The organism is Parazoarcus communis SWub3 = DSM 12120 (genome assembly GCF_003226565.1).
GTDB classification, from domain to species: domain Bacteria; phylum Pseudomonadota; class Gammaproteobacteria; order Burkholderiales; family Rhodocyclaceae; genus Parazoarcus; species Parazoarcus communis.
On sequence record NZ_QKOE01000010.1, the window covers coordinates 1 to 57,671 of the forward strand.

General features: G+C 61.9%; 48 protein-coding genes, 1 pseudogene and 1 riboswitch (1 of these 50 running past the window's edge). Of the genes and pseudogenes, 23 read left to right on the forward strand and 26 right to left on the reverse strand.

Features of this window, described 5'->3' with window-relative positions:
* A pseudogene (locus tag DNK49_RS24675) lies at positions 1 to 118 on the reverse strand (branched-chain amino acid ABC transporter permease); the annotation flags it as partial.
* A 509-nt stretch (positions 119 to 627) separates the two neighbouring features.
* On the opposite strand from DNK49_RS24675, the gene DNK49_RS14010 reads away from it, so the two are divergent.
* Positions 628 to 1,539 carry a TetR/AcrR family transcriptional regulator gene (locus DNK49_RS14010; protein ID WP_110525655.1) on the forward strand — a complete coding sequence of 304 codons (912 nt, stop codon included), beginning with the start codon at positions 628 to 630 and terminating at the stop codon, positions 1,537 to 1,539.
* A gap of 77 nt (positions 1,540 to 1,616) precedes the next feature.
* Here DNK49_RS14010 and DNK49_RS14015 read toward each other — a convergent pair whose 3' ends face one another.
* The 5 genes from DNK49_RS14015 to DNK49_RS14035 all read right to left on the reverse strand — a co-directional run bounded on the left by DNK49_RS14015 (position 1,617) and on the right by DNK49_RS14035 (position 6,052).
* Complete coding sequence (locus DNK49_RS14015; protein WP_110525658.1) at positions 1,617 to 2,945, reverse strand: TRAP transporter large permease; 1,329 nt, start codon at positions 2,943 to 2,945, stop codon at positions 1,617 to 1,619.
* Positions 2,942 to 3,466: a TRAP transporter small permease gene (locus DNK49_RS14020; protein ID WP_110525661.1), complete on the reverse strand. Its 525-nt coding sequence runs from the start codon at positions 3,464 to 3,466 to the stop codon at positions 2,942 to 2,944. The genes DNK49_RS14015 and DNK49_RS14020 overlap by 4 nt, the downstream gene beginning before the upstream one ends.
* 77 nt (positions 3,467 to 3,543) lie before the next feature.
* A complete protein-coding gene (locus DNK49_RS14025) occupies positions 3,544 to 4,569 on the reverse strand; it encodes a TRAP transporter substrate-binding protein (RefSeq protein ID WP_110525664.1) in 1,026 nt (341 codons plus the stop codon).
* A 278-nt stretch (positions 4,570 to 4,847) separates the two neighbouring features.
* Entirely contained in the window at positions 4,848 to 5,690 is an 843-nt protein-coding gene (locus tag DNK49_RS14030) for a class III extradiol dioxygenase family protein (protein ID WP_110525667.1), read from the reverse strand.
* Positions 5,691 to 5,692: 2 nt separating this feature from the next.
* Positions 5,693 to 6,052: a protocatechuate 4,5-dioxygenase subunit alpha gene (locus DNK49_RS14035; protein WP_110525670.1), complete on the reverse strand. Its 360-nt coding sequence runs from the start codon at positions 6,050 to 6,052 to the stop codon at positions 5,693 to 5,695.
* An 85-nt stretch (positions 6,053 to 6,137) separates the two neighbouring features.
* Here DNK49_RS14035 and DNK49_RS14040 point away from each other — a divergent pair, with 85 nt between their 5' ends.
* The gene (locus DNK49_RS14040) at positions 6,138 to 7,043 is read left to right on the forward strand and encodes a LysR family transcriptional regulator (protein WP_110525673.1); all 906 of its coding nucleotides are present in this window, start codon (positions 6,138 to 6,140) and stop codon (positions 7,041 to 7,043) included.
* Positions 7,044 to 7,057: 14 nt separating this feature from the next.
* On the opposite strand, the gene DNK49_RS14045 is transcribed toward DNK49_RS14040, so the two are convergent.
* The 3 genes from DNK49_RS14045 to aroQ form a co-directional block, all read right to left on the reverse strand.
* Positions 7,058 to 8,341 (reverse strand): type II toxin-antitoxin system HipA family toxin, encoded by a 1,284-nt coding sequence (locus DNK49_RS14045; protein ID WP_110525676.1) that lies wholly within the window; start codon positions 8,339 to 8,341, stop codon positions 7,058 to 7,060.
* Entirely contained in the window at positions 8,331 to 8,594 is a 264-nt protein-coding gene (locus DNK49_RS14050) for a helix-turn-helix transcriptional regulator (RefSeq protein WP_207806988.1), read from the reverse strand. Before DNK49_RS14050 ends, DNK49_RS14045 begins: the two co-directional genes overlap by 11 nt.
* Positions 8,595 to 8,849: 255 nt before the next feature.
* Positions 8,850 to 9,296, reverse strand: a complete 447-nt coding sequence (gene aroQ, locus DNK49_RS14055; protein WP_110525679.1) for a type II 3-dehydroquinate dehydratase — start codon at positions 9,294 to 9,296, stop codon at positions 8,850 to 8,852.
* A gap of 154 nt (positions 9,297 to 9,450) precedes the next feature.
* On the opposite strand from aroQ, the gene DNK49_RS14060 reads away from it, so the two are divergent.
* The 3 genes from DNK49_RS14060 (at position 9,451) to DNK49_RS14070 (ending at position 12,434) form a co-directional block, all read left to right on the forward strand.
* Entirely contained in the window at positions 9,451 to 9,978 is a 528-nt protein-coding gene (locus DNK49_RS14060) for a DUF3617 domain-containing protein (RefSeq protein WP_110525682.1), read from the forward strand.
* Positions 9,979 to 10,000: 22 nt separating this feature from the next.
* Positions 10,001 to 10,459 carry a methyltransferase family protein gene (locus DNK49_RS14065; RefSeq protein ID WP_165843335.1) on the forward strand — a complete coding sequence of 153 codons (459 nt, stop codon included), beginning with the start codon at positions 10,001 to 10,003 and terminating at the stop codon, positions 10,457 to 10,459.
* A 355-nt stretch (positions 10,460 to 10,814) separates the two neighbouring features.
* Entirely contained in the window at positions 10,815 to 12,434 is a 1,620-nt protein-coding gene (locus DNK49_RS14070) for a methyl-accepting chemotaxis protein (RefSeq protein WP_110525688.1), read from the forward strand.
* 37 nt (positions 12,435 to 12,471) lie between these two features.
* Here the strand turns inward: DNK49_RS14070 and DNK49_RS14075 are convergent, their stop codons facing one another.
* Positions 12,472 to 13,758: a DUF3047 domain-containing protein gene (locus tag DNK49_RS14075; RefSeq protein WP_110525691.1), complete on the reverse strand. Its 1,287-nt coding sequence runs from the start codon at positions 13,756 to 13,758 to the stop codon at positions 12,472 to 12,474.
* Positions 13,759 to 13,977: 219 nt separating this feature from the next.
* Here DNK49_RS14075 and DNK49_RS14080 point away from each other — a divergent pair, with 219 nt between their 5' ends.
* The 3 genes from DNK49_RS14080 (at position 13,978) to DNK49_RS14090 (ending at position 15,264) form a co-directional block, all read left to right on the forward strand.
* On the forward strand, positions 13,978 to 14,259 hold the full coding sequence (locus DNK49_RS14080) for a peptidylprolyl isomerase (protein WP_110525694.1): 282 nt from the start codon (positions 13,978 to 13,980) through the stop codon (positions 14,257 to 14,259).
* A gap of 421 nt (positions 14,260 to 14,680) precedes the next feature.
* A complete protein-coding gene (locus DNK49_RS14085) occupies positions 14,681 to 15,019 on the forward strand; it encodes a hypothetical protein (RefSeq protein ID WP_110525698.1) in 339 nt (112 codons plus the stop codon).
* Complete coding sequence (locus DNK49_RS14090; protein ID WP_110525701.1) at positions 15,016 to 15,264, forward strand: hypothetical protein; 249 nt, start codon at positions 15,016 to 15,018, stop codon at positions 15,262 to 15,264. Before DNK49_RS14085 ends, DNK49_RS14090 begins: the two co-directional genes overlap by 4 nt.
* An 80-nt stretch (positions 15,265 to 15,344) precedes the next feature.
* Here the strand turns inward: DNK49_RS14090 and DNK49_RS14095 are convergent, their stop codons facing one another.
* Positions 15,345 to 16,193 carry an endonuclease/exonuclease/phosphatase family protein gene (locus tag DNK49_RS14095; RefSeq protein ID WP_110525705.1) on the reverse strand — a complete coding sequence of 283 codons (849 nt, stop codon included), beginning with the start codon at positions 16,191 to 16,193 and terminating at the stop codon, positions 15,345 to 15,347.
* Positions 16,194 to 16,263: 70 nt separating this feature from the next.
* Positions 16,264 to 16,529: riboswitch (cobalamin riboswitch) on the forward strand.
* A 75-nt stretch (positions 16,530 to 16,604) separates the two neighbouring features.
* On the opposite strand from DNK49_RS14095, the gene DNK49_RS14100 reads away from it, so the two are divergent.
* From DNK49_RS14100 to DNK49_RS14125, 6 genes are all read left to right on the forward strand, one after another.
* On the forward strand, positions 16,605 to 17,138 hold the full coding sequence (locus DNK49_RS14100) for a ZrgA family zinc uptake protein (RefSeq protein ID WP_110525708.1): 534 nt from the start codon (positions 16,605 to 16,607) through the stop codon (positions 17,136 to 17,138).
* Between the two features lie 23 nt (positions 17,139 to 17,161).
* Complete coding sequence (locus DNK49_RS14105; protein WP_243632377.1) at positions 17,162 to 17,626, forward strand: hypothetical protein; 465 nt, start codon at positions 17,162 to 17,164, stop codon at positions 17,624 to 17,626.
* Positions 17,623 to 17,973, forward strand: coding sequence for a DUF2149 domain-containing protein (locus DNK49_RS14110; protein WP_110525715.1), 351 nt, complete (start codon positions 17,623 to 17,625; stop codon positions 17,971 to 17,973). Before DNK49_RS14105 ends, DNK49_RS14110 begins: the two co-directional genes overlap by 4 nt.
* Positions 17,970 to 22,028: a cobaltochelatase subunit CobN gene (cobN, locus tag DNK49_RS14115; RefSeq protein WP_110525718.1), complete on the forward strand. Its 4,059-nt coding sequence runs from the start codon at positions 17,970 to 17,972 to the stop codon at positions 22,026 to 22,028. Before DNK49_RS14110 ends, cobN begins: the two co-directional genes overlap by 4 nt.
* Before the next feature lie 101 nt (positions 22,029 to 22,129).
* Entirely contained in the window at positions 22,130 to 22,981 is an 852-nt protein-coding gene (locus DNK49_RS14120; protein ID WP_110525721.1) for an HDOD domain-containing protein, read from the forward strand.
* A complete protein-coding gene (locus DNK49_RS14125) occupies positions 22,981 to 24,171 on the forward strand; it encodes a benzoate/H(+) symporter BenE family transporter (RefSeq protein WP_110525724.1) in 1,191 nt (396 codons plus the stop codon). Before DNK49_RS14120 ends, DNK49_RS14125 begins: the two co-directional genes overlap by 1 nt.
* 31 nt (positions 24,172 to 24,202) lie before the next feature.
* On the opposite strand, the gene DNK49_RS14130 is transcribed toward DNK49_RS14125, so the two are convergent.
* Genes DNK49_RS14130 through DNK49_RS14150 form a run of 5 tightly spaced genes read right to left on the reverse strand, consistent with a single transcriptional unit; the run spans position 24,203 to position 29,232 of the window.
* Complete coding sequence (locus DNK49_RS14130) at positions 24,203 to 24,682, reverse strand: hydrogenase maturation protease (RefSeq protein WP_110525727.1); 480 nt, start codon at positions 24,680 to 24,682, stop codon at positions 24,203 to 24,205.
* Positions 24,679 to 26,142 carry a Ni/Fe hydrogenase subunit alpha gene (locus DNK49_RS14135; protein WP_110525730.1) on the reverse strand — a complete coding sequence of 488 codons (1,464 nt, stop codon included), beginning with the start codon at positions 26,140 to 26,142 and terminating at the stop codon, positions 24,679 to 24,681. Before DNK49_RS14135 ends, DNK49_RS14130 begins: the two co-directional genes overlap by 4 nt.
* Before the next feature lie 7 nt (positions 26,143 to 26,149).
* The gene (locus DNK49_RS14140) at positions 26,150 to 26,701 is read right to left on the reverse strand and encodes an NADH-quinone oxidoreductase subunit B family protein (RefSeq protein WP_110525733.1); all 552 of its coding nucleotides are present in this window, start codon (positions 26,699 to 26,701) and stop codon (positions 26,150 to 26,152) included.
* Positions 26,698 to 27,402 (reverse strand): 2Fe-2S iron-sulfur cluster-binding protein, encoded by a 705-nt coding sequence (locus tag DNK49_RS14145; RefSeq protein ID WP_110525736.1) that lies wholly within the window; start codon positions 27,400 to 27,402, stop codon positions 26,698 to 26,700. Before DNK49_RS14145 ends, DNK49_RS14140 begins: the two co-directional genes overlap by 4 nt.
* Before the next feature lie 24 nt (positions 27,403 to 27,426).
* The gene (locus DNK49_RS14150; protein WP_110525739.1) at positions 27,427 to 29,232 is read right to left on the reverse strand and encodes an NAD(P)H-dependent oxidoreductase subunit E; all 1,806 of its coding nucleotides are present in this window, start codon (positions 29,230 to 29,232) and stop codon (positions 27,427 to 27,429) included.
* 259 nt (positions 29,233 to 29,491) lie between these two features.
* Between DNK49_RS14150 and DNK49_RS14155 the strand changes: the two genes are divergently transcribed.
* The 4 genes from DNK49_RS14155 to DNK49_RS14170 all read left to right on the forward strand — a co-directional run bounded on the left by DNK49_RS14155 (position 29,492) and on the right by DNK49_RS14170 (position 34,628).
* A complete protein-coding gene (locus DNK49_RS14155) occupies positions 29,492 to 32,350 on the forward strand; it encodes an adenosylcobalamin-dependent ribonucleoside-diphosphate reductase (RefSeq protein ID WP_110525742.1) in 2,859 nt (952 codons plus the stop codon).
* A gap of 167 nt (positions 32,351 to 32,517) precedes the next feature.
* Positions 32,518 to 32,757: a ribbon-helix-helix domain-containing protein gene (locus tag DNK49_RS14160; protein WP_110525745.1), complete on the forward strand. Its 240-nt coding sequence runs from the start codon at positions 32,518 to 32,520 to the stop codon at positions 32,755 to 32,757.
* A gap of 8 nt (positions 32,758 to 32,765) precedes the next feature.
* Positions 32,766 to 33,173: a putative toxin-antitoxin system toxin component, PIN family gene (locus tag DNK49_RS14165; RefSeq protein ID WP_438616907.1), complete on the forward strand. Its 408-nt coding sequence runs from the start codon at positions 32,766 to 32,768 to the stop codon at positions 33,171 to 33,173.
* A gap of 90 nt (positions 33,174 to 33,263) precedes the next feature.
* Positions 33,264 to 34,628, forward strand: coding sequence for an NYN domain-containing protein (locus DNK49_RS14170; protein WP_110525751.1), 1,365 nt, complete (start codon positions 33,264 to 33,266; stop codon positions 34,626 to 34,628).
* A gap of 42 nt (positions 34,629 to 34,670) precedes the next feature.
* Here the strand turns inward: DNK49_RS14170 and DNK49_RS14175 are convergent, their stop codons facing one another.
* Positions 34,671 to 37,055 carry a putative bifunctional diguanylate cyclase/phosphodiesterase gene (locus DNK49_RS14175; RefSeq protein ID WP_110525754.1) on the reverse strand — a complete coding sequence of 795 codons (2,385 nt, stop codon included), beginning with the start codon at positions 37,053 to 37,055 and terminating at the stop codon, positions 34,671 to 34,673.
* Positions 37,055 to 37,663, reverse strand: a complete 609-nt coding sequence (locus DNK49_RS14180; RefSeq protein WP_110525757.1) for a methylamine utilization protein — start codon at positions 37,661 to 37,663, stop codon at positions 37,055 to 37,057. The genes DNK49_RS14175 and DNK49_RS14180 overlap by 1 nt, the downstream gene beginning before the upstream one ends.
* Before the next feature lie 147 nt (positions 37,664 to 37,810).
* On the opposite strand from DNK49_RS14180, the gene DNK49_RS14185 reads away from it, so the two are divergent.
* Positions 37,811 to 38,695, forward strand: a complete 885-nt coding sequence (locus DNK49_RS14185; RefSeq protein ID WP_110525760.1) for a DUF4394 domain-containing protein — start codon at positions 37,811 to 37,813, stop codon at positions 38,693 to 38,695.
* A gap of 55 nt (positions 38,696 to 38,750) precedes the next feature.
* Here the strand turns inward: DNK49_RS14185 and DNK49_RS14190 are convergent, their stop codons facing one another.
* From DNK49_RS14190 to DNK49_RS14200, 3 genes are read right to left on the reverse strand one after another with little or no spacing between them, the layout of a single operon-like run.
* Positions 38,751 to 39,293 (reverse strand): hydrolase, encoded by a 543-nt coding sequence (locus tag DNK49_RS14190; protein WP_110525763.1) that lies wholly within the window; start codon positions 39,291 to 39,293, stop codon positions 38,751 to 38,753.
* A 9-nt stretch (positions 39,294 to 39,302) separates the two neighbouring features.
* Entirely contained in the window at positions 39,303 to 41,279 is a 1,977-nt protein-coding gene (locus DNK49_RS14195) for an acetoacetate--CoA ligase (RefSeq protein ID WP_110525765.1), read from the reverse strand.
* Positions 41,280 to 41,318: 39 nt separating this feature from the next.
* Complete coding sequence (locus DNK49_RS14200) at positions 41,319 to 41,729, reverse strand: acyl-CoA thioesterase (RefSeq protein ID WP_110525768.1); 411 nt, start codon at positions 41,727 to 41,729, stop codon at positions 41,319 to 41,321.
* A gap of 173 nt (positions 41,730 to 41,902) precedes the next feature.
* Between DNK49_RS14200 and DNK49_RS14205 the strand changes: the two genes are divergently transcribed.
* Positions 41,903 to 43,546 (forward strand): electron transfer flavoprotein-ubiquinone oxidoreductase, encoded by a 1,644-nt coding sequence (locus tag DNK49_RS14205; RefSeq protein ID WP_110525771.1) that lies wholly within the window; start codon positions 41,903 to 41,905, stop codon positions 43,544 to 43,546.
* Positions 43,547 to 43,600: 54 nt separating this feature from the next.
* Here the strand turns inward: DNK49_RS14205 and DNK49_RS14210 are convergent, their stop codons facing one another.
* Together DNK49_RS14210 and DNK49_RS14215 are read right to left on the reverse strand one after the other, a co-directional pair.
* Positions 43,601 to 44,572: a DUF481 domain-containing protein gene (locus DNK49_RS14210; RefSeq protein WP_165843337.1), complete on the reverse strand. Its 972-nt coding sequence runs from the start codon at positions 44,570 to 44,572 to the stop codon at positions 43,601 to 43,603.
* Positions 44,573 to 44,788: 216 nt separating this feature from the next.
* Positions 44,789 to 45,397 (reverse strand): SCO family protein, encoded by a 609-nt coding sequence (locus DNK49_RS14215; RefSeq protein WP_110525778.1) that lies wholly within the window; start codon positions 45,395 to 45,397, stop codon positions 44,789 to 44,791.
* 439 nt (positions 45,398 to 45,836) lie between these two features.
* Between DNK49_RS14215 and DNK49_RS14220 the strand changes: the two genes are divergently transcribed.
* The 3 genes from DNK49_RS14220 to DNK49_RS25005 are packed head-to-tail and all read left to right on the forward strand — an operon-like array spanning position 45,837 to position 50,278.
* The gene (locus DNK49_RS14220) at positions 45,837 to 49,244 is read left to right on the forward strand and encodes a response regulator (RefSeq protein WP_133255108.1); all 3,408 of its coding nucleotides are present in this window, start codon (positions 45,837 to 45,839) and stop codon (positions 49,242 to 49,244) included.
* Positions 49,241 to 50,140, forward strand: coding sequence for a response regulator (locus tag DNK49_RS14225; RefSeq protein ID WP_243632373.1), 900 nt, complete (start codon positions 49,241 to 49,243; stop codon positions 50,138 to 50,140). The genes DNK49_RS14220 and DNK49_RS14225 overlap by 4 nt, the downstream gene beginning before the upstream one ends.
* A 15-nt stretch (positions 50,141 to 50,155) precedes the next feature.
* Entirely contained in the window at positions 50,156 to 50,278 is a 123-nt protein-coding gene (locus DNK49_RS25005) for a hypothetical protein (RefSeq protein ID WP_279386424.1), read from the forward strand.
* Between the two features lie 24 nt (positions 50,279 to 50,302).
* Here the strand turns inward: DNK49_RS25005 and DNK49_RS14230 are convergent, their stop codons facing one another.
* The 3 genes from DNK49_RS14230 to DNK49_RS14240 all read right to left on the reverse strand — a co-directional run.
* Positions 50,303 to 52,405 carry an extracellular solute-binding protein gene (locus DNK49_RS14230; RefSeq protein WP_110525784.1) on the reverse strand — a complete coding sequence of 701 codons (2,103 nt, stop codon included), beginning with the start codon at positions 52,403 to 52,405 and terminating at the stop codon, positions 50,303 to 50,305.
* A gap of 89 nt (positions 52,406 to 52,494) precedes the next feature.
* Positions 52,495 to 56,430 (reverse strand): phosphoribosylformylglycinamidine synthase, encoded by a 3,936-nt coding sequence (gene purL / locus DNK49_RS14235; protein ID WP_110525787.1) that lies wholly within the window; start codon positions 56,428 to 56,430, stop codon positions 52,495 to 52,497.
* Between the two features lie 114 nt (positions 56,431 to 56,544).
* Positions 56,545 to 57,671, reverse strand: partial view of a DUF3857 domain-containing protein gene (locus tag DNK49_RS14240; protein ID WP_110525790.1) — the 3' end only. Its footprint extends 1,546 nt past the window's final position; the window shows 1,127 of its 2,673 coding nt (coding positions 1,547-2,673); the start codon falls outside the window, past its right edge — the gene reads right to left on this strand; its stop codon occupies positions 56,545 to 56,547.

A 57,671-nucleotide genomic window follows, 5' to 3' on the forward strand; every position in this document is an offset into this window, starting at 1 on the left:
GAATGAAGATCACCCGCGTCACCGCGAACACCAGCACCAGCGCCAACGCCAGCAGCGCGTAGATCGCCCCGTTGGTGATGCCGTCCTGCCCCAGCAGCAGTGCGATTTGAAAGTCCATGACGAGTCCCTGGCTCCGCCGTCAGCGGAGATTGGTCAAATGGAATTGAAGAAAGCGGCCGCGAATGGCGACCGGATCAACGCGAAGTCAGGCCCAGCGCAAGCGGCTTGCGCAAAACCAGAGACACGCCCCGTGGGGACTGCAAGGGCAGCGCCGGCTGAAGCGGCGTGCAGGAAAACTGTCTGCTCATTGTGTACTCCTCCTGTTGTTCTTGACGTCTGTTTCGCGCCTGACCCTTGGTGGCTTGAGCCACTCTGTACGGATCGGTGCAGCATCAAGCTGCGATGGTTGAAAGTTAGCAGAACACAAACTAGCTTGTCAAACACTTGTTCAAAACATTAGTTAGTCTTATTGTAGAAGCCTGTTCCCCACCAGGAGACGATGCGTCGCGATGGCTGATCACCGACCTGGCCCCGCCCGATGACACGCCACCCGCCGGCAGGCCGTATGATTCGCACCGTGCAGGCACTGCCGCCCACGCCTCATCCGAACAACTCGACCTTATTGCCATGAATACACAGGCATCCTTATCGACCGCCCCGACCAGCGACGAACATGACGTCGAGCGCACCATCCTGCTCCTGGCGCGCAGCGAGCCTGAACTGGGCCAGGCCGCCGTAGCCGAGCGCCTGCGCCTTTCCGGCCTGCAGATCTCCCCTTCCGGCGTGCGCTACATCTGGCAGAAGCACGGACTGGAAACGGCGGTAAAACGCCTTCAGGCACTGGCCAGCGACGCCGATGCCGGGCTGGAAACCCTGACCGAGAACCAGCGCAAACTGCTGGAACGGGGCGAACTGAGCGCGCGCCTGGCCCGCGGCGAGTGTGGCGCGGAAGGTGACGTGCACGAATTCTCCGGAGGCGAACCCCTTGAACGCCGCCAGCTGATCCTGAATGCCGCGGCCGAACTGTTTTCCGAACAAGGCTACGACCGCAGCTCGATCCGAGACATCGCACGCAAGGTCGGCCTGCTGCCCGGTTCGGTCTATCACTACTTTCCCTCCAAGGACGAGCTCTATCTGGCCGTGCACCGCGAGGGCTTCGAGCGCGTGCTGGGTCGGGTGAAGGCCGCCGCCGAAGGTGGAAGCGATCCCTGGGACCGCCTGCAGCGCGCCTGCGAGGTCCATGTGAGCGGTATCGTCGAAGGCTCTCCGGTGGACCGCATCACCGGTCATAGCCTGTCCTTTACCGGTGCCCCGGAGCTGCTGTCCAAGATCCAGCCTTACCGCGAAGCCTATGAAGACGTCTTTCGCGAGCTGATCAACGCGCTGCCGGTCGCCCCCGGAACCGACCGCTCGCTGTTGCGGCTCTTTTTGCTGGGCGGCATGAACTGGATTTATTTGTGGTATCGCGAAGGGCGCCGCACGCCGAAGGACATCGCGGACGCCATGGTCGATATCGTGCGGCGCGGCGTGACCGGCTGAGCCCTGCTAAATGTGAAAGCGCCCCGACAGCCAAAGGCCAACCGGGGCGCAAGTCAGACTGAAGCCTCAGACCTGCGTCAGCCGCCGAACACCCACAAGGCCACTAGCGAGATGCTCGGGAAGGCCACCAGCAGGATGATCCGAAGGATGTCCGAAGCCAGGAAAGGCATCACCCCACGGAACATCGTCGCCATCGGAATATCCTTGGCCACGCCCGCGATGATGTACACATTCATCCCGACCGGCGGCGTGATCAGCCCCACCTCCATGACGACCAGCGCCACCATGCCGAACCAGATCGCCTTCTCTTCCATCCCCAGACCGTAAAAGTCCATGCCGAGAATGATCGGCAGGAAGATCGGCACGGTCAGCAGGATCATCGACAGGCTGTCCATCACGCAACCGAGCAGCAGGTAGATGACGATGATGGCAAACAGTACGGTGAAGGGACCAAAGCCCATGTCCTGCACCCAGGCCGCAGCCTCGGCCGGCAACTGAGACAAGGCCATGAAGGAGTTCAGCGTATCGGCGCCAAGCAGGATCAGGAACATCATGCCGGTACCCTTTGCCGTACCGTACATGCACTCCTTCAGCCCCTCGCCCTTCAGGCCGCCGGAACGCCAGGCCGCGAGACCGGTTGCCAGTGCGCCGATCGACGCCGCTTCGGTCGGCGTGAACAAACCGCCATAGATACCACCGATCACCACAAGGAAGATCAGCAGCACCGGCCAGGTATCCACCACCGTCTGCAGACGCTCGGCCCAGGAGTGCTTCGCACTGCCCGGCCCACCCGCTTCGGGGTCAACACGACAGATGATGCCGATGACCACCATGTAACCGATGGCCGCCAGGATGCCGGGGATGAATGCTGCCAGAAACAGCTTGGCAATGTTCTGCTCGGCCAGGATGGCGTAGATCACCAGCGGCACCGATGGCGGAATCAGGATGCCCAGCGTGCCGCCCGCCGCCAACGAACCCGTGGCCAGAGCCGGCTTGTATTGATGACGTTTCAGCTCAGGCAGCACGACATGGGTCATGGTTGCTGCGGTGGCCAGCGAGGACCCGCAGATCGCACCAAAGCCCGCGCACGAAGCAACACCAGCCATCGCCATGCCGCCGCGCCAGTGGCCGATAAAGGCATTGCCCGCCTTGAACAGCGCACGCGACAGCCCGCCATGGGTGGCAAACTGCCCCATCAGCAGAAACAGCGGCACCACCGACAGGTCGTACAGCGAGAAGCGGCCATAGGGCGCATTCTTGAGGTAGGCCAGCAGCGGGTCGAGACCCGACACCCAGATGTAGCCGATGGCACCGGTGAGGAACATCGCGATGCCGATCTGCACACGCAAGGCCAGCATCGACATCATCACCACGCCCATGATCAGGCCGATCATTGAGCCACTCATTGCCCCGCCTCCTTCCGCAACTCACCCATGAAGGTGTACAGCGCCGCAATGCCCAGCAGCACAAAGGCCGGCACCACGGGGACATACCCCCACCACACCGGCAGCGAGATCACCATCGAGGTCTCGCCATATTCACGCATTTCCAGCAGCCCTTCCCAGATCCGCCAGGCCAGCACGAACGAGGAAAACGCCAGCAACAAGGCCGCCACCGCGTCGAGCGCACGCTTGAGGCCGGGTGGCGCCCACAGGGTGAAGAAATCGACGAACACATGCCCCTTCTTGAGCTGGCAATAGGGCAGACACATCGCGATACCCATCGCGGACAACATCTGCACCAGTTCGTAGTCGCCAGGTACCGGCATGCTGAACGCGGCACGCCCGATCACACTGGCAACGGACATCACCGCTTCGATGATGAACATCAGGCCCGCCAGCATCGCCATCAGCATGCAGGCCCATTCGATAATCCTGCCGATCGGTCCGCTGGGCGGGGCGGTCGGCTTGTCCATGGCTTCGGCCATCGAGGACTCCCTCAAATCGTTCCGGATAAAACAATGCCGGTAGCAATCAGACGATCACTACCGGCACGGGTACGACATTACTTGGAGTACTGGGTCACCAGCGCATTGGCATCGTCAAGCAGCTGCTGGCCATTGACACCCTTGGCGGAGATTTCCTTCACCCATTCCTCAGCCACCGGCTTGGAGGCATCGCGCCACTTGGTGATCTCGGCGGGGGCGATCTGGTAGACAGTATTGCCGCGGCTCACGGCCGCCTCGCGACCACCCGCATCGGCGCCCTTGAATTGGGCCGACACCCAGGCCGAGGTCTCGCGACCGCTATTGTCGTCAATGACCTTCTTAAGCTCAGGCGACAGGCTATCGTACTTTTTCTGGTTCATCACGAAGATCATGGTCGCGGTGGTCATCGCGTATTCGCCCGATGCTTCGGCATGGAACTTGGTCAGCTCGTGCGTCTTGGTCGCGGGCACGACTTCCCACGGAATCAGCGCACCCTCGATCACGCCCTTGGACAGGCTTTCGGCCATCTGCGGCACCGGCATGCCGACCGGCGTCGCACCGAGCGAAGCCAGCAGCTTGGTACCCAGACGGGAAGGCGCACGCACCTTCATGCCTTTCAGGTCATCGAGCGTCTTCACTTCCTTGGTACGGAAATGCAGCACATTGGGACCATTGACCCAGGTGGCAATCGGCTTCATGCCGGCAAATTCGTTCATGGAGTGCTTCTGCACGAAGTCCCACATCGCACGCGACGACGCTTCGTGCGTGGTCGTGACGAAGGGCAGCTCGAACACTTCGGAAGTCGGGAAACGGCCCGGCGTGTAGCCCGGCAGTGTCCACACGATATCTGCCACGCCATCACGAACCTGGTTCAGCAGTTGCGGCGGCGTACCGCCCAGCTGCATGGCGGGATAGATCTGGCACTTCATCTTGCCCTGCGACTCCGCCGCGATCTTGTCGCACCACGGAGTAATGAACTTGGTATGCGCCGGCGACACGGGCGGCAGGAAGTGAGCGACCTTCAGCACAACTTCCTGTGCCTGGGCGGCAAACGGCATCAGCGACGCGCAGGCGAGGCCAAGAACATAAGCACGATTCTTCATCGTTGTCTCCTTTTGGTGTAACCGGTTTGGGCTTCGCGCAACGCGACAAGGCTGCGCTTATCCGAGGTGAGCGCAGTCTGAACCTTCCGACCAACCCGCAAAAGCTGCTGACCGCACTATCACCTATACAATTTTGCTATATCCAAATCGAAGATATGGATGTGATATTGGCACACAACCCATGAAAGACACCGGCCGGGTGCATGATGCACCCGGCCGGTGTCGAATTTCCGCCGCTCGTTCAGCCAGTCATGCTGGCCAGGCCGTACGACGTGGACTCAGTCCTCGCAGGCCATCGCGAGCAGACCCGACGCGGTGTTGGAGATGGGAATGTGGTAGTTCGAATGCACCCGGCTGACCTTGCCCGGCAGCGCGGCCCGGGCCGCCAGCCACATCAGCAGTTCGATGCCCTGGGTGCCGGTCTTTTCGACGATTTCCTCATTGCTGTATTGCGTCACCCACTCCGGATTGTCGATCAGGCTGTCCATGAAAGCCTTGTCGAAGGCAGGATTGACGAAACCTGCACGCTCGCCATCAAGCTGATGCGACAAGCCGCCGGTCCCGACGATCAGCACACGCTTGTCCTCGTCCCACGACGCAATCGCCTCGCCCAGGGCCTTGCCCAGCTTGTAGCAGCGTCTGGCGCTCGGCAGCGGATACTGCACGGTGTTGATGCACACCGGCACCGTCGGCACCGGACAAGACGGTGCGTCTGGCCACAACAGCTTGAGCGGCAGGGAAAAGGCATGATCGACCAGCATTTCCTGGCAGGTGGTCAGATCAAACTCACGCGCCACCAGTTCGTTGATGACATGCCAGGACAAGCCGGGCACGCCCTTGAATGGCGGCAGCGTCGGAATGCCCCAGCCCTCGTCGGCATTGTGATACTCCGGCGCCGCGCCCACCGCAAAGGTCGGCATCTTGTCGAGAAAGAAATTCAGCCCGTGGTCGTTGTACAGCACCACGACCACATCCGGCCTGACCTTGTCCAGCCAGGCATGAACCGGCGGAAAGCCATCGAAAAACGGTTTCCAGTACGGATCGTCCTGCAGGTTTGCGGCGATGGCACGGCCAATGGCCGGTACATGCGAGGTATTGATCGCACCCACGATTCTTGCCATGTTCAGGCCTCCTTGCCTGCGGCCACCAGCATGGCCTTGAAGTCTTCCTTGCTCATGCCGGTCTGCGCGGCACCCAGATCCTGCACATCCAGCCCCAGGATGCCGGCGAACTTCGCCAGGTAATACACATTGCCCCCTGCGGCCAGCAGTCCAAGCACATTGCGCGTGCGGACCGCCTCATACTGTTCCACAGTCAAGCCGAACTTGCGGGCATAGCCCGCCTCGTCGGCGCGAAAGGCCTCGCGGTTTTCCGCGCTATTGAACGAAAAACACATCTTGTTCAGCGCATAGCCCTTCTGCGCAAGTTCGCTGTCGAAGATCCGGGTACCGGGAATCTGCAGCGCGGGTTTGGTGGCACTCATCGGCGTCTCCTGCCAATTTCGTTCTGGAAGTGGCAGTATCCCGGACTCGAAGACCACGATAAACACAGGGACACTCATCCAATCCATGAGCGATTTCGATCATTCGCATCTGGACGGCCGCCTGCTGCAACTGCTGATCGCGGTCGTGGAAGAAGGCTCGATCACCCGCGCGGCAGAGCGTCTGGGCGTGACGCAGTCTGCGGTATCGCATCTGCTGGGCAAGCTGCGGAGCATTGTTGGCGACCCGCTGGTGGTCAAGTCCGGGCGCGGCATCGTGGCGACCGTGCGCGCGGAAGCGCTTGCGCGCGATGCCCGGCACCTGCTGGACGAAATGCGCCGGTTTGCATCGGCGGACGAATTCGACCCCACCCGCCTGCATGGCACGATCACGATCGCCGCCAACGACTTCCAGCGCGACCTGTTGCTGCCACCCTTGCTGGCACGACTGCGCAAGAGCGCACCGCGAATCTCGCTGCGCGTCGTGCCATCGGATGTACCCGACGCAGACATGCTGCGCGAAGAACGCTGCCAGTTGGTCATCTCGCCACGACCGCCAGACGCGACCGACATCCTGCACAAACGCCTGTTCGACGACGGCTACCGGGTGTTCTACGACGGCAGTCAGCGCGCCGCGCCGACCAGCCTGGAAGACTACCTGGCGGCAGATCACGCCACCGTGCTGTACGTGCCGCGCCGCGCGCTGGACATCGATGACGAACTCGCGCGGCAAGGCATCCTGCGCAGGTTTGCCGTCACCGTACCAGGCTTTGCCGCCATCCCGGCCTTCGTCCGCGGCAGCACCCTGCTGGCAACCGCCCCCGGCTTGCTTGCGCACGGCGCCATGCGGGGACTGGCCCATGCCGACCTGCCCTTCCCCACCTCACGACTGCCGATGTACATGATCTGGCACCTGCGCCATCGTCACGATCCCGCACATGGCTGGCTGAGAACCGCACTGGAATCCGTGATCCCGACGCTGGCGCTGGGCTGAATCTGCTTCGTGGCTCACGCTGATGGCGGGATGCCACCGGTACTCGAACTGAACCTTCGTACTGTCAAAGCACAGCGTTGCTCGATCAAGGTCACGATTTGCTCAACGACGACCTGGTCGGTAAAGCCACGCGCAGTGTCTGACTGAAGTCCACGTGCGGCACGAGGCAACGAATTCGCAAACGTCAGTATCCGCTTTCTAGCTTGCGCCTTGCCAAGGCCAACGGCTTCCGCAAACTGTTCCCAATGCCGCGCCTGGAGTTCGCTGAACTTGTACTTACTGCCGATCTTCATCGCCATATTGGGGGTCAGATTCGGATAGACCGCCGTCGACAGCACGTCATAAAGTGGCGCCAGCACCGCGGCTCCATCCACGAACAGCAGCGAGAAATTCTTGGCGTGTGCGTCATGATTGCCGATCAAGGCATTGAAGATCACGTAGTCGAACAAGCGCAGAACCTGCGGTGCGCTGGGGCGGGTAACCCTTCGAACCAGGTCGAAACACTGCCTCAACCCCGGGCCACCTTCATTCTGGTATTTCGCCTCCGGCACCACGCCCAGCGCCTGACAAAAATCCTCCTGGTGCAGACGCCGTCGAAAACCTTGTGCATCTGCCTCCCGGTCGTAACGCTCGACCATCAGGAACCGTCGCCCCGACAGCGAATGCACTCGTGACTTTGCGGGCTTGAGATTCATCGTCTCGGCCAGCGCCAGGCAGAAGCCTTCGTTTGTCACCGTATCAGCCAGGGCGCGGATGGCGGGTTTCAGGATATGTGAGCTGGGTGTTCCATTTCTTGGCAGACCGAACCGGGTGCCGTCGAACACCACAGGTAGTTTGTCCTGAGCACCCGCCAGTGAAAGCCGCAAGCCATCCCTCCCGGCCAGCATCGGGCGGTGTGGAAGTTCATCGAGAATGGCAACGACCTCTTCGTCATTCAGCCACTGCACTTCGGCACCTTGGTCGGGACTCGGCAACCCCTGCCCTGGCTCGAGCAAGCTCACGGCACCGGCGCACTCTCCACCGATGTAATCGAGGAGCGCAAAGTCGTTTTGACTGGACACCTGAAGTTGCCGCGCAATAAGGCGTCGCAGTTGCCCCTCGGGCAACAATCCTGCGAAGAAGGGGCGAGTGTGATGATCGTCGAATGCCTCTGCTTGCAGTGGGAAGAAACTGGACAAGGCGACCGCATCCCTACGTAAGAGCCAATCGGGGCTGTAACGGAACGTCAACCGTCCATCCGTCAGGGTCAAGGTGCCAACCCGCTCAGTGAACAGCCAGACTTCCAGCTCACGCGCCATGTTCGTCACCCCCTGGGGGGCCTTCAGAGCCTGGAGAGGGCAAACCAATGAGTTGAAGCCCCCCACCCAAGGCGTCGACCACACGCAGCACATGCTCCAGCCTCAACGTGGGCTTTCCTGCCTCGAGGTCGACAATGAAGCGCACACCAACGCCGGCAGCCAAAGCAAGCTGCGGCTGTGTCAGACCCAGTTGCTTGCGACCGGCACGCAGTGCGTTGCCGAGTTGTTCTGTCGTTCGTATGGTGCAGATCATGTCAATAATTTCCCGTTCGGGAAATTATTGACCAGAATGGAAACCGCTGCAAACAATATTTCCCGATCGGGAATTTTTCAATACAATCGCGCACTGATGAACCCAAGATTTCCCGATCGGGAAATCTAAATCGCGGAACGGGTAAGGCAGTCGGATGCGAGCGGTCGTTACGCGCCCCAGGAGGAGACAGCCGGACATGAGCCGACTGTCCTGCGTCGGTAAAAGAACAGATTGAATTCCGCCAAGCGCCAGGCCTCAGGCGCCGTCGCCGCGCACCGCCGACACCGCGGCCCGCAGCGCAAGGCGATAGCTGTCGGCGCCAAAGCCGCAGATCTGTCCCCTGACGATGTCGGCAAACACCGAGACGTGACGGAAGGGCTCGCGGGCATGGATATTGGACATGTGCAGTTCGATGATCGGGCAGGTCAGGATCGCCAGCGCATCGCGGATGCCGTAGCTGTAGTGTGTCCATGCCCCGGCGTTGATCATCACCGCGTCGGCCTGGTCGATGAAGGCCTGATGGATGCGCTCGCACATCTCGCCTTCATGGTTGGTCTGGAAGCACTCGACCTCGGCCCCCAGTTCGCGCCCCAGCGACTGCAGGCCGGCGTCGATTTCGGCCAGCGTGATGGTGCCGTACTGAACCGGATCGCGTTTGCCGAACATATTGTGGTTGATGCCGTGAAGCATGACGATCTTCATCCTGCAATCCTCTTGAATGACGCAACCGGTAAAGGCGCGATTGTATCCGGCCAACGGGGTGCGACGGCGGCCCGACCGTGGATTCCGGCGGATCACTTCATTACAATCGGGCAACTCCACCGCTTGCCAACGTACTTTTCCAAGGAACACCGCCATGCAGATCAAGCAAGCAATCCAGGGCGCACTGCTTGCCCTGTGCATCGCAGCACCCGCAAGCTACGCCAATGACATCAAGCCGGGCTTGTGGGAATTCCGCTCCACGCATCTCAGCCTGGGCGGCATGCCGGACATGTCGGCGCAAATGGCCCAGCTGCAACAGCAGATGAAGAATCTTCCGCCCGAGACGCGCAAGATGCTCGAGCAGCAGATGGCGGCCAACGGCGTCAGCCTGGGCAAGGACGGCTCGGTGCGCAGTTGCATCACCCCCGAGCAGGCCAGGCAGGACAACGTCTATGCCGGCAAGACCGAGGGCGACTGCACGCTGGACAGCGTCACCAAATCCGGCAACACGATCAGCGGTCGCATGAGCTGCCCCAAGGAACAGGCCACCGGCGACTTCACCAGCCGTGTCTCGAGTCCTGAACACTTCACCACCCGGGTCAACCTGAAATCGCCCCGCGGCGACATGCAGGTCGAGACCGATGCGCGCTGGATCTCGGCACAGTGTGCCGGAAACCGATGAGCGGAGCCTCTGCCACGTCCGCATGACCACACTGACCCTGAAGATCCCCCCGCCCCTGATCGCTGGCCTCATCGCACTGGCAATGTGGATGATTGCCGACCACTTGCCGGCCATTCCACCCACCGCTCTGCAACAGGTGATCGGCGGCCCGATCGCCCTGTTCGGCGCCGCCATCAGCGCCGCCGGCGCGTATGCCTTCTGGCGCGCACACACCACGATCAACCCGATGCACCCCGAACGATCCACGCATCTGGTCACTTCGGGTGTCTATCGCCTCAGTCGCAATCCGATGTACCTCGGCCTGGTGATCACGCTGTCAGGCTGGGCCATTCACCTGCCGTGGCCTCTGGCCTTTGCCGGCCCGCTTGCGTTCGCGCTGTACATCCATCACTTCCAGATCCTGCCCGAAGAACGCATCCTTGCCTCGGTGTTCGGCAACGAATACGAACACTACCGCAGCCACGTTCGCCGCTGGCTGTAAGACAAGGCCCAGGGGTACGGCAAGACAACGCGTCGTCGCTCCGCGGCGGGGTTGTCACCCCGCCCTACCGGGCAACACCTGCAACATCCGCCTCCCCCAACACCCCCACCGCCGTAGGACGGGGTGACAACCCCGCCAGCATGGCCCCCCCACCCACCGATCGACACAACACCCGGCAAGTCGGCACCACCGCTGCCACCCAGCCTCCCCCTGAAATAACCCCATCAACGGCATTACATTAGCTCAAAGTTATAGATGTAAAAATATTTGACAAGTAAACATTAACCCCCTTAAAAACGATCCTGCGCGACGAGAATTGACCGCCAACCCGGCGGCACACCCAACGAGAGAAAGCATGGTCGATAGTCTGGCAGCAAACGCACAGAACGCCCCCTTTCCGAAAGGCAAGCTGGTCGTCCTGAAGTACGACATGGAGTTCCGCATCACCTATGCGAACGAAGCTTGCGCGGAGTTTCTCGGCACCACGCGCGAAGCCCTGATCGGCACCAGCATGAAGGACATCGCCCACCCCGATGTGCCTCAGGAACTGCTTGCCGATGTGCGTGGCACCACGGCTGCCGGTCGGCCATGGCTGGGGCTGTCGAAGTTGAAGCACCGGTCAGGCGGCGTCGCCTGGTCCAGCGCGCTGACCATCCCGATCCGCAAGGATGGCCGCAACATCGGATTCATGAGCCTGCGCAGCCCTGTTTCAGCCGAGCGCGTACGTACCGAAGAGGCGCTGTATGACGCAATGCGTCGCAAGAAGTCACGCTACCGCAGTCTCGACATGCCGGTGCGCAAGGCGGTATCCAGTGCCAGCCTGCTTGGCCTGCTGGGGCTGTTTGGCGGGGCCATGTCCGCAGCAGTGGCCTATGCCGGATTTGCCACCGGCCTGAGCAGCACCGCCGGCCAGGTCATGACGCTGGCTGGCGTGACCGGCCTGATTGCCGTGCCGACCCTGCTCGGTGCGCTCTGGCGGCGCTGCGTCACCGAACCCGCCTCCACACTGCAGGCTTTCGAGCGCATCGCCGAAGGCGACCTGACCAGCATGCTGCCGGTCGGACGCTCGGACGAGATGGGACGCCTGATGGAATCGCTGATGTACATGCAAGGCCGGCTCAAGGTCATGCTCGACGAGATCCGACTCGCAGCCACCCTGACCGACGCCGAAAACGCAGCGCTGCTCGACCAGGTGGCGTCGCTGCAGCGTGCCGCGCAGGCTCAGCGCGACCACATCCTGTCGGTCTCGGCCGCCACCGAGCAGAACAGCGCGGCCGTCTCCGAGGTTGCCAGCGGCGCGCGCTCGTCGGCCGAAGCGGCCGGCAATGCGCTGTCACTGGTGGCACGCGGACGCGACCACCTGAACCAGACCGTCAGCGCAGCCGAACGCACGGTGCTGGCAGTGGAAGGCGCCAACCAGACGATGAAGGTGCTGGGCGAGTCGATCCAGAGCATCGGCACGATTTCCGCCGAGATCCGCGAGATTTCGGATCAGACCAATCTGCTTGCACTCAATGCCGCCATCGAGGCGGCCCGCGCCGGCGAGGTGGGACGCGGCTTCGCCGTGGTGGCGGACGAAGTGCGCAAGCTTGCCGAACGCACCGCCCACTGCACCGGCAACATCGCCGCCATGGTCGGCGACATCCGGCGCGTGGCCGACAACGTGGCCGGCAACATGCAGCAGGCGGTAGCGCAGGTGGGCACCGCCAGCAACAGCGCCGGCGACAGCCTGACCGTGATCGAGCACATCGAACAAGGCAGCGGCCAGGTCGCCAAGCTGGCCGGTCACATCGCCGACGCCTCTACCGAGCACTCGACCGCCTCCGAACAGATCGCACGCGACATGGAGAAGATCTCCGGCCTGGTCGAACACAGCGTTGCCAGCATCGAGGCGGTGGATCGCGCCACCGATGCGGTCAAGGCACACATTGGCAACATGCGCCAACTGGTGGGCTTCTTCCGCGTGGTGGCCTGAACCTGCGCGAGCATGGCCGTCGCCTGCAGACGGCGGCCTACAGCACTTGCTGCTGGCGCCCCGCCTGACCGATGGCGATCCTGCGGTAGGCGCAGCGGCCATGCTGGCGCATGAACAGGGAGTTGGCGATCAGCCAGACCCGGACCACCCGCGTCGCCTTGCCACCGATGATGCGTTGATAGTCGTCGAACAAATCGCGCCGTTCGTCCAGCTCCGTGCCCAGCTCTGCCGCACCGCTACGCTGCACGACATGGGTTTCGACGGCATCCCACCCCGGAATCGGGCAGCGAAACACCTTTCCGACCGGCAGGCTGGCGCTCCACATGTAGGTGATGTCCTGCCCATCGTCAAACTCGACCGCGATCGACAGATAGTCGTGATTGAGCAGCTGATCCTCGGGCAGCGCGGACGGCAGGCGATCGACCACCCAGCGCCAGTCGAGCATCAAGCCGGGCTTCAAGGGCTGATCGGCCAGCGGGTACTGCAGAATGCCCACATTCTTGTGGGTTTCGCAGTCGATGTGGCGGGTACCGGCCTGCGTAAAGATGCTGCCGTCGCCAAACGCAAAAAAGTTGCTCCAGCCCGTCGGCATCAGGCGGGCAAGCCTCATGCGCTGCAACTCGGCACGCACCCGGCCATCGACATCACCCCGTGCCGACAGCGCCAGCAGCCCCTGCTCGGCGTCGCCGTTCCACACCACCGCCACGCCATCCACCTGCCCCTGTCCAGCCAGATAGTGCTCCACCGGCACCCATAGCTCACCACCCGGGCCGGCGAACTCGCCCACCGAGCGCGCGATCTGCAAGCTGCCACGACGATCCGCCGTCAGCGTGCCCGTGTTCTGCATGCAGTTATGAATCGCGCTACGATCTGTTGCCCCGGCAACGCGGGCAAAGAACACAAAGCCGGGCTCCAGCCAGCGACCGTGCTCCTTGCTGAACCACCACACCCCGTCCAGAAAGAACGACACCTGCTGCCCGGCAGCAAGCTCGCCCAAGGTCTGCTGCCAGGGCAAGTCTGCAGGAGTAATGGTGAAATGCTCGATGCGCGCAACAGCGGCAAGGCCATCGGCAAGGTGGGCAAAGTCCTGCGCCATCGCGGCTGCGGCACGCCCGGGGCCCGACGGGGCCTGCGGTGCCTCGGCATACGCCAGCGCGCACGGTCCGGCGAGCAAGGGCGTAACGGCCAGGCCCTTGACCCATTGGCGGCGTTCGGCACTGATCAGGCCAGCGCGTCCATGTCCATGACTGCAGGTAGATGATGTTGCGCAATCGTCGGGCGACTGCGGACCATTCGGCGAATCAATACGGGCTTGTCGTGACACCAGGCGTCTCCATGATCGTGGGCCCGGGCCTGCAAGGCTTCCGCATCCGGGCTGCGACGCATGGTAATGAGGACGACGGCAACGCTCGCGCAAAGGCCCTCACAGCGGGCAATTTGCCCTGCCCGCCCGCCTCCGGCACACCGCCGATGCGCTGTTGCCGTGTTGACGAAACCGCCGATTGCGGTAGGCTCTGCCCCTTCATCAAAAGGAGCAATCCACATGGCCAAAGCCACTGCCCGTCACATCCTGGTCGACACCGAAGCCAAGTGCAACGAACTGAAAGCTGCCATCGAAGGCGGTGCCGACTTCGCCCAACTGGCCAAAGAACACTCCTCCTGCCCCTCCGGCCGTCAAGGCGGCGACCTTGGCTCCTTCGGCCCCGGCCAGATGGTCAAGGAATTCGACACCGTGGTGTTCAGCGCACCGGTCAACGTCGTCCAGGGCCCGGTCAAGACCCAGTTTGGCTACCACCTGCTCGAAGTGACCAGCCGTCGCGACTAAGCAGCAACATGCAGTAAAAACAGCGGCGGGGTTTCACCCCGCCCCACCCTTCCCCCCACCCGGGCGGGGTGAAAAATGGCAGAGCCTCCCCCTCACGCCATCCCCCGGGCATTTCAGCCCGAACCCAATCGACCATCCATCTCGACTGTATTCCGACCTTGCATCGCAAGTTACCCCACAGCGGCGGCGTCGCGATACGGCGAACTGAACCCAGAATGCGGGCAGCAGTAAGCACTGCATATCCAGGATTGATGCGTATTGAACCGCGCGAGCGAACAGCACTATCGTCCATCAGGGCCACTATACCGTCTGCCAACGCCCACACGCCCCTGCCGATCCAAGACAGCACACAGTCTCGAACGGATCCCCGCCCAACAAACGCTTCCGCCGTGAACACCTGCAGCGCATCCAGCATCACCGCATGCGTCTGAACGGCGGCGAGCAGTCGGGTACCCTCTTTCGTGGTCGTGACAAGCACTGGGAGATGATCGAGCGCGGCAACATGAGCCTGCCCTTCAGGGACATCGTGTGGCACGCCGGACGCCTGTGGTGCACCAGCGACTACGGTCTGTGGCCCCTTGAGGCTGGCCAGTTGGTGCGCGTCGAGCTGCCCTCGGACATCGCCGTGTGCGAAGGCAACCTCTCCGCGGCCGACGGCGTCATGCTCATGGCCGGCGCTCACGGCGCCGCCTTTCACGACGGCAACGATTGGCAGCTCATCTTCAATACATTCAAGATGGAACAGGCGCCCGGTCTGTGAGCCCGGTCGATCTCGCGCAGCGCGACGACGGCTACCGCGCTGCCGTCATCCCCCCACTGGTCGAACGACACGTGGGCGACGCCGCCTTCTACTGGACCCAGCACGACCGCTCGGTGCATTCGCCACTCGTCGATCTGGCTGAACTACGCCGCTTCGACCACCTGCTCGACGCCCATCTGGACGGCACCCAGGTGGCCGGGGAAACCGGCTGGCAGGGTGGGTTGGTCTGGACGGCTCGTTTATGATGAGTACGTTGTATGGAGTGGTATGGATTATGTATGCGTAAAACTGCTCAGTTCCAACACTTGGCCCAATTGAAACAACTTCAGGCCAACTCCAGCACAATCGGCTGGTGATCCGAGGCAGGGGTGTCGGCAATCACACGGACATCCCGGACGCAACCCGCAAGGTCGTCCGTGACCACGAAGAAATCGCAACAGTACGGCCGATCAGGCCAGTCGGCACCGTGTAGTCCGACAGTTGGTGGGTGTGCAGCGTGGCGGTGCAGCACCCGCCACGCATCAACCCAGTTCATGCCTGCCTCGGTCATCGGCAACAACAATTGCTGGTAGTCGGGCGAATCCGGCTCGCAATTGAAATCACCGCACAACACCGCCGCGACGGGTCGCGGCCACGGACGGAAGCTGGGGTTCGATTCCTTGGAGGCGGAAGGCGCCATCGCCTGTCCGACGGCCTCGGCGTGCAGGCTGCGCAAGGCCATGATCTGGGCGTGGCGCTGAATCGCCGAGTAGTACTCAAGATGGGTGGTCATCACCCGCAACGGACCGAAAGGTGTGTTGACGACGACCTCGACACACACCCGCTGCATCGAAGGCATGGATGGATCGGGCGGTGCCGGCAACAGATGACGAAACACCTGACCAAGCGGCAGACGTGACAACACCATATTGCCAAAGCGGGCCCGCCCGCCCGCACCATCGGGAACATCCACCGCTGCACCAAACACTGCCTCGTAGTCGGGGAAGGCAGCGCACAGCATCGCCACTTCATCCTCACCCTGGCCGCCGGCCAGGCCGGGAAAGCACTGCGCCACCTCCTGCAGGCAGATCACGTCGAGGTCGCCGATTGCCTTCAGCGCATTTACGGTACGCTGCAGGTCCACCTTGCCGTCGGCACCGCGTCCCCACTGTATGTTCCAGCTGCTCAGTCGCATGATTTCTCCAATCGGTTTTCCAGCTATTGCCTCTTCGCCCGGCGCGGCTGACACCCCGGGTCGATTCCGCTAACATGCCGGCCGTTGGTGCTTGCGCCTCCTCCCGAGGCGCAGTTAAACGGGAAGCATGCACTTCGACACAATCCTGCGCTGCAAGGTTTTGCCGGGTCGGTCGAAACAAGCTGCGCTGCCCCCGCAACGGTAAGCGGTTCGATCCGGTTTGTCAGCCCGGATCCTTCTTCATCCTCCAGCCACTGGGCCTGGCATCCTGCCGGCCTGGGAAGGCGATGAAGCATCACCGCCAGCCCGGATACCGGCCAACAAGGTTGCTGCTTGTCGATGCCGACAGGCAGCCTTGTCGCTCGATGACTGCCGGGGAAGGTGGTCTGAGCCCTATTGGATTGTCCAGTCATGATCTCTCGCAACGTCTCGCCGCTGCAGGCGCTTTCCCTCCTGTGCGCCGGTGCAATCCTTGTCGGCGCGTCCTCAAGCACATGGGCACACGGAAGTCACACCCATGGTCAGGGCAAGGCCAAGCTCACGATCGAAGGCAACAGCCTGAAAGGTGAATTCGATTTTCCGCTCGAGAGTCTGCTCGGTTTCGACTATCCACCCAGCAATCCGGCACAGCAAGCCGCGCTTGATGCACTCAAGTCACGTCTGCCGCAACCCCTGCTGTTTCTCGAGCCGCTGGCCGACGCCGGCTGCAAGGCGGTAGCACATCAGTCGACACCCGACCTCACCGCTGCTGACCCGAAGGCCGACATCCCCAACATCCAGTACTCGGTGACCTTCGACTGCGAACGCCCCGCCGCGCTGGAATCGATCACCTTTACAGCTTTCCATCATCACGCTGCACTCAAGCAGTTGCGTGTCGAACTGATCAGCGCCAAAGCGCGCAGGACGGTCACGGTCAGGCCCAAGTTTCCGGCCCTCACCTTTTAAGTCACTTCAGGCGTGCCTTCTTGATGATCGAATCTACCTTCCTGCAGCTTGCCCAAGCCCTGTTGTGGCCTGTACTCGCACTGGTTGCCATCGCATTCGGCTACGCCCTCTGGGTTGCCGGCGCCACGCTGATGGAGGCCTGGCAGCGCTGGCGCCAGCCCGGCTTCAGCTGCCTGCCCGGTTCCACGGACATCGACATGGACGAGCTCGAGATGTGCGCACTCCGCCAGATCGAGCCGCTGCGGCTATTGAGCCGGGTTACGCCCATGCTCGGGCTGATCGCGACCATGATTCCACTTGGTCCGGCACTACAAAGCGTTGCCAACGGCCAGGGGCATGAGGCGCTTGCCGTTTTCAGCGGCGCTTTTGCCGGCGTGGTGCTGGCGCTGGCAGCGGCGTCGGTGGGCTTGGTGGTGTATTCGGTCCGCCGCCGCTGGCTGATTGCCGAGTTGATGCGCATCCGCAAGACGCGAGGCATGCAGGCATGAGCTTCAAACACTTCAAGATCATCGACGAAGACGATGACGATCCGATGCTGTCCGCGGTCAATCTGGTCGACGTGTTCCTGGTGCTGGTCGTCGCCCTGCTCGCCGCGGTCGCCAGCAGCAGTCAATCTGCATCGCCAATCAACAACACCTTGTTCAAGGCAGGCGAGCCCGACATGGAAATCGTCGCCACCGAGCAGGGGCGTGAAATTCGCTATCGAGGCACGGGTGGCGTCAGCGAAGGGGAAGGGGTGCGTGCCGGCGTAGCCTACCGACTGCGTGACGGCAGCATCATTTACGTTCCCGAGGGCGAGGCCGTACCGACCGACAGCGGGCAGGGCAAGCAGTGAAGCAACGCTGGCTCGTGCTGCTGGCCCTGCTCCTGGGTCTGGGCAGCAGCAGCGCCCTCGCTCGAACCTTGTTGTGGCTGACGGCGGACATCACGCCGCAGGCACGTAGCGCAATGATCGAACGAATCGGTGTCGAGTCGGGCTGGAAGGTCCGCCACCTCGACCATCCACTGCGCATCGAACCTGCACACACCGAAACACATCGCGAGAAACTCATCCGCGCCTTGCAAGGCGTGGACATGGTATGGGTGGACGCACCCCACGCCAGCGTGTTCGCCACCTTGAACAAGCTGTTCGGCGACCTGCTGACGGCTCACGATCAAAGGCGGGCCGGGCGCGTCGTCTGGATCACCACAGAGCGTGCCGAACCCTCCAGCACGACCTCCGAACCCGCGCTCGAGCAATACTTGAGCGCAGGCGGCGAACGCAATGTGCGTCACGCGTTTTCCCTGGCGGAGGCGGTCATCGCCGGTCTGCCCCGCCCATCCCTGCCGCCTCCGCAGACTTGGCCCGCACGGGGGCTGTATCACCCCGAAGCTGATCGCTTCTTTCCTGACGCGGACGCCCTGGCCGCATGGCAGGCCCGTCACCCCCACCTGGCCCAGCAACCCGCGGTAGCGATCCTGGTGCACCGCTACCATTTCATCAATGGCTCGACCGCCTGGCTGGACGAATGGTTGCGCCTTTTCCAGCAACAAGGGCTTTTTGCCTATGCGGCGTTCGGCCAGCAGGTCGATGCGACGGCGCTGTCCTCCCTGCTAGAAACCGGAGCGGAAGAGGCACGTCAGGCGCACCCGCGCGTGCTGGTACTGCATCAACTGACCCCGCAGGCGGCGGCACTGCAGCCGCTGTTCGAGCGTTGGCAGCGTCCTGTGCTGATCACCCAGCCTTACCGTCAGGGCGACCAGCAACAATGGGAGGCGGACGCCACCGGGCTGTCACTGGGCGACACCCCCTTCTATCTGGTGCAGCCGGAGGCAGCCGGTGCCATCGACCCCCTGATGGTCGTCGCGCATGCCGACGGCGGACGTCGCACTGATCTGATCCTGCGCCAGGCCGAGGCGGTGGTAGCCAAGGCTCGACGCCTGATCACCTTGCAGACACGCCCCAAAGCCGACCAGCAACTGGTGACGATGGTCTACAACTACCCGCCGGGTGGCACCAACTTTGGCGCATCCTTCCTCAATGTGCCCCGCAGCCTGCAGCAGGTTTCCACTGCCCTTGCCGCGCACGGCTACGATACCGTACCGATACCCGAGCAGTACTGGATCGAGGCACTGCCGCCCCTGCTTCAGGCCTATTACCCCAAGGCCGATCTGCTCGCCTTGCTGAGGTCGAACCACGCAGCCGCCCTACCCTTGGCCGACTACCTTGCGTGGTGGCAGACCCTTCCCAGCGACGTGCGCGCCCGTATCGAACACCACTGGGGGGCCCCTCCAACCAGTCCCTATGTTGTCGACTGGAACGGGGAAGCCGTGTTCGTCATTCCACGCCTGCAAATCGGCAAGCTGGCCGTGCTCCCCCAGCCTCCGCGCGAAGAAACACTGCGGCGCGGGCAGGCCCCCTTCATGCATCGCAGCAAGAATCCACTCTCGCACCACTACCTTGCGGTCTATCTGTGGGCTCGGCAAGCCGATGCCCTGATGCACTTTGGCACCCACGGAACCCAGGAGTGGGCCTCCGGCAAGTCGCGTGGGCTGGACGTGCTGGACGACGCCCTGCTGCCATTGGGCGACCTGCCCGTGATCTACCCCTACATCGTCGACAACCTGGGCGAAGCGCTGACCGCCAAGCGCCGGGGCCGTGCCACGCTGATCAGCCATCGGACGCCTGTTTTCGCCACCGCCGGCTTTCCGGCCCGCATGGCTCACATGCATGAAGTCATGCATGAATGGGAAATCGCCGACACCGGCCCAACCCGCAAAGCCCTGGCACAACAACTTGTCGAGCTCATCGTCGAGCATCAGCTGCATCGCGACCTCGACTGGAGCCGTGCTCAGGTCGAGGCCGACCTCGATGGCTTCATGGAGGTCCTGCACCCTTGGCTGGATCAGCTTGCACAGAGTGCTCAACCACGTGGCCTGGCGGTTTTCGGAGTGGCACCGGATGCAGATATGCGGCGGCAGATCATCCTGCAGGCGCTACGTCGTCCGCTGCTCGAGGCGCTGGGTGAGGACATCGACGAAACCTTTCTGATCGATTATCGCGATGTTGCAGGATCGCGACCCGCCCGCTGGCTGGAGCTTGCCTTGCGCGATCCGCAGGCCGCCAGTGTGCTGGACCTCCGCCCTCCAGCGCCCGACACGGCCGTCCCCAACCGGGCAGGTCGTCGCGAAATCGATCGCGAAGCTCTGCTGGAGCTGGCCGAACGCGCCCAAGACCTTGACCGACTGCTGGCGGTCGAAGGTGAAATCGATGGGCTGTTGGCCGCGCTTGGCGGGCGTTTCGTCCCGGCAGTCTATGGCGGCGACCCGATCCGTAACCCGGACAGCCTGCCCACCGGACGCAACCTGATCGGCCTGGACCCAAGCCGGCTACCCACCCGCCAGGCCTACAACGTCGCCCGACTGCTGTTCGCCAACTGGCTCCGGGATTATCAGGCCGCCAACAACGGCCGCTCACCGCAACGCATGGTGTTATCGCTGTGGGCGGGTGAAACCCTGCGCCATCAGGGCATCATGGAAGCGCAGGCGATGGTGGCCCTTGGCGTGCGTCCGCAATGGGATGACAGCGGTCGTCCGCGCGGTGTCGAGTTGCTGTCCGAAGCCGAACTTGGGCGGCCACGGGTTGATGTGCTGCTGAGCGTCACCGGATCCTACCGTGACCAGTTCCCCGCCCTCATGGCCTTGCTCGACAACGCCGTCAGCACCGTTTCCAGTGCAGAGCCGGATGGCGTCGTCGCCCGTCACAGCAAAGCGGTCGAAACAGAGTTGATACAGCATGGTGTTGCCGCAGCACAGGCCCGGCTGCTGGGTCAGGCAAGGGTATTCGGCAATCAGGTCGGCGACTACGGCACAGGTATCGCCGATGCCGTTCAGGACGACGGCTTGCGCCGCAGCGATGCGCGCCTTGGCGCCCTCTTCCTGCAGCGCATGAGCCAGCCCTACCTCGGCGGTGCCGCACTGGAGGGCGTTTCCACAGGGGTAGCAGCGCGCGCGCTCGGTGCCCAACTCAAGCGAGCGGACGCTGCGATCCTATCACGCACTTCCAACCTCTACGGCATGGCAAGCTCTGACGATCCTTTCCAGTACCTGGGCGGACTTGCCGCTGCCGCGCGCACCGTCGGCAAGCAGGAAGCGCTGCAGCTTTATGTGAACCAGTTGCAGGACGACTCCGAACCTTACGCCGAACGCGCGCAGCGCAGCATGGCGGCCGAACTGCAATCGCGCTACCTGCATCCGGGCTGGCTCGAGGCACAGAAAGCTGAAGGCTATGCCGGCACCCTTCAAGTGCTCAAGGCAGTACAGTTTGCATGGGGCTGGCAGACGGTGGTCGAAGACATGGTCAGACCTGACCACTGGCAGGCATTTCACGACGTGCTGGTGCGAGACAAGCATCAGCTTGGCATTCCGGACTGGCTACGCAGTCATCCCCAAGCCTATGCGCAAGCGCTGGAGCGCCTTGTTCAGGCTCAACGCCATGGTCATTGGTCGCCTGACGACGAGACCCGACGAGAGCTTGCCCGGACCTATGCCGAACTGACAGCCAGGGCTCCACTCGCCCAGCCATCCGCAGCTGTCGAGCGCTGGGTTGCCCACCAGCTTTCCTCATCCATTGCTGTCTCGACCACGGCCGGCGTGCGACGTCTGCTTGCCGACGAATCTCCCCGGACCGCAATCGACACCCCCTCCACCTCCAGCGTTGCAGAGCCTCCCATGCTGGCTGATGAGTCGGTGCTGCCACCGGCCCAGGCAAGGGTTCGCGGCCTGCATCTGCAGGCGGTGACTGAATACCAGGATCCGACCGCAATGCGATGGCTCGCCCTCGGCGTGATCCTGCTGCTGCTCACCGGCGGTGCTCTTTCCCAGTACCGCCGGGCTGGGCGCGCGTCATGACCGCTTGAAGACCGACACCTGACTGAACATATTCCGTACGGGCCATTCCCCCGCAGTCCCTGATCGCTGATAATCCATGGGAGGAGAACAGGACAACCGCCATGCATTCAGCCCAGGAACTCGTCAGCCAGATCAAGGCCCTCGCCTCCCTGCCTACGGTTTACCACCGCATCAGCGAGCAGCTTGACTCGCCCGACGGCTCCATTGTCGAAGTGGTCAAGCTGGTCGCCGCCGATCCGGCGCTGACCACAGGCGTGCTGCGCCTGGTCAACAGCGCGTTCTACGGCTTCAGCGGCAAGATCGACACCCTGGAACGTGCCATTCCCATCCTGGGTCTGCAGCAGATTCATGACATGGTGCTGGCGATGTCGGTCAGCGCGGTGTTCGACGGCATCCGTCCCGACGACATGGATATGAAGCGCTTCTGGCACGGCAGCATGATGTGTGCGCTCGCCGCGCGCGGTCTGGCTCGCGCAGCAGGCCATGCTGCCGCAGAACGCATGTTCGTCATTGGCCTGCTGGCCGACCTGGGTCACCTGGTGATGTATCAACTGGTGCCCGAACTCGCCGAACGCGCACAGCGCCGTTCGCAGTCGAAGGCAGAACCGCTGCACCTGGCCGAACGTGCAGAAGTCGGCTGTGACCATGCCGAGGTCGGCGCGGCACTGATGAATGGCTGGGGCCTGCCGGACTGCTTTGCCGAGATCATCGGTGCGCAGATCACGCCGAGGCTTGCCGGCTCCCTGACGCTGGATGCAAGCCTGCTGCATATTGCCTGCCAGGTTGCCCAGGCTGACCGCTTCGACGAAGCCAGCAGTGAGGTCGTCGCCCGCATCGAGCCCGCGCTGTGGCACAACATCGGCCTTGAGCCAACGCGCTTCAGTGCCGTGCGAGAAGAAGCCGAACTTCAACTCGCCGCCTGCATCGCAGCATTCTTTCCGCGCCTGCGTTGATGCAACCCGGCGTAAGCCCACCCACCCGCGGGGTGGCGAGGGATCTTTCACTGTCTGCGATCGTCGCGGGTTTCGTGGCGGTACTGGTCGGCTATACCAGTTCGGCTGCCATCGTCTTTCAGGCTGCAGCGGGATTCGGCGCCACGCCGGCCCAGATCGGCTCGTGGATGGGCGCGCTGGGTATCGGCATGGGTTTGAGCTCAATCGCGCTCTCACTGCGTTACCGGGCACCCGTGCTGACCGCCTGGTCCACGCCGGGCGCTGCGATGTTGATTGCCGCAGCCAATGGAACGTCAATGGGCGACGCAGTCGGCGCCTTCCTGATCTGCGCGCTATTGATCACCGCTGCGGGCTTCAGTGGCATTTTCGAGCGCTTGATGGGGCGCATCCCGATTTCGCTCGCTTCCGCAATGCTGGGCGGCGTACTGCTGCGCTTCGGGCTGGACCTGTTCACATCGATGCAGATCCGCCCGGGCCTCGTCCTGGCCATGCTGTGCGTGTATCTGCTGGGTCGTCGCCTGCTGCCGCGCTACGCCGTGCCGCTGGCCTTGCTCGCCGGCGTGGTCATTGCCGGAGCGCAGGGGTTGATCGACACGGGTGGGCTGCGCCTGGCGCTGGTGGAACCGGTATGGGTGACGCCAAGCTTCTCGGTCGGCGCGTTTGCCGGTATCGCGCTGCCCCTGTTCATCGTCACCATGGCGTCGCAGAACGTACCAGGCGTCACGGTCATTCGTGCTTCTGGCTTTGACCGGGTACCGATTTCACCGGTCGTGGGCTGGACCGGCATCACCACGCTGCTGCTCGCCCCTTTCGGTGCCTTCGCCCTGAATCTGGCGGCCATCACCGCAGCCATCTGCATGGGCCGGGAGGCGCATGCAGACCCGGACCGTCGCTATGTCGCCGCGGTTGCTGCAGGCGTGTTCTACCTTGTTCTCGGTGTGCTTGGCTCTACCGTCGGCGCGCTGTTCCTCGCGTTTCCCCGCGAACTGGTGCTGGGGATTGCCGGGCTGGCGCTGCTCGGCACCATTGCAGGCAGCCTGGCCAATGCCATGGCGCTGGAAGCCGAGCGCGAACCGGCGCTGATCACCTTTCTGGTGACCGCTTCGGGGCTGTCCCTGCTCGACATCGGATCGGCTTTCTGGGGCATTGTGGCCGGCAGTCTCGCCTTGCTTGTGCTTAGGAGGCGATGAACGCCACCTGCGTTTTCGCACATACCGGATATCAGCTGGCCGCCTCCCACCGGGTGAGCGGCAGACCCGCAAGCAGTTTTGGCTTCGTCCAGGCCCAGGCCTGATCGAGCGCGTGCTGCGCACCTGCGGACAAGGGGGCATCGAGCTCGAAATTCAGCCCATCCAGCGCAAGGACATACGCGGGCGGCGGCGGGCACCGGTTGATGCGTTCGTATACCCCAAGCAGTGCTGACGGACTGAGGGCATGGCTCAGGACCGGCGTACCGCAATCCGGCACCACGGCTTCATACCGGAAAACCTGTCCAAGTGCCCGGGCCGCATCCACAAACAGCACAGCCCCGGCCTCGACCATGTCCAGGACATGCTCGACCTGCAACTGATACTCGGGCAGCACGCGCACGCCTTCAAGCTGCAAGGCGGCAATACGCTCGCCCAACACGGGCCCCAGCGCATCGTCGCCGCGCAGGTCGTTACCAATGGCAAACACCAGCAAACGCGTCGATGTCGTCAATCACGCACCCTGCTGTCCAGCACCGCACCCCGCGCATCAAGCAGTTCGACAAGCAGCGGCATCTGCCCCAGCGCGTGCGTGGCGCAGGACAGACAAGGGTCGAACGCGCGGATCGCCACTTCGATGTGATTGAGCAAGCCTTCCGTCAGCGTGTGTCCTGACAGATAGTGTCGCGCCACTTCGCGTACCGCGGTGTTCATGGCCTGGTTGTTATGGGTGGTGGACACGATGAGGTTGCACATCGTGATCAGGTCGTCATCACCGACCTGGTAGTGATGAATCAACGTACCGCGCGGCGCTTCGATGATGCCCACCCCTTCCCGGCCGCGAACACCGTCCTGCATCAGTGGGCCGTCGACGCAATCCGGATCGTCGAGCAGGTCGCGGATCACCTCAGCAGCGTGCAACATCTCGATCATCCGCGCCCAGTGATAGGCCAAGGGCGCATGAATGGGAGCCCCGGCACCGTAGTCGATGAACTCGCGCCGTTCGGTCTCGGCCAATGGCGTGGGGATGAAGTCACAGTTCTGCACCCGCGCCAGCGGCCCCACTTTGTACCAGCCCCGCTCGGCGCCACGCTCGGCAAGGTAGGGAAACTTCATGTAGCTCCAGGGCTTGACGTCCTCGCGCAGGATCTTGTGATAGTCCTGGTCCGGCACCTGGTCGAGCAGGATGGCACCATGCTCATCACGAAAACGCAGTACGCCGTCGTAAAGATCCATTGCGCCATCCGTGCCGACCAGGCTGGCCATGCCCGACTCAAAACGGCCAAAGCCGTCATAAAGGGCCGGATCCGCCCGATGCAGGCGCTTGACCAGCGCCACCGCCGCCCGGCTCCACTCGATGCGTTCGTCAACCTGTGCACGCAAGGCGTCACGATCGGCAATCGCCAGGTGCCGGTTCATGCCACCCGGCACCGCACCTGTACCGTGAATGCGCTTGCCGGCCGTGGCCTGGATGACCTGCTGTCCAAACTTGCGCAACAGCACGCCCTGACGGGCAACATCGGGATAGGCCTCGGCAACACCAACGATGTTGCGCCGACCTGCTTCTGCGTCAAAGCCGAACAGCATGTCCGGTGACGACAGATGGAAGAAATGTAGCGCATGGGACTGCAGGATCTGCCCATAATGCATCAGCCGTCGCAGCTGAACGGCAGTACGTGTCGGCGGCACGGCACCCACCACGCGATCGAGCGCCTTCGCTGCCGCCAGGTGATGGCTGACCGGGCAGATGCCGCACAGGCGCTGCACCATCACCGGCACCTCCCAGTACGGACGCCCCTGGATGAAGACTTCGAAGCCACGGAATTCGACAATGTGCAGGCGTGCCTCGCGCACCTGGTCATCGTCGTCGATCAGCAGCGTCACCCGGCCATGCCCTTCCACCCGCGACACCGGGTCGATCACCACCTTGTTCAGGCGTTCGCGGTTGTTTGCGGTTTCCAGTTCGTGACTCATGGCACTCTCAATCGAAATGCAACATCGGATGCGACAGCCGCGGCGTACGGCCGGCAATCAGGTCGGACAGGAATTTCCAGATCGCCTCACCCGAGGGCGGACAGCCCGGAATCGAGTAATCCACCCGCACCACCTCGTGAATCGGCCGCACCTTGTCGAGCAGCAAGGGCAGTTCCGGGTCGTTCGGCACCCCGGACGCGCCCAATCCGGCACGCGACTGGTAGACCTCCCGCAGACAGGCTTCGAGCGGAATGTGATTGCGCTGTGCCGGAAGCCCACCGTTGATCGCACAGGCACCGATCGCCACCAGTGTCTTGCACTGGGCGCGGAACTCGCGCAGCACGTGTACGTTTTCGGCATTGCATACTCCCCCCTCGATCAGGCCAATGTCGCAAGGGCTGCAATGCTTGATATTGGTCAGCGGCGAACGGTCGAATTCGACCAGCTCAACCAGCTCGAACAGATGTTCGTCGATGTCCAGAAAGGACATATGGCAGCCGAAACACCCCGCCAGGGACGTGGTGGCCAGCCGCACCCGGGTTCGTGCAGCGGTGCTCATGTCCGCTCCTTCATGTCGACCTCGTGGATCGGCTGGATATCGTAGGTTCGGGACCCGATCGGACGGGCAAAGCCCACCCGCTTGTGCAGGATCACCCCAACGGGACAGATGTCGGCGGCCCGATCGCTTGCCGCAAAATCGGTGTCGCCCAGGCGCCCCGATTCGGCATTGACCACCAGATACTTGTGAATGCCACGTTCGGTCAGCGCAAACACCTGCTTGCCATCCACATCCCGGCTGGCACGCACGCACAACTCGCAGAAGATGCAGCGGTTGAAATCGAGCAGCACATCCGGATGCGACGCATCCACCGGCCGGTCGGGGAAAAAGTGTGCAAAGCGCTCGCCGACCATCTCCAGATCGTAAGCCAGCGCCTGCAACTGGCAGTTGCCGCTCTTCTCGCACGAGGGGCAGAAATGGTTACCCTCGACGAACAGCATCTGCAACAACGCGCGGCGTTCGCCATTGATCTCGGGCGTATTGCTCTCGACCTCCATGCCTTCCTTGGCCGGCATCGCACAGGAGGACACATGCCGGCCCCCCACCTTGACGATGCACAGCTTGCACGAACCATGAGGTGGAAAGTCAGGATGCCAGCACAGGTGCGGAATGTAATGCCCCGCAGCCCGCGCAGCTTGCAGGATGGTCTGACCGTCTTCAAACGGCACCGGGCGACCATCAAAAAGAAACTGCTTGCTCATACTGCCTCCCTTGAGCCGCTGCCCTCAACGCGGGGCATGGTCAGCGGAAAAATGCGCTGCTGCATCATCCCGCCCGCTGGCTCGACGTGCCGCTGCCAGCGCATCGTCCAGGTTGAAAGCCGGGGCAAAATCCAGCGACCTCAGCCTGCGCTCATAGGCAGGCCGGAACTTGAGCAGCGTATCCATCACCGGATTGGGCGCGGCGGAACCCAGCCCGCAGTGACTCGCGTTCTTCAGCAATCGGTCTATCCACTCGATGTCGGCCAGGTCAGTCTTGGCGCCGTGCCCGTCAGCCAGCTTGTTCATCGCTTTCAGCAGCAGCGAGGTGCCCACCCGACAGGGCGTACAGAAACCACAACTCTCGTGGGCAAAGAAGGCGACAAAGTTGCGCGCCACCTCGAACAGATCGCGGCTGGAATCAAACACCATGAAGGCACCCGCCGTGGGGACATCCTCGAAGGCAATGCGCCGATGGAATTCGTAGCTGGCCAGCATGATGCCGGCGGCCCCGCCGACCTGCACCGCCTGGGTGTCCGACGCGCCGCAATCTTCAAGCACCCGCTCGATCGCCACACCGAAGGGGTATTCGTAGATGCCCGGTCGGGCACAGTCGCCGGAAATGGACAACAGCTTGGTCCCGGTAGACTGCGCCGTGCCGGTTGCGGCAAAAGCCGCCCCACCCTCGAGCGCGATCAGACAGGTCTTGGCCAGGGTCTCGACATTGTTCACCACCGTCGGCCGCCCCAGATAACCGCGGGTCACCGGAAACGGCGGACGAATGCGCGGCGTGCCGCGCTTGCCCTCGAGCGACTCGAGCAGCGCGGTTTCCTCACCACAGACGTAGGCCCCCGCCCCCAGGTGAATCTCGATGTCGAAATCGAAACCGGCTTTACCCAGGATCTGCCGGCCCAGCAAACCCGCACTGCGCCGTCGTGCAAGCACGGCCTCGAGCGTCGGCCGCAGGTAACGATACTCTCCCCGCAGATAGAGCAAGCCCTGACGCGCGCCCACCGCCCAGGCCGCCAGTGTCATGCCTTCGAACACTGCATCGGCCAGGGTGGTGAGCAGCACACGGTCCTTGAAGGTACCGGGCTCGCCTTCATCGGCATTGCACACCACCACCTTGTCCGCTCCAGGCGCATCGGCACAGGCCATCCACTTGACTGCAGTAGTGAAGCCAGCGCCTCCGCGGCCGCGCAGGTTCGATAGCTGCATCTGCCGCATCCACTCCGCCCGACCGAGCGCCAGCGCCGCCTGCAGGGCCGCACCCGGCGCGAGATCCAGTTGCAGCATCGCATCGCGCCGATGGATGTTGTTGTCGACATGAAAGAACGCTTCCGGCCATTCAGAGACCGGTACCTGCTGGCGGACGAGCTCGGCAATCTGGTTGATACGCTGGTGTGACAGGCGCAGCACCGGCCGCCCATTCGCAAGCATCGCCGGCCCCTGATCGCCCATGCCGATGCACGATGTCGTCGACACGCTGACGAGGCCATCCTCCGACGGCTTGTGGGGCTCGACCCAGAGCTTGCTGCACAGGGCCGCCATCAGCTCGCGGCTGCCGAGTTGGTGTTCGATGATGTTGTCCGAGAACAGCAAGCGGTAGCGGCCAACCGGCTCGGTATGAAGAAAGCTGTAGAAGCCGGCAACACCCTCGACATGAGCGCGGGACACGCCCAGCGCATCGGCAAGTGCGGTAAGCGTCGCGGGAGGGAGCCAGCCTGATGGTTCCTGCAGCTCGATCAGGATCTGTAGCAGACGGTCGGGCAATCGATGGTGCCGATTCACCACATCCGCGATTTGCGATGAAGAAATTTCATGAGAACGCATCTTCGCTCACTCCGCTACCGGATGACAGGATTATACGCCTACCCACAGGCGGGTCTTGCGTCTGGAAGCCGCGAAATCATTGGGATCCAGAAAATTATCCACCGTTTTTTCCACACTAGATCTAGTTGATAAATCAAAGTTGACACACTAGCAATTTTTTTAAGTATTTGTTTTTATTTGTTTTTATATTTTTTGCCTTTCGCCGATTTTGCGCTATTCTTCACATCGTTTTAGACCTTCGAGGAGATCAGGAAAGATCATGAGCGCAAGCACCCAGACCCATGCCAAAGCAGACGCCAGCACCCTGGCGATGCAGGAAATCTCCGGCGAAGTCCTGATCGAAAAATACGCCAAGGGCGACGAACAGACTGTCCATCAGGTCCGCCAGCGCGTCGCTCGCGCCCTGGCCGCGATCGAGTCGGAAGACAAGCGTGCGCACTGGGAGGCCAAGTTCCTCGAAGCGCAGGAGAAGGGCTTCGTGCCCGCCGGCCGTATCAACAGCGCTGCCGGTACCACCCTGGCTGCAACCCTGATCAACTGCTTTGTGCAGCCGGTTGGCGACTCGGTTACCGAAGCCGTTGACGGTCGCCCGGGCATCTACACTGCATTGGCGCAGGCCGCCGAGACCATGCGTCGCGGCGGCGGCGTCGGCTACGACTTCTCGTCCATCCGCCCCAAGGGCGCCCTGGTCAAGGGAACGGCGTCCAACGCCTCCGGCCCGGTGTCCTACATGCGGGTGTTCGACCGCTCGTGCGAAACCGTCGAATCTGCCGGCGCCCGTCGTGGCGCGCAGATGGGCGTGCTGCGTTGCGACCATCCGGACATCGAGGAATTCATCCACGCCAAGGATCACGGCGACCTCACCAACTTCAACATCTCGGTTGGTGTCACCGACGCCTTCATGAAGGCGGTCGAGGCCGATGGCGACATCGAACTCGCCCATAAGGCCGAACCCACCGAAGAACTGAAGGAAGCCGGCGCCTACCAGCTGGACGACGGTCTCTGGGTGTATCGCAAGGTGCGTGCGCGCGCGCTGTGGGACCAGATCATGCGGTCCACCTACGATCACGCCGAGCCGGGCATCCTGTTCCTCGATCGCATGAATCAGGACAACAACCTGTATTACTGCGAAACCATCGAGGCCACCAACCCCTGCGCCGAACAACCGCTGCCGCCCTATGGCTGCTGCTGCCTGGGGTCGATCAACCTGACGCCTTTCGTCAAGCACCCGTTCACCGACAAGGCAGAATTCGACTACGCCGGCTTTGGCAAGGTGGTGGATGTTTCCATCCGCATGCTGGACAACGTGCTCGAGGCCACCCACTGGCCGCTGCCGCAGCAGCACGCCGAAGCACAGTCCAAGCGCCGCGTCGGTCTGGGCTTCACCGGTCTGGGCGATGCCCTGATCATGCTGCAGAAAAAGTACGACACCCAGGACGCCCGCGACGAAGCCCGCAAGATCTCCGAGTTCATGCGTAACCGCGCCTACCTGGCCTCGGCCGAACTCGCCCGCGAGCGCGGTGCCTTCCCGCTGTTCAACGCCGACCTTTACCTGTCCGGCGGCAACTTCGCCTCGCGCCTGCCGGCCGAAGTAAAGGACAAGATCCGCAAGAACGGCATCCGCAACTCCCACCTGCTGTCGATTGCCCCCACCGGCACCATCAGCCTGGCCTTTGCCGACAATGCCTCGAACGGCATCGAACCGCCGTTCTCCTACACCTACACCCGGCGCAAGCGCATGGCCGACGGCACGTTCAAGGAATACGCCGTCGAGGATTACGCCTGGCGCCTGTACAAGCACATTGGCGGCAACGTCGACAAGCTGCCGCCCTACTTCGTCACCGCACTCGAGATTTCCGCCCAGGCCCACAAGGACATGGTCGCGGTCGTCGCCCCTTACGTCGATACGTCCATTTCGAAGACGGTCAACGTCCCCGCCGACTACCCCTACTCCGAGTTCGAAGATCTTTACCTCACCGCCTGGAAGGCGGGCCTGAAGGGGCTGGCAACCTACCGTCCCAACAATGTGCTGGGTTCGGTACTGTCGGTCACCCCCAGCGCCGATCAGAAGCAGCCGCACGACGTCGAGATTTCCGACGCCAACAAGCGCCTGTCGATCAAGAGCCTGCCCGCACCGGTGCTGGCCAGCCTGCGTTGGCCCGGCCGGCCGGAAATGCCGGACGGCAACATGGCCTGGACCTACATGCTGAACACGCCGACGGGTGATTTTGCGCTGTTTGTCGGCCAGTTCGGCACCAACGGTGGCACCTTCCCGTTCGAAGTGTGGGTAAACGGGGCCGACCAGCCGCGCGGCCTGGGTGCAGTGGCCAAGACCCTGTCGATGGACATGCGCGCCAACGACCGCGGCTGGCTCAAGCTCAAGCTCGATACCCTGTCACGCACCGTCGGCGAAAAATCCTTCGAGATGACCTTCCCGCCGCATGGCGAAAAGAAGCTGATGTCCGGCGCCGTGTCCGCCTTCGCCCATGTGGTGAACTACCGTTGCGAAAAGCTCGGTGCGTTCGAAACCGAGGGCGCAACACCAGTGCTGGACTCGCTGTTCAGCCTCGAGGAGCCCAAGACCGGCACCGATGGCACGCTGTCGTGGACGGTGGACATCTACAACCCGGCCACCGGCGAAGACTTCGTGCTGGGCCTGAAGGAAATCACCCTGCCCGATGGCGTCACCCGCCCCTACTCGATGTGGCTGTCGGGCAACTACCCGCGCGCACTCGATGGCCTGTCCCGCATCCTGGCGCTCGACATGCGCGTCATGGATCCGGCCTGGATCGGCATGAAGCTGCGCAAGCTGCTCGACTACCCCGAGCCGCTGGGCGACTTCATGGCCTTCGTGCCCGGCACCAAGCGCCAGCAGAACTACCCCAGCACCGTGGCCTACATCGCCCAGCTGATGATCCACCGCTATGCCATGCTCGGCGTGCTCGACGAAAAGGGCTACCCCACCCGCGAGATGGGCATCCTGGAGGCCCCGCGCGACGACAGCGAGCCCAAGCTGATGCAAGGCGCGCTGTGCAAGGAGTGCGGCAACCACACCGTCATCCGCAAGGACGGCTGCGACTTCTGCACCGCCTGCGGCGCCGTTGGCACCTGCGGGTGATCTGAGCAGAGCGACGGGCGCGTGGAGCAAGGCTCACGCCCCGCTACATCCAGGGCCCGATGTCATCATGGCATCGGGCCTTTTCTGTTCACCCCCTGTGTGATCAATTGGCACAAACCACGCTGGTAAGTGTATAAACACACAAACACCGATCCAAGGAGTTGCACATGGCGACCACGCGCTGGAATGTTGCGGTTTCCACCGATACCGATCAGGCCTTGCGCATGTTTCTTGCCAGCCAGGGTGGCGGCCGCAAGGGCGATCTGTCGCGTTTTGTCGAAGAAGCTGTACGTGCCCACATCCTTGAGCTCAGTGCGGAAGACGCCAAACGGGCCAATGCCGGCATCAGCGAACCCGCGCTTGCGTCGATGGTTGACGAGGCACTCGACTGGGCCAAGGGTCAGTAATGCGGGTGGTGTTGGACAGCAATATCCTGTTCAGCGCCTTGATCTCTCCTCACGGTGCACCAGATCTCATTTACCGCGCCTGGCGCGCTGCGCGTTTCGAACTGGTAACTTCACGTGCCCAACTTGACGAAATCCGTCGCGCCAGTCGCTACCCCAAGCTACAGGCCGTACTGCAAGCTGCAAAGGTCGGGGTCATGATCAACAACCTTCAACGGGCACATGTGCTTGAACAATTCCCGCGCCATTTCGAGGCGGAGGATCCTGACGATGCCTTTCTGCTGGCAATGGCGGATGCGGGTCGGGCTGACTACCTGATCACCGGTGACCGGCGAGCCGGTTTGCTGCAACGGGGGCATCTGGGGCGTACTCGCATCCTGACGCCAGCAGCATTCTGCGTGGAAGTGTTGAAGCCATAAGGACTGCACTTTTGACTTCCCACCGATTCAAACAGACACAGCAAGCTTGTTACCGGCATCAAGTTGTGTCCCTCTCTTCTGGAGAACATCATGGCTTCATCCCCCGACAACGTCAGCATGGCGTTGTTCTGTGATTTCGAAAACGTTGCGCTCGGCGTGCGCGATGCCAAGTACGACAAGTTCGACATCAAGCGCGTGCTCGAGCGCCTGCTGCTCAAGGGCAGCATCGTGGTCAAGAAGGCCTATTGCGACTGGGATCGCTACAAGGGCTTCAAGGCGGCGATGCATGAGGCCAACTTCGAGCTGATCGAGATTCCCCATGTACGCCAGTCCGGCAAGAACTCGGCCGACATCCGCCTGGTCGTGGATGCGCTCGATCTTTGCTACACCAAGGCACACGTCAATACCTTTGTCATCATCAGTGGCGATTCCGACTTTTCGCCGCTGGTCTCCAAACTGCGCGAAAACGCGAAACAGGTGATTGGCGTGGGGGTCAAGCAATCGACCTCGGATCTGCTGATTGCCAACTGCGACGAATTCATTTTCTACGACGATCTGGTGCGCGAGAGCCAGCGCGCGGCAAACAAGCGCGATGCACGCGATGCCCAGCCGGCAGCCCGGCGCAGCCCAGCCGAAGACAGCGCCCGCCGCGAGGAGATCGAGAAACGCCGCAACCAGGCCATCGAGATCGCAGTGGAAACCTTCGAGGCCCTGCTGGCCGAGCGAGGTGACAGCGGCAAGATCTGGGCGTCGATGCTCAAGGAAGCGATCAAGCGTCGCAAACCCGATTTCAGCGAGTCGTACTACGGCTTCCGTGCTTTCGGCAACCTGCTGGAAGAGGCCCAGTCACGCGGCCTGCTCGAGTTCGGCCGCGACGAGAAGTCCGGCGCCTATGTCTATCGCAGCAGCGGTGTCACTGCCGAGCGAGAGCCAGTGGAAGCACAGAAGCCCATGCGGGAGGCTCGCCCCAGCCGACGCAACCGTGGCGGCTCGCGTGCCGCCAAGGATGAAGCGGTCAGCGAACGCCCTGCAATCGAGCCGGCAGATCAGCCGGGCATCGATCTGGCGCCAGCGGCTGTTGTCGACTTCATTCCTGGTTCGGATGGCGGCGCCCCGGTGTCAGAGGCGCATGACATTGCACCTGAAGCGTGGCTGCCCGACAGCGAGAAAACGGCAGCCATGCCCACGGACGAGGCCGAAGAGAAACCCAAGAAAACGGCACGCCAACGTAGCGGCACCGGCAAACGCACCAGCGCGCGCAAGAAGTCTGCTGCGGTGACCGAGGCGGAAACGACTGCGGCGAACCCGGGCGAGACGGCAGTCGATACGGTGGAGCCAATCAAGTCCGAGACAGCCAGCACCGAGCCCATCGAGGACAGCGCCGCAGCGAAGAAGCCGCGCAAGTCCCCGGCCCGCAACCGCCGACCGCGCAAGAAGGATGCCGAAAGTACTTGATACGGACAACCTGCCGGCGGGCGGCTCCGGACAGCTCGCAGGCTATGCCGATGAGCTGATGCTGCCCGACCTCGCCCAGGGGGAATTGGCCATCCACACATCCAGGTCGGCGACAGCAAGTGGGCGGCTGACGAGATAGCCTTGGGCGAGGTCGCAACCAAGCTCACCCAGCCGTAGCAGGATGTCCTCCGTCTCCACGCCTTCGGCGGTCACCGTAAGACCCATGTCGTGCGCGAGTTCGATCGTGGAGCGCACGATGATTTCATCACCCGGATGCGTGGTCAGGTTCATCACGAAGCTGCGATCGATCTTCAACTCATGCACCGGCATCTGTCTTACGTAGGACAGTGACGAATAACCGGTGCCGTAGTCGTCGATTGATAGCGAGCAGCCGGTCGCGCGCAAACGCTCGAGATTGGCGAGCGCATTGCGCGGGTCGTCCACCACCGCGCTTTCGGTAATCTCGAGGGTGATCAGACGCGCCTCGCAGGCATGTGCCTCCAGCATCCGCACAAAGGTCTCCGGCAGATCGGGTTGCAGCAGATCGCGTGCCGAGATGTTCAGGCCAACATGGATCTCCCGCCCCGCCCGCTGCCATTCGGCACACTGCTGGATCGCACGGTTCATCACCCACTGGGTGATCGCCTTGATATACCCCGTCTGTTCGGCGAAGGGAATGAACTCCATCGGCGGAACAAACCCGCGCTGAGGATGGACCCATCTTACCAAGGCCTCCAGATGCAGCGCCTTGTCGGGCTTGAAAGCATACTTGGGCTGATAGTAGAGCACCAATTCATCGCGCTCGACAGCCTGCCGCAATTCAGTCAGCAAGGACAGCCGGGCGGCATTGCGCTGATGGTGAGTCGGGTCGTACACCTCCACCGTGGCGTTGTGGCGCTTGGCCTTGTACATCGCAACGTCGGCACAGCGGATCAGGTCACCGGCATCCGTGCAGTGCTGGGGAAAAAGGGCGATGCCGATGCTTGCCCGCACGTCGACCAACTGTCCCTGGATGCTCATCGGATGTTCGAGTGCAGTCGCAATCCGGCCTGCGACGATTCGTGCGACCGTATCATCCGCATCAGGAATCAGTAAGCCGAACTCGTCCCCCCCGAGCCGGGCAGCGGCATTGCCATCGAGCCTCATGTCAGCACTGAGGTCACGCTGGCGAACCCCAGCGACCCGAAGACGCCGGCCAACCTCACACAACACCAGATCCCCGAAGCCGTGACCCAGCGCGTCATTGATCAGCTTGAACCGGTCGATATCGAGTGTCAGCACCGCAATCTGCTGCGCTCGAAGTGCAGCCAGCTCGACGGCGGCATGAAGTTGCTCCATGAAATGGACACGATTGGGTAGCCCGGTCAGGGCATCGCGATACGCAAGCTCGGAGATGCGCGCCTCACGGCTGGCAATAGCTTCGGTCATCAGGCTGAAGGCATCCGCAAGCTGACCGATTTCATCACCACGCTCGACTGCAGGTGGTTCGGCATAGCGCCCGGACCCCACCTCGCGAGCAAAGCCGGCCAACCGGCTGACCGGCGAAGCGATGGTCCGCCCCAGTATCAGACTTGCCAACACCATCACCAACATGGCCGCCAGCGACAAGCCGGACCATTCACGATACAGACGCTCCCACGGCGCAAGCGCGCCTTTCAACGAAAGTTGCAGGACGGCGAAGATCTCGGTCTGCTCAAGCGCCTCGATCGTGTGCGTGTGGCCGCGATACTCCTCGTTATCGATCTCAAGTGAACGGGCTTCGGCAACGTTCAGCAGCGCCCCCTGCCCGGCCGCGTCGAGGGTACTGGCCGCGATCTGGCGCGGTGAGGACGGAGACTGCACCAGAAAGCTCACCTCGAGCCCGGTCAGATGCTTGAGGTCGCGCACGAAAGGCTCATCGACGACAAAACCGATGACGACCCAGGCAACCGGAACCGGTGCAAGCATCGGGACGACCACCAGCTGGTACAGACGCCCCTGCGCCAAGGTGAAACCGGTGGCCTGACCGTCCCGACGCGCCTCGTCCACCAGTTGAGTCAGACGAGGCGAAGCGATTCGGGTCGGATCGGGATAGGCACCGATGACGGTCTCATCCAGATCAAGCAGCAGCATCAGGCTGGCATCGATTCTCGAACCGTGGTTCTCGAGTGCCGACTCGATCGTCGCGGCATCCCGGCTCAGCAAGGCTTCGCGAAAGCCATAGTCCGCGGTCAGCACCCGGGCAGCCTGCGCAAGCTGAGCATTGCGCTGATCGAGCAGACGCGAAAACACGCGATCGCCGGTTTCAAGCCGGGCGTCGACCTCCTCCAGCGCACTCGAGCGACCGATTTCCGCAAACAGGAACAGCCCGCCAAGCTGTACGGTCAGCAGGATCAGGGCAAACCAGACGGCGATCCGCCACTGCAGTCGCTTGAAACGCAGGCGCATCAGGGACGTTCCCCGATGATCAGCGTCTCGCTTTGCGCGCCGCTCAAGCGGATGCGCCGTTTGGCAATCTCGTCCCGCCCGACCCAGCGTGAATGCCAGTACTGCAGCTCGTACTCGCCTTCCGGCAGATCGGCCATCCGTCCCTGTCCCTGCGCATCCGTGACCGCCAGCCAGGGCGTATCCGCAACCATGACGTAGGCCACCATCTGGTCATGAATGTTGCAACCCAGCACGACGATACCGGGCGTATCGAAGACGACGGGCTGTGCCGGTGTGCCGATATAGAGTTTCAGCTCGAAAGACTTCGCTTTCGAGAACGAGTACACATGATGCCGTACGGTATCGCGGTTCGGAAAATGAATCGCCGTACCGGTCTGTACGGCCGACATCGCCGGCATGAAGGTCTTGGCGGCCTGGACAATCTCCGCATGGTCGTTGCGCAACGTCGGCTTGGGTCCTGACTGGGGCACCAGCGCAAGCGCAACATGCTCGAGCATCCCTCCCTTTTCGTCCATCACCTTTACCGAAAGGCTTGCAGCCGACACCACACCGCTACATAGTCCTGAAGCGATACAGACCCATCGAAAAAAATGCTTGGTGAAATTCATCACGCAGTCTGATCCAGAAACAGGTTCGTTAGCGAGGCGCGCTTGCTGCGGTGTGCGGGCACAAGCAGAATCCTATCCGAAAAGTCGCATGCGGCTGAACTTTGCGATACACCCAACGGTCTGCTGACGACCTAACAGGGAGACATCATGACGCCAATCCGCAGGCATGTGACAACAGCGGCCGTTGCCCTGGCCCTCGCAAGTACCAGTGCGTTTGCCACCGACGCATCACCCCTGACCAAGATCAAGATGCACGCCGTCACTGCATCCCACACCTTGATCACGGTTTCCGCCGCCGAGCCGCAGAAGATCCTGTCCAGCGTCAGGCTGACGGGGCTTGCACCAGACGAACGGATCCTGGGTATCGACTATCGAGTGGCACGCGGCATGTTGTATGCACTGGGTAGTCGCGGCCGCCTCTTCGTCATCGATACCGCCAGTGGCGTGCTGAGTCCGGTCGGTGACGACCTGTTTGGTATCCCCTTACAGGGGCAGCAGTTCGGTTTCGATTTCAATCCGGCAGCCGATCGTATCCGTATCGTGTCCGACGCGGCTCAGAATCTGCGCGCACATCCCGATACCGGCGCACTGGTGGACTTTTCACCGGAAGAAACGGGCCTGCAGGCCGATGGCGCACTGGCCTATGTCGCAGACGATCCGAACGCGGGTCGAGCCCCCAGGATCGTTGGTGCAGCCTACACTTACAACACCAAGGATGAGAAGCTGACAACCAACTTCGCCATCGACATCGCGCGTGGCGATCTGGTGCGTCAAGGCTCGGTGGAAGGTACGCTACCTGTGGTCTCTCCCAATACCGGCAAATTGAGTACCGTCGGCTCACTGGGGGTCGAGGGCATCATCGATGCGCATTTCGATATTTCGGATGTCTCAAACACCGCACTGGCGGCTTTCAGCACCGCAGGCACGCCCGGCTACGTCCTGCATCAGATTGACCTGAGTTCGGGCAAAGCCCGGATGATTGCGCCACTTGGTACTGGCGAGGCTATCGTCGGCATCGCGATCGAGCCCTGAGCCCCCGACAGGCCGTCCCCTCATCGGTCGCGGCCTGTCATCCTTACGGTCAAGATCAACGGATGAAGTCGCGGTTGACCTCGCGGAACAGAGGCGTGCCACCCTTTCTCAACCACTCGAAGGCCACCATCTCTCGCGACACCACATCGATGCCGTGGCTACGCATGCGCTCGAACGCCAGATCCCGATTGGCCGGGTCGCGCGACCCGGAGGCATCGGCTACCACGAACACTTCCTTGCCAGCCCAGCGCAGTTCAAGCGCCGTCTGTTGCACACACACGTGAGCCTCAGTGCCGCAGATCACCACCTGACGGCAGTCAGACACGGCAGTTGCTGACAGACAGCCGTCCGCACTGGCGGAAAAATGCTGCTTGGTCACATAAGCTGCTGCAGGTGTCACCGCCTTGAGGCGCGGATCGGTATGGCCGATCTTGTCCGGGAAATGTTCGGTCACCACCACTGGAACATCAATGCGCGACGCAACGCCGGCCAGCCAGATCACGTTCGAGATGATGCGCTCACCCTCGTGAATGGCTGGCGCCAAGCCTGTCTGCACATCGATGATCAGCAGCACTGATTTTTCGGCGTTCATCAGCATGTCGTGCTCCTAGTCGGCAAGTTCGGGACGGTTGCCGAACAGCGCGAGCGCTTCCGGATTGGCCAGCGCCTCGAGATTCTTGACCGGGCGGCCGTGCACGACATTGCGTACCGCGAGTTCGACAATCTTGCCGCTCTTGGTGCGGGGGATATCGGCAACCTGCACCACCTTGGCCGGCACATGGCGGGGCGTGGTGTTGTCGCGGATGGTCTGCTTGATGCGTTTGATCAAGGCCTCATCCAGGATCAGACCATCACGCAACTTGACGAACAGCACCACGCGAACGTCATTGGGATTCTGCGGCGGCCAGTCCTGGCCGATCACCAGTGACTCGACCACTTCATGCAGTTTCTCGACCTGACGGTAGATCTCTGCAGTGCCAATCCGCACACCGCCCGGATTCAAGGTCGCGTCCGAACGACCATAGATGATCAATCCACCCTGTTCGGTGATTTCACAGAAGTCACCATGACACCACACATTGGGGAAACGGTCGAAATACGCCGCATGATATTTGCTGCCGTCGTCGTCGCCCCAGAAGCCCAGCGGCATCACCGGAAAAGGTTTGGCGCACACCAGTTCGCCCTTTTCGCCCCGCACCGGACGCCCCTCGTCGTCCCATACATCCACCGCCATGCCCAGACCGCGGCACTGGATCTCGCCCCGCCAGACCGGCAGCACCGGACTACCCAGCACAAAGCAGGAGATGATGTCGGTTCCACCCGAAATCGAAGACAGCTGCAGATCAGCCTTGATCTCGCGATACACGTAATCGAAGCCCTCGGGCACCAAGGGGCTGCCGGTGCTCATCATCGCGCGGACGCTTGTCAGCCGGTGAGTTTCGCGCGGCTTCAGCCCAAACTTGGCGCAGGCGTCAATGAACTTGGCCGAGGTGCCGAAATGGGTCATGCCTTCAGCGTCGGCGTAGTCAAACAGGATCCGGTTGTCACCCGCAAACGGCGAACCGTCGTACAACAGCAAGGTAGCTCCTGCAGCCAGTCCGGACACCAGCCAGTTCCACATCATCCATCCGCAGGTGGTGAAGTAGAACACCCGATCGCCCGGCTTGACATCGCCATGCAGGCGGTGCTCCTTGAGATGCTGCAGCAGGGCACCACCCGCGCAATGGACGATGCACTTGGGGACCCCCGTCGTCCCCGACGAGTACATGATGTACAGAGGATGATCGAAAGGCAGCGCCTCGAACGCGATCTCGGTGACTGCATGATGCGGCGCAATGAAGTCCGCAAACATGCGGGCATGCGGAATACCCTGCAGTTCATGCGCCTGGTGCACATAGGGCACGACCACGACGCGGGTCAGCGAGGGCAACTGACGAGCGATCTCGCTCAGTTTGTCCAGGCAATCGATGGTCTTGCCACCGTAAAAGTAGCCGTCACACGCGATCAGGACCTTGGGCGCACTCTGTCCGAACCGGTCCAGCACCCCCTGCACGCCAAAGTCGGGCGATGCCGAGGTAAAGATGGCACCGATGCTGGCCGCAGCCAGCATCGCGATCAGGGTTTCCGGCATGTTGGGCATGAACGCGGCCACCCGATCGCCCTTGACCACCCCCTGCTCGCGCAAGGCCGCCGCAAAACGCGCCACGGCCCGGTAAAGCTCGCCGTGGGACATCCGGTTCTTGACCTTGTCCTCACCCCAGAACACCAGGGCATCATGCGCATCGCGACTGCGCAACAGGTTCTCGGCAAAGTTGAGACGGGCATCCGGAAACCACTTTGCCCCCGGCATGCGGTCGCCATCGATGAGCACTCGCTCACCGCGCGCCCCGATCACCCCTCCATCGTCCCAGACACTGACCCAGAACTGTTCAGGTGCGCTCACCGACCAGTCATACAGTGCGGCGTAATCCGGCAGGGCAACGCCCCAGGTCGCCTCTGCCTTGCGCCGGAATGCCGTGACGTTTGCCGACTCGATGCGGGCCGCGGACGGCGCCCACAGGGGCAGGTTCATGCTGATGCTCATCTCGTCTCCTCTTTTATTATTGAAGTTATTCGATAATGATTAATCAAAAATCAGGCGGATTGTATCCGGCAACGGGGAGGACTTGCCAGTGCGGGTGTCCATCCACACCGTTTTTGCTGCACCATCGGCATAGAGCCGATCTTCACCCTCGACAAACAACTCATACCAGGTCATCACACTGGTCCTGCCCGGTTCGCCGCCGTACATCTTCACAATGACGGTTGCGGGATAATTGACCGGTGCGTAAAAGGTACAACTGGCATTGATGATGACCGGCCCGACCGGCTCCTCGGGGCTGACCCGTGACCCCTGGCTTTCGAGCCACTCGACGCGCGCCTGCTCAAAATAACGGAAGTAGATCGTATTGTTGACGTGACCATACGCATCCATGTCCCCCCAGCGCACTGGAATGCGGGTTTCGAGCAGTAATTTTCGGTTATCTTCACTCATTCTGGTCTCCGGATCATGTTTTAGCCTGTCGCCGGAATTTACCATACGCACCCGTATGTTTTAGAATGTCCGTGACTTGCATCGGTGCGGTGCGCGCATACCCGCGCCCTCGTATTACACTGATGCCCGCAAAAATTCGAATACCAATAAGCTTAAGGTAAAAGGAGAACGGGATGGAACGCGAATCCATGGAGTTTGACGTCCTGATCGTCGGTGGCGGCCCTGCGGGCCTGGCTGCTGCGATCCGGCTCAAACAGCAGGCTGAAGCCAAGGGGCAGGACATCTCGGTGTGCCTGATCGAGAAAGGTGCCGAAATCGGCGCCCACATCCTGTCCGGAGCGGTGATGGACCCGCGTGCGCTGACCGAGTTGTTCCCCGACTGGAAGGAACGCGGTGCCCCGCTCAACACCGCCGTGACCGAAGACCGGGTGATCTTCCTCAATGAAAACGGTGGGCGCACCCTGCCCAACGGTCTGCTGCCTGATTGCTTCATCAACCACGGCAATTACATCGTCCGTCTTGGCAATGTTGCAAAGTGGCTGGGCGAGCAGGCGGAAGCCCTGGGAGTCGAGATCTACCCCGGCTTTGCCGGCGCAGAGGTTCTGTACGACGAGGCGGGTGCGGTCAAGGGCGTAGCGACCGGCGACATGGGCCTGACGCGCGAGGGCGAACCGGGTCCCAACCATCAGCCGGGCATGGAGCTGCACGCCAAGTACACCCTGTTTGCAGAAGGCTGTCGCGGTCACCTGGGCAAGCAGCTCGAAGCCAGATACAAGCTGCGCGACGGCGTCGACCCCCAGACCTACGGTATCGGCATCAAGGAATTGTGGGAAGTCCCGGTCGAAAACCATCGCCCCGGCCTGGTGGTGCACACGGCCGGCTGGCCCTTGCCGGCAGACACCTATGGGGGCGGTTTTGTCTATCACCTCGAGGACAATCTGGTTGCCGTCGGCTATGTGGTCGGCCTGAACTACACCAACCCCCACCTGTCTCCGTTCGAAGAATTCCAGCGCTACAAGACCCACCCTGAAATCCGCAAGTTTCTCGAAGGCGGCAAGCGTCTTGCCTATGGCGCACGCGCAATTGCAGCCGGTGGCCTGCAAAGCCAGCCGCGCCTGGTGTTCCCGGGCGGCGCGTTGATCGGCGACGATGCCGGCTTCCTGAACGCCGCACGCATCAAGGGCAGCCACGCAGCCATCAAGTCCGGCATGCTCGCAGCCGAAGCCGCATTTGAGGCACTGGTCGCAAACCGCCAGCGTGATGCCCTCACCGCCTTCCCGTCCAATTTCCAGGACTCCTGGCTGCATCAGGAGTTGTACAAGACGCGCAACTTCAAGCCTTACATGAAGCGCGGGCTGTGGCTGGGGTCGCTGTTGTTCGGTATCGATCAAAAGCTGTTTGGCGGCAAAGTGCCCTGGACGCTGCATAACAGCGCCGATCACGACAAGCTCAAGCCGGCTGCCGAATGCCCGAAGATCGACTACCCCAAGCCCGACGGCAAGCTCACCTTCGACCGCCTCTCTTCGGTGTTCCTGTCCAACACCAACCATGAAGAAGAGCAGCCCTGTCATCTGCGGCTCAAGGATGCCGGCATCCCGATCGCGGTGAACCTGGCCATCTACGACGCACCCGAGCAGCGTTATTGCCCCGCGGGGGTGTACGAGATCGTGCGTGACGGCGACAACAACGCGCCGCGCCTGCAGATCAACGCGCAGAACTGCGTGCATTGCAAGACCTGCGACATCAAGGATCCCACGCAGAACATCAACTGGGTGGTGCCGCAAGGTGGCGAAGGGCCCATCTACCAGGGCATGTAACAACAACGGGGCGTCGTTCAGGCGCCCCGTTTCACATCTGAAAGCATCCGCGCGCTACCACTCGTAGCCAAGACCGAACTGCAGACTCAGATCGGTCGATTTTCGCCCCTCTGCGGGTTTGCCTTCCCAGTCGACCACGCCCTGAACCTGGGCAGTCAGGCGATCGACGATCGGCAGACGCAGGCCGGTGCGGGTCTTCAGGGTAATGTCACGCCCATCATCCACGTTCATGTAACCATCCTGCTCGTGGAATACCTCGGCTGTCCGCCCCACCAGCCAGTGCCGGTAGCGAACCCCCCAGCCCAATGCGGGATAGGCTTGATCGTCGGCATCGAAGCGGTTTTCCCTGACGTAGTCGATACCTGCCTGCACCGACAGACCGGTCTGATCACGATCGATCAACTGCAGACCATAACCGCCGCCCGCACTGAAGCGCATCGCCAGATCGCGGAAACGATCCCGCTCCACCGAGGTTCGGCCGTACACAAAACGCCGGCTGCTGACGAACCAGTCACGATTTGCGGTCGCCAGCCAGTTCGACGCACTTTCGTCGCCGCCCTCGGTGCGGTGCTCACCGCGGATGCGCGTGGAAAAACGAGAACCCTTGGCCACACCCGCAAGCTCGGCCTCACCGACGATCTGCTTGGTGTCGCTGTTGCCACTGTTGGCACTTCCTGCCAGATTTACCCGCCCCTTGTACTCGGTGCCCTCACCCGACTGACTCGGCGTGGGGTTGAGGTAGGCGATGCGATCCAAACGCACTGGCGGCACTTCAGGCACCGCCGTCAACCGAACGGTGCCCGGTTCGTCAGAACGTTCCAGCGGTGTCGCCAGCCTCCCTTCGTTGTGTCGCATCATCACATCAACGGGCTCATCGGTCTTCAAGGTTTCCACCACTCGCCAGTCAATTCGCAGCACCCCGGCGTAATCGGTCTTGAACTCCAATCCTTCGGGAGTCTTCGCGACAACCCTGCCCGTCAGCCGGTCTCCGTTGGTCAGCAGGACTTCGTCCGCGCCCGCGGGCACGGACGCGAATGCAGAAACGAGAAGAGCCGTAGCGATCAGGCTGCGGGGAGAATGCGGTAATCGAGACAACATGGCGAAATGACGGTAACTCAGGTTGGGAGAAGACGCAGCCTCAAGGCGGACCGCTAGTGCCTAGCCTAGGCATAAAGACGATATTGCGCAATGCAGCATCACCACCTGTTACCGCTTGAAACGTCTCTCCGCGACCTGCTCCATCTACGAACGTGGCTGCAGCAGCTTGCGGATGTCGTCCGCAACCGACTCCGCTGAACTCGAGTGCGACACGGCCAGACGCAGACGCCCTTCGGGATCGTACACATAGCTCGTAGCGGTGTGATCCATGGTGTAGGAGTCGCCGGTCGGTACCTTGCGGTAGAACACCCTGAATGCCTCCGCCACCTTCCGGGTGTCCTCGACCGAGGTGTATAGCCCGAGAAAGTCGGCATCAAATGCCGCGGTGTACTCCTTGAGCAGGGCCGGCGTATCACGCTCCGGATCCACGCTGACGAAGATCACCTGCAAGCGTTTTCCCTCCTCCCCAAGACGCGATCGAACCTCCACTGCACGAGACAAGGCAGTGGGGCAAACATCCGGACACTGTGTGAAGCCAAAGAACACGATGACTGCCTTGCCACGAAAATCAGCCAGCGTCCGCGTCTTGCCGTCCGGGTCCAGTAGCGAGAAATCCTGACCAAAGCTCGCACCCGTGATGTCGGTGTTGTTGAACTGAAGTGCAGCCTGATCACAAGCACCCAGGATGCCGATCAACAGGCAGGCATGCACCCAGCGGATCAGCTTGTTCGCGCAAACGGATGACAGAAACATTCAACCTCCAATGGAAGATCCTGTAAAAAAACAGACTTTCCACACGCAGAAAAACAAAAAAAGAACCGCTACGCGGCATTCGGCTTTTCCGGCCTGCGCACCAGTCCAGGCGATCAAGTAGCGAGACTCGATGCCGTCATGATAACGCAGCCTCTGATCACCCCCTGAAACACGATGCACGCTCGTGCTTGAAACCTCACTGATGCGGGTCAAACCGCGCGCCCTGCCTTCTTGCTAAGATGGCAGAAAACAAAGGCCCGGACGCATCGCACGTCGCGAGCATGTCGAGCTCCCTTCGACTGGCGCCCACCAAAATCACGGCTTCATCCGGCTGGAGGAGAACGATGGCTATCAGGCAGATGGATGATGCGCTGCTCACAAGGGACGCTTGGTCGTGCTGAACGGTCCGGCCGCCATCACTTGGCTCAGACACCGGCGAGTGTCGGTTGCCGTTGTTCTGGTGCTGACCATCGTCTGCATTGTCACCCTGTTGCTCGCGGTTGTCGGCACGCTGGCCTATCACTATTACAGCGATGAACGCCGCCAGGCCTTTGCCGACCGTCACATACTGGCCACCGATCAGCTCAGCTTTGCCCTGGCGCCTTCAGTCTGGAACCTTGAATACGACCAGATCGAGCAATTGATCTACAGCCGTCTGCGTGACCCGGACATCTTCGGTATTGTCCTCGAACTCGACACCCGCAAATTCATCGTCGGCCCCGACGACAACGGCGTTCCCCGCAGTCTCGCCAGCCCCTACTCCACGACTCAGCTGCCCGCTCAGAGCAGGACGCTCACTTTTGAAGGCGAGCGCCTCGGCAACCTCACCTTGCACGCGTCGCCCAGGCAGATGGAAAGTGAGATCGCAGGCACCCAGCTATATATGGTGGCCTTTGCACTTGTGCTCGATGTCGTGCTGATTCTCAGCCTATACATTGTGGTCAAGCACCTGATCATCCGCCCGCTCAGGCAGGTGGAACGGTACGCTGACGAGATCTCGAGCACCGGCGACAGCGCGATGGGGCTGGGCGACCTCCGGTTTATCGGTGAGCTGGACGGCCTCAAGCATTCGATCGACCAGATGGTGCGCAAACTTGCTGCGCACAATCGGGAACTCATCCGTATCAACAGTCGTTTTGAGCAGGTGATCGAACAGTTCCCCCTGCCGATCCGCATCGCAGACGACAGCGGCCAGATACTGGTGCTGAACAAGCACTTTACCTCCACCTTCGGCTATACCAAGGATCAACTGCCGGACATGCAGGCCTGGTACGGTCATGCCTACCCCGACGAGTCATACCGGCGAGAGGCCCTGGACGCCTGGCATCAGGCGGTCGCCGAGGCGTCCCGTCGAGATGGAAGGATCAAGGCGGGCATCTTCTATATCACCTGCAGCAACGGAACCGTCCGAACCGTCGATATTGCCGGCGTCAAGTTCGAGTCCATCACCATCGGCGTACTACAGGACATCACCGAGCGGGTTCGCGCCGAGGAAGAGCTGGCCCGTCATCGCGAACACCTTGAGGAACTCGTCCAGTCGCGCACCGAAGAACTTGCCACAACCTATCGTCGCCTGGAGGAAACCCAGTTCGCGATGGATCACGCAGGCATTGCCATTCAGTGGTATGAGGCCGGCAGCGGCCGGATCAGCTATGTCAACGACCACGCCTGCCGGCTTTACGGATACAGCCGCGAGCAACTAATCGGGCGCACCATCACCGAGCTGGCGCCTTGCCTAAAACCAGACGAAAACGACACCCCGGTTGCAAACGACAATGCGACTCGCCATGCACGACTGGAGACCACGGTGCTACGCGGCGACGGTACCCTGCTTCCGGTAGAGTTCGTCATCTACCGCCAGGATGCCGAGGCAACACAATCGGGCAACTTCATCAGCTTTGCATCCGACATCAGCCAGCGCAAGGAGGCGGAACAGGCTCTGATTACCGCACGGATCAACGCCGAAGATGCGGCGATGGCCCGCAGCCAGTTTCTGGCCAACATGAGCCACGAGATCCGCACCCCGATGAACGCCATCATCGGCATGACCCAGCTGGCATTGCAGACCGAACTCGAACCACGTCAGCGAAATTTTGTGCGCAAGGCCAACGCCGCCGCATTGTCCCTGCTCGGCATCATCAATGACATCCTCGACTTTTCCAAGGTCGAAAGTGGCAACCTGAAGGTCGAGGCAATTGACTTCGACCTTGACAAGGTCCTGGACGACCTTGGCAGTCTGCTGGGACTGAAAGCCGAGGAAAAATCGATCGAACTGCTTTTCGACATCGCACCGGACGTCCCGCGCAACATTGTCGGCGATCCGTTACGGCTGACTCAGGTGCTGATCAATCTGACCGGTAACGCAATCAAGTTCACCGAGCATGGACACGTCATCGTGCGCTGCAGCAGCACAGCGGACGGCGATGCGGCGATCCAGTTGCACATCGAGGTTGAAGATAGCGGCATTGGGATGACCCCCGAGCAGATGGAGCGTCTGTTCAGCCCCTTCAGCCAGGGTGACGGCTCCATTTCGCGCCGTTTTGGGGGCACAGGGCTCGGTCTGGCAATCTCCCGGCGCCTGATCGAACTGATGGGCGGTGAAATCGCCGTAAAAAGCACGCCAGGACAAGGCAGCTGCTTTTCCTTCACCGTGCGCGCAGGGATTTCCGCGACACCGGCCCGGCTGCCGGCATCACCCGCAGCACTACCGTCCCTGCGCGTACTGCTGGTGGACGACCATCCCGATGCACTCGAAGCCTTGAGCAATCAGATGATGGCGATGAAGCTCGAGGTGTGTTGCGCAGACTCTGCGTACGCGGCACTTGAGCGTATCCGGAACAGTCCGCCTTTTGATCTGTTGATCTGCGACTGGCGGATGCCTGACACCGATGGGGTCGAACTGATCCGGATCTTGCAACATGATCCCGATCTGCCGCATCCACGCGCCATCATCATGGTCAGCGCCTACGGCACCGAGGCCCTGCGCCAGGCCTGCTCCGACATCGAGATTGCGGCGATATTACCCAAACCGGCCAGTCCGTCCACCCTGCAGGAAGCCATCCAGACCGCACTCGGTCGCTGGTCAGACAGTGCCACGTCAAGTCATCTCGATACCATCAAGCCAGAGACACGACCACTCTCCGGTCTGCACATCCTGGTGGTGGAAGACAACCCCGTCAATCGGGAGCTGGCTCGCGAAATCCTGCAGCAAGCCGGCGCCGTCGTCCAAACCGCCAATGATGGCGAAGAGGCCATTCAGGCGCTGGACAGCAATGCGGCATGCGACTGCGTGCTGATGGATGTCCAGATGCCCGTGGTCGACGGCCTGCAGGCGACCCGTCGAATTCGGGCTCAAGACCGGTTTTCCACGCTGCCGATCATTGCGATGACAGCCGGTGCGCTGCCCGAAGAGCGCGCACAAACCCAGGCGGCGGGCATGAATGACCACCTTACGAAACCCATCGATGTTGGATTGATGCTGTCCACAATCCGGCATTGGGTCGCCCCTTCATCGCTCCGGGAGTCCGATCCAGCCCCTGTTTCGCAACCCACGGCAAGGATCGCACTCGACCCGGCTGACCTGGAGCAGCAGCTTGCAAGCTTGCAGACACAACTCGAAGCTGGAGATACCGACGCCCTGGATACGATTCATGCGCTCAATCGGCAGGGTGTGAGCGCAAGGTTCGCTCAGCCTTTCGCGCGTCTAACGCGCCTGGTTGAGAACTACGCATTTGATGAGGCCCTGACCGAGCTTGCCCAATTGCGTACTGACTTTCCATCTGAATCGCCGCCTGACGGAACGGACAAATCTGTCACGACAACAAGGACGAAGGAGCAAGAACAATGACCGGCCACGATGCCTCCGAACAAGCCACACTGTTGATCGTCGACGATGTTCCCGCCAACATCGAAGTCTTGCGCGGGGTGCTACGCAACCATTATCGGTTGAAAGCGGCAACCAGTGGCGCACGGGCGCTGCAGATCGCCGCCCTGGAGCCGATGCCCGACTTGATCCTGCTCGACGTCATGATGCCAGGCATGGACGGCTACGAAGTCTGTCGTCAGTTGAAGGCAGACGTCAGGACCCACCCGATTCCGGTCATTTTCGTCTCTGCCCGGGATGACGAGGACGACCATGAACTCGGCTTCGACGCCGGCGCGGTGGACTACATCACCAAACCCGTCCGCCCGAGAATCGTGTTATCGAGAGTTGCCGCCCATCTGGCAGCGAGTCGCCACACGCTCGCGCTGGAGGCTGCAGTACGGGAGCGCACCCGGCAACTCAATCACGCCAGCGTCAAGATCATCCGCAACCTATGTAATGCCGCAGAGTTCAAGGATAACGAAACCGGCCGGCACGTCGTACGCATGAGCCATTACGCCCGCGCACTGGCGCGCGCGATGGCGCAGGATGCCACATGGAGCGAATTGTTGTTCAATGCGGCGCCCATGCACGACATCGGCAAGATCGGCATTCCGGACCACATTCTCGGAAAACCGGGCAAACTCACGCCAGACGAGTGGGAGATCATGAAAACGCACGCTGCAATCGGCGCGCGCATCATCGGCGAACCCGACGGATCCGAACTGCTGGCGCTGGCGGCAACCGTCGCCCTCAGCCATCACGAGAAATGGGACGGCAGCGGCTACCCTCACGGGCTGGCAGGGGAGGTGATTCCTCTGGCAGGCCGCATCATTGCCGTGGCCGACGTCTTTGATGCGCTGACCTCCGTCCGCCCCTAAAAAAGGGCCTGGACGGTGGATGAAGCCATCGCGCACCTCCAGTCCCAGGCTGGCGAGCACTTCGACCCGGAACTGGTCGCCAGCTTCATCTCCATCCGTCCGGAGATCGAGGGCATCCGCTCCCAGTATGCCGACTGATCCGGCCTGAACCTCTTACCCTGCTCAACGATTCATCAAGGTCTCGTTGTAATAGCCGGCAGCTTCCATGATGCGGCGGACCTCCACCTGCGCGTTGCGCAGGGCTTGATCCACCGTGATCCGGCCCGTCAAGGCGCGATTGATCTCAATCGCCAATGCGTACCCCACCGCGGGAAACTCGGCGATGGACACCGTCTGGATACCACGATAATGACGTCCAGGTAAATCGACTTGCGCTTCGCTGATGGAGGACGCGACAAACCTGGCAAATGGTGCGACCGCCAGGTAGGCCGGTTGAGCATAGGTCGACAAACGCGTTCCCGGCGGCACTGCAATCCAGCCTTCGTCCCGACCGACGCGTTCAACATAGCTGCGTGACGTTGCCCACTCGATGAACTTCCGGGCCTGCACCTTCCGCGACGATGAGGCCGGAATCGCCAGCGCCCAACTCCACAACCAGCTCTCGCCGACATCGACGCGCCCAATTGGCGCAGCTGCATGGCCCACCTTGCTCGCGACGGACGATACGCGCGGATTGAACAGATAACCCGCAGCCACCGTCGCATCGATCCACATTGCGCACCGTCCCTCGGCAAAAAGTTGCAGGCTTTCGCGGTAACCACGCTCGGCTGCGTCGGGCGGACCATACTGCTGCAACAAGCTCACATAGCGGGTCACCGCCTCGCGCCAGCCGGCAGACTCGAGCTCTGGCCGCCAGTTGGCGTCAAACCAGCGCCCCCCATACGTGTTGGCCATCGGCGCAATCACCGAGATGTTCTCACCCCAGCCGGGCTTGCCACGAAGGCACAGACCATATACGCCCCCTGCCGGATCGTGCAATCGCCTGGCAAAACGCTCAATGTCATCATAAGCAGGTTGCTTCGGCATGCTCAGACCGGCACGCTCGAATAGATCCGTACGGTAATAGGTCATTGAGCTTTCAGCATAGAACGGCAAGGCGTACAGACGGCCCTGATAGGTCAGACTGGCACGCACGGACGGGATCAGATCGTCGATGCCGTAAGCCGAAGGTAGATTGTCAAGTGGCTCCAGCCATCCGCGCTGCCCCCAGATTGGCGTCTCATAGGAGCCAATGGTCATCACGTCAAACTGCCCGTCTGCAATCGCAAGATCGGTCATCAACCGGGTGCGCAATACGGTCTCATCGATCACTCGCCAATCGAGCTCGATGCCGGGATGGGTGCGCTCGAACTCGGCGGACAGGCGCCGCATCACCAGCATGTCCGGATTATTGACCGTACCGATCGTCAGACGCACGGTAGCGTCATTGCGCATCTCTCCGGCACGAAGACCGTGGCTGAAGAGGATTTCGCTCACCTGACCATCGGCCTGCATGGCTTGAAGGGCTGAATCGAACACCTTCGCCAGTGCCTCGCGACGCGGCGTATCAGCAGCCCATGCAATGTGAAACGAGCTGGGGAACAGCGGTGGATTGAGGAACTCCAGTTGCCCGATCAGATGCGGGCGATGCAGCACCATCAGATCGCTTGCGCGGTACTTATCCACCAGCATCAGGTCAATGCGACCCAGTGCCAGCTTGTCGAGATTCTGCAGGTCATTGGCGACGTACTCTCGCCGCAAGGCCGCTTCTGCTTCGAAAACAGCGGGGACCGCCAGCCCACGGACGGCGCCGATGCGATAGCCTGCAAGCGAGCGAAGCGTTTCTGCAGGTCGCCGATCGGCATCCTTCGCGTAGGGGATGGGATCAACCCGACGCTTCAGCAGCCCAAGGTTCACCCCGGGAAAAGGTCGGCTCAAACGCAGGGCAGCCGACGAAGCGGCGCTTCCTCCGACGAAGAGCATGCCGTCAATCTGACCACTTTCAACCAGACTCAATGCCCGCGCCGGTGGATAAAAGCGGATCTCGACAGCCTGTCCGCTGCGTGCCATCGCCCGCTTTACCAGGTCGGCTGCATAGCCTTGACGTTCGATGTCGGCGCCAAGGTAGGGCGCCATTTCCACCGCAGCCAGTCGCACGGGCTCGACACTTTGGGCACGCGCCTCCGACACAAGCAAGACCGCAAGCGTCAGCGCCAGAAAACACACCCGCCAGACGAGCAGACTGAGTCGCGAATGAACCGAAACAGCAGACAAGCACAGGGGCATGCTCCATCCTCCCGATGCGGGGGAACAGCCCCGCGCCCAGCCCTTTCAGACTAGGGCCAAAGCGCGGTTCATGCCAGTGGGGAAGTCCCTCAGCCCAGCCAGTGTCGGGCGTTACGGAACATACGCAACCACGGCGAAGCGTCCGGACTGGCCGAACGCAGGTCCTGCGGCGCCCACGACATCTGCAGGGTACGCGCGGTACGTTCCGGGTGCGGCATCATGATGGTGAAGCGCCCGTCAGCAGTGGTGAAACCGGTTGCGCCACCTGCCGACCCATTGGGGTTCTTCGGGTACACCTCGGTCGGCTGTCCATAGTTATCGACATAGCGAAGCGCAAGCAAGGCCTTGTCGGCATCGCCCGCTGCGCCAAACACCGCCCTACCCTCACCGTGGCTGACCACGATGGGCATGCGGCTACCGGCCATGCCCTGCAGCAGGATGGAGGGGCTATCGGTCACTTCCACCATGACGAAACGGGCCTCGAACTGCTCGCTGCGGTTGCGGTGGAAGGTAGGCCAGGCTTCGGCTCCCGGAATGATTGGCGCCAGATGCGCCATCATCTGGCAACCATTGCACACGCCCAGCGCGAAGGTGTCGGTACGTCCGAAGAAGGCTTCGAACTGCGCGCGCAGTGCCGGATTGAACAAAATGGACTTGGCCCAGCCCTGCCCCGCCCCCAGCACGTCTCCGTAAGAGAAACCACCGCAGGCCGCAAGGCCATGGAAGGCCTCCAGACGCTTGCGTCCGGACTGAAGGTCGGACATGTGCACATCCACCGCCTCGAAGCCCGCACGTTCGAACGCCGCCGCCATCTCGAACTGCGAGTTGACACCCTGCTCGCGCAGCACGGCCAGCCTGGGGCGGGCACCGGTAGCAATGAAAGGTGCGGCAAGGTCTTCGGTAACATCAAAACTCAATTGCACCGAAAGGCCCGGATCGGCGGCATCGGCCAGGCCATCGAACTCCTGCTGCACGCAATCGGCATCGTCACGCAGACGGGCGATGCGGTAGCTGGTCTCGGACCAGGCCTGCAGCAACTCGACACGCGAGGCACCGAACACTTTCTTGGCACTACGCCAGAAGCGGATCTCGTCCTTGTCGTTGAATTCACCGATGAAGTGATAGCCCAGACGCGCCTCACGCAACATCTCGGTGATGCGGGAGCGATCGGCACGACGGATCTGGATCACCGCACCCAGCTCCTCGGCAAACAGGCCACCGATCAGGCGATCGTCGAAGCGGCCCTTGAGTGTATCGGGCTTTTTCTCCAGGCCATCAACGTCGTTCATGAACGGGTCGTAGCACACCGTATCCAGCACGATGGACAAGCCGCACTTGCTGGCAAAGGCCATCTCGCACACGGTTGCAAACAGACCGCCGTCCGAACGATCGTGGTAGGCCAGGATCAGGTTGTCGCGGCGCAGCTGCTGCACCGTGGCAAAAAAGGCAGCCAGCTGTGCCGGATCGACATCCGGGGCATGCTCTCCAACCGAGTTGTACACCTGAGCCAGCACGGAACCGCCCAGCCGGTTCGCACCGTTGCCCAGGTCGATCAGCATCAGCTCGGTTTCCACCCCTTCCGGCTGCTGCAACTGCGGTGTCAGCGTGTTGCGGATGTCCTGCACCGGCGCAAACGCGGTGGCGATCAGCGACATCGGCGCGACCACCTGCTTGTCCGCCCCTTCATCGGTCCACGCCGTACGCATCGACAGCGAGTCCTTGCCCACCGGAATCGACAGGCCTGCAGTAATGCAGAACTCGGACACCGCCTTTACGGTATCGAACAGTTTGGCATCCTCGCCACGATGACCCGCTGCCGCCATCCAGTTGGCCGACAGTTTCACGTCGCCCAGGCTGGCAATGTCAGCCGCCGCGATATTGGTGATCGCCTCGCCAATCGCCATGCGGCCCGAAGCGGGCGCATCGACGCAAGCCAGCGTGGTGCGCTCGCCCATGGCAAAGGCCTCGCCACGATAGCCCTTGAAGCTCATTGCGGTTACCGCGACATCGGCCACCGGCACCTGCCAGGGCCCGACCATCTGGTCACGTGCGGTCAGACCACCCACCGAGCGGTCGCCAATGGTGATGAGAAAGTTCTTGCTGGCCACCGTGGGGTTGCGCAGCACGCGCAGGCCTGCCTCCATCAGATCGAAACCCGCGACGTCGAAAGGCGGCAGGTATACCGCACGGCGCGACACATTTCGCGTCATCTTCGGCGGCTTGCCCAGCAGCACCTGCATCTCCATGTCCACCGGCTTGTTGCCGAAATGGCGATCGGAGACCGTCAGATGGCCATCGGCCGTCGCGGTTCCAAGCACGGCAAACGGGCAGCGCTCACGCTCACAGAAGGCCTGGAACATCGGCAGGCTCTCCGGCGCAATCGCGAGCACATAGCGCTCCTGCGATTCGTTGGACCAGATCTCGCGCGGGCTCATGCCCGGCTCTTCGATATGAACCTCGCGCAACTCGAAATGCGCGCCCAGGCCAGCATGGTCTGCCAACTCCGGCATCGCATTCGACAGGCCGCCGGCGCCCACATCGTGAATGGCGATGATCGGATTCCTGTCGCCCTGCTGCCAGCAGGCGTCGATCACCTCCTGACAACGTCGCTGAATCTCGGGGTTGCCGCGCTGCACCGATGCAAAATCCAGGTCGGCCGCATTGGTGCCGGTTGCCATCGACGAAGCCGCACCGCCCCCCAGGCCGATCAGCATGCCCGGACCACCCAGCTGAATCAGCAGCGTGCCCGGCGGAAAGGTGGGCTTGGCAGCCTGCTGGGCCTGAATGCTGCCCAATCCTCCGGCAATCATGATCGGCTTGTGATAGCCGCGCACCTCACCCTGCACTTCCTGCTCAAACGTACGGAAATAGCCGGCAAGGTTGGGGCGACCAAACTCGTTGTTGAATGCCGCAGCACCAATCGGCCCTTCGATCATGATGTCGAGCGCAGAGGCAATGCGCTCTGGCTTGCCGTAAGGCTTCTCCCAGGGCTGAACAAAGTCAGGAATGTTCAGATTGGATACCGAGAAGCCCGCCAGACCCGCCTTGGGCCGCGAGCCACGGCCAGTGGCACCCTCATCGCGGATCTCACCGCCGGCCCCGGTTGCCGCCCCCGGAAAAGGCGAGATCGCAGTGGGATGGTTGTGGGTTTCAACCTTGGCCAGGATGTGGGTCTCTTCGCTGTGGTAGCGGAACCCGCCGTCGCCGTCGGGATACAGACGGTCGATGACTGCGCCCTCGATCACCGAGGCGTTGTCGGAATAGGCCACCACCGTGCCTTGCGGATGCGCCTTGTGCGTGTCCTTGATCATGCCGAACAACGACTTGTCCATCGGCCGCGCGTCGATCACCCAGTCGGCGTTGAAGATCTTGTGCCGGCAGTGCTCGGAGTTGGCCTGAGCGAACATCATCAGTTCGACATCGGTCGGGTTGCGGCCCATGCGGGTGAAGTTCTCTACCAGGTAGTCGATTTCGTCCTCGGACAGAGCCAGCCCCAGATCGCCATTGGCCACCTCCAGTGCCGCACGACCACCACTCAGGATATCCACCGAGGTCATCGGCTGCGGCTCATAGTGATGGAACAGCGCATCGGCCTGATCAAGCGTGCTCAGCACCGACTCGGTCATCCGGTCATGCAGCAGTGCGAGCAAGGCCGGCCGCGTATCGGCGCCTTTTGCATTGATGCTGTAAGCCGTACCCCGTTCGATCCGTACCACCTTGTCAAAGCCACACTGCAGGGCAATGTCGGTCGCCTTGGACGACCACGGCGAGATCGTGCCCAGCCGCGGCACCACCAGCACCATCAAGCCCGCAGGCGGCGCGGCCGTTTCAGGCGTCGCACCCAGCAGGTCGACAAGTCGCGCCTGCTCATCGGCACTCAGTGCCGCTTTCAGCTCGACAAAATACCAATGCTCTGCGGCCAGCCCCTGCAGCTTGGGCAGAACCTCGGCCACACTGCGGGAAAGTCGATCCAGGCGGGACCGGGACAGCGCCGCAGCGCCACGAAGCTTGAGGATTTGGGTCATGTCGATCGAAACGCGGGAAAATAAGCGCCACCGATAGCTCGGCAGCAAAAGCGGCGATTATACCCGAGCCTAACGCTTGCCCACCGAGCGTACATAACATGACCCGTGTGACGCTCAAACCGCACGCCCCTCACCGACCTCAATCAAGCTTCCCGGCGAAGACGCAACGGGTTTGCGCGTTCGCGTAAAAGTCGCCCTAACCCGCTTGGATTTCAACATATAGGGAATCCAGATGACCGCACCAAAAAAAGCACGGCCCAAGCCCTTGGCGGCTTGCCCCAGTTCGCTCTCCATCGCCGGAATTGCACTCGCAAGGTAGTAGTCCACGGACTGAACGATGAGTGACGCGAGCAACATGACGATATAGACCATAGGTGCCGTCGTGCGGCGCTGAAAGAAAAGCACCAGACTCAGCAAGGCCAACACCAGCAACCCCAGATTGGCGCAAAGTTCAAAGATCAGCAAGAACGCCCAGTCAGGGTGGAAAGCTGGACCACCTGGCGTCGTCAGCGCAGACCACGCCTCCGCACGATAAACACCCATGCCATTAAAGAGACTGACGGCAATCATCACCGGACTCGAAATCACACCCAAAGCGGGAAGTAGCAACCAGCCACGTATCCCCACAGGCGCCCCGTCAGCCGGCAGAGGTTTCGGGGCGGGGTCGAACCGAAACACCCTGACCGCCAACACCACCCAAGCAAGCAACACAAAGACACCCAGCGCAAGAATCATTCCGTCAGGCCCCCTGCCACCCCGCGTAGCAGGGGCTTCATACCAGTAGAGTGCGTAATCCGTCGCACTTCTGGCCTTCGCACGGCTCTCAGCCAGCCCCCTGAGCGCTGATGCGGGGACGTGATTGAGCAGCGAATGATAGTGATCGCGAATCTCCAGCTTTTGTCCGTCATTGGATAGCGCTACCTTACGCTCAAACCGGAAACTCGGGTCTTCCACAACAATAGTTTCAGGCTCGACTTTCCAGCGACTGGGCAGCAGTACCTCGGTCTTCAACTCGAAGTCCACTGGATGTGGCAACCAGACAGGCGCACGGCGATGTGTCGACGGCGGCTCGCGCAGATACTCGGAAATATCCGCAGCGCGAATGGGCGCCTCCATCCTGCCAGCCTGCTCTGACGCCTGCCAGAACTCATCGATAACATAGCGTTCGATCAAGGTTAAGGTGTTCTTAACCGTATCGTCGACGACATCGATTGGCTCCGCGCGACGGACCCCGCGATAGT

What these genes read in the sequence shown, in the direction of transcription:
- DNK49_RS14010 (WP_110525655.1), top strand. Translation starts at nt 628, where the DNA reads ATGAATACACAGGCATCCTTATCGACCGCCCCGACCAGCGACGAACAT.
- DNK49_RS14015 (WP_110525658.1), bottom strand. Translation starts at nt 2,945, where the DNA reads ATGAGTGGCTCAATGATCGGCCTGATCATGGGCGTGGTGATGATGTCG.
- DNK49_RS14020 (WP_110525661.1), bottom strand. Translation starts at nt 3,466, where the DNA reads ATGGCCGAAGCCATGGACAAGCCGACCGCCCCGCCCAGCGGACCGATC.
- DNK49_RS14025 (WP_110525664.1), bottom strand. Translation starts at nt 4,569, where the DNA reads ATGAAGAATCGTGCTTATGTTCTTGGCCTCGCCTGCGCGTCGCTGATG.
- DNK49_RS14030 (WP_110525667.1), bottom strand. Translation starts at nt 5,690, where the DNA reads ATGGCAAGAATCGTGGGTGCGATCAATACCTCGCATGTACCGGCCATT.
- DNK49_RS14035 (WP_110525670.1), bottom strand. Translation starts at nt 6,052, where the DNA reads ATGAGTGCCACCAAACCCGCGCTGCAGATTCCCGGTACCCGGATCTTC.
- DNK49_RS14040 (WP_110525673.1), top strand. Translation starts at nt 6,138, where the DNA reads ATGAGCGATTTCGATCATTCGCATCTGGACGGCCGCCTGCTGCAACTG.
- DNK49_RS14045 (WP_110525676.1), bottom strand. Translation starts at nt 8,341, where the DNA reads ATGGCGCGTGAGCTGGAAGTCTGGCTGTTCACTGAGCGGGTTGGCACC.
- DNK49_RS14050 (WP_207806988.1), bottom strand. Translation starts at nt 8,594, where the DNA reads ATGATCTGCACCATACGAACGACAGAACAACTCGGCAACGCACTGCGT.
- aroQ (WP_110525679.1), bottom strand. Translation starts at nt 9,296, where the DNA reads ATGAAGATCGTCATGCTTCACGGCATCAACCACAATATGTTCGGCAAA.
- DNK49_RS14060 (WP_110525682.1), top strand. Translation starts at nt 9,451, where the DNA reads ATGCAGATCAAGCAAGCAATCCAGGGCGCACTGCTTGCCCTGTGCATC.
- DNK49_RS14065 (WP_165843335.1), top strand. Translation starts at nt 10,001, where the DNA reads ATGACCACACTGACCCTGAAGATCCCCCCGCCCCTGATCGCTGGCCTC.
- DNK49_RS14070 (WP_110525688.1), top strand. Translation starts at nt 10,815, where the DNA reads ATGGTCGATAGTCTGGCAGCAAACGCACAGAACGCCCCCTTTCCGAAA.
- DNK49_RS14080 (WP_110525694.1), top strand. Translation starts at nt 13,978, where the DNA reads ATGGCCAAAGCCACTGCCCGTCACATCCTGGTCGACACCGAAGCCAAG.
- DNK49_RS14085 (WP_110525698.1), top strand. Translation starts at nt 14,681, where the DNA reads ATGCGTCTGAACGGCGGCGAGCAGTCGGGTACCCTCTTTCGTGGTCGT.
- DNK49_RS14095 (WP_110525705.1), bottom strand. Translation starts at nt 16,193, where the DNA reads ATGCGACTGAGCAGCTGGAACATACAGTGGGGACGCGGTGCCGACGGC.
- DNK49_RS14100 (WP_110525708.1), top strand. Translation starts at nt 16,605, where the DNA reads ATGATCTCTCGCAACGTCTCGCCGCTGCAGGCGCTTTCCCTCCTGTGC.
- DNK49_RS14105 (WP_243632377.1), top strand. Translation starts at nt 17,162, where the DNA reads ATGATCGAATCTACCTTCCTGCAGCTTGCCCAAGCCCTGTTGTGGCCT.
- DNK49_RS14110 (WP_110525715.1), top strand. Translation starts at nt 17,623, where the DNA reads ATGAGCTTCAAACACTTCAAGATCATCGACGAAGACGATGACGATCCG.
- DNK49_RS14120 (WP_110525721.1), top strand. Translation starts at nt 22,130, where the DNA reads ATGCATTCAGCCCAGGAACTCGTCAGCCAGATCAAGGCCCTCGCCTCC.
- DNK49_RS14125 (WP_110525724.1), top strand. Translation starts at nt 22,981, where the DNA reads ATGCAACCCGGCGTAAGCCCACCCACCCGCGGGGTGGCGAGGGATCTT.
- DNK49_RS14135 (WP_110525730.1), bottom strand. Translation starts at nt 26,142, where the DNA reads ATGAGTCACGAACTGGAAACCGCAAACAACCGCGAACGCCTGAACAAG.
- DNK49_RS14140 (WP_110525733.1), bottom strand. Translation starts at nt 26,701, where the DNA reads ATGAGCACCGCTGCACGAACCCGGGTGCGGCTGGCCACCACGTCCCTG.
- DNK49_RS14145 (WP_110525736.1), bottom strand. Translation starts at nt 27,402, where the DNA reads ATGAGCAAGCAGTTTCTTTTTGATGGTCGCCCGGTGCCGTTTGAAGAC.
- DNK49_RS14150 (WP_110525739.1), bottom strand. Translation starts at nt 29,232, where the DNA reads ATGCGTTCTCATGAAATTTCTTCATCGCAAATCGCGGATGTGGTGAAT.
- DNK49_RS14155 (WP_110525742.1), top strand. Translation starts at nt 29,492, where the DNA reads ATGAGCGCAAGCACCCAGACCCATGCCAAAGCAGACGCCAGCACCCTG.
- DNK49_RS14160 (WP_110525745.1), top strand. Translation starts at nt 32,518, where the DNA reads ATGGCGACCACGCGCTGGAATGTTGCGGTTTCCACCGATACCGATCAG.
- DNK49_RS14170 (WP_110525751.1), top strand. Translation starts at nt 33,264, where the DNA reads ATGGCTTCATCCCCCGACAACGTCAGCATGGCGTTGTTCTGTGATTTC.
- DNK49_RS14175 (WP_110525754.1), bottom strand. Translation starts at nt 37,055, where the DNA reads ATGCGCCTGCGTTTCAAGCGACTGCAGTGGCGGATCGCCGTCTGGTTT.
- DNK49_RS14180 (WP_110525757.1), bottom strand. Translation starts at nt 37,663, where the DNA reads ATGAATTTCACCAAGCATTTTTTTCGATGGGTCTGTATCGCTTCAGGA.
- DNK49_RS14185 (WP_110525760.1), top strand. Translation starts at nt 37,811, where the DNA reads ATGACGCCAATCCGCAGGCATGTGACAACAGCGGCCGTTGCCCTGGCC.
- DNK49_RS14190 (WP_110525763.1), bottom strand. Translation starts at nt 39,293, where the DNA reads ATGCTGATGAACGCCGAAAAATCAGTGCTGCTGATCATCGATGTGCAG.
- DNK49_RS14195 (WP_110525765.1), bottom strand. Translation starts at nt 41,279, where the DNA reads ATGAGCATCAGCATGAACCTGCCCCTGTGGGCGCCGTCCGCGGCCCGC.
- DNK49_RS14200 (WP_110525768.1), bottom strand. Translation starts at nt 41,729, where the DNA reads ATGAGTGAAGATAACCGAAAATTACTGCTCGAAACCCGCATTCCAGTG.
- DNK49_RS14205 (WP_110525771.1), top strand. Translation starts at nt 41,903, where the DNA reads ATGGAACGCGAATCCATGGAGTTTGACGTCCTGATCGTCGGTGGCGGC.
- DNK49_RS14215 (WP_110525778.1), bottom strand. Translation starts at nt 45,397, where the DNA reads ATGTTTCTGTCATCCGTTTGCGCGAACAAGCTGATCCGCTGGGTGCAT.
- DNK49_RS14225 (WP_243632373.1), top strand. Translation starts at nt 49,241, where the DNA reads ATGACCGGCCACGATGCCTCCGAACAAGCCACACTGTTGATCGTCGAC.
- DNK49_RS14230 (WP_110525784.1), bottom strand. Translation starts at nt 52,405, where the DNA reads ATGCCCCTGTGCTTGTCTGCTGTTTCGGTTCATTCGCGACTCAGTCTG.
- purL (WP_110525787.1), bottom strand. Translation starts at nt 56,430, where the DNA reads ATGACCCAAATCCTCAAGCTTCGTGGCGCTGCGGCGCTGTCCCGGTCC.